The organism is Iodobacter sp. CM08 (genome assembly GCF_033446605.1).
GTDB lineage: Bacteria > Pseudomonadota > Gammaproteobacteria > Burkholderiales > Chitinibacteraceae > Iodobacter.
In genome coordinates this window covers 1-57,671 of record NZ_JAWQUO010000018.1, presented here as the reverse complement: position 1 = coordinate 57,671, position 57,671 = coordinate 1, and the positions used below count along the sequence as shown (strand labels likewise).

The following is a 57,671-nucleotide window of genomic DNA, read 5'->3' as shown; positions in this document are numbered from 1 at the left end:
CAAAGTGATCTTCAATGCTGCGTTTATTACGGCCAGTAATAAAGATCATTTCGGTAATACCTGCCGCCAACGCTTCCTCTACCGCGTACTGGATCAGCGGCTTATCGACCACCGGCATCATTTCTTTTGGGCTAGCTTTGGTGGCTGGCAAAAAACGAGTGCCCATACCGGCAACGGGGAAGACGGCCTTGCGTACTTTTTGCATTTGGGAATCCTGATATGAAGTAGAGAGTAAACCGAGCCTTAATGCCGCCCCCAGCACTTGATCCGCTTGGCGCTGTGCCAATTCATCGGGCCACTGGGAAACGGCAGAGCGCCCAAGTCCTAACGCATCGGCTAGACGAGTTTGGGTGCCAAACAGTTGGATTGCTTCAGACTTTCGCATGCTGCAATGTTTATATAAACAAACACTCACGTCAACCCTCATTGCAACATTCACAAATGTTTAACAGGATAAACACTTACCCTATACCTTAAGCCCCAGCTAGCATTTTCAGCAGTGCGCCCTCATCCAAAATAGATACGCCCAAATCCACCGCCTTAGTCAGCTTGCTCCCCGCATCACTGCCCGCCACCACGAAATGCGTTTTTTTAGACACGCTGCCTGATACCTTACCCCCTGCCGCTTCGATCAAATCCTTGGCTTGATCTCGGGATAAAGTAGGCAGCGTCCCTGTGAGTACCAGTGTTTTATCTTTAAACACACCCTCATTCGCGGCAGTTAGCTCTGGCAACTGCCCTTCTAAATCAGTACACCATGCCGCCAATTCTTTTAAAGACTGCCGCTGCCCTTCTGCATCCAGCCATGCCAGCAGGGCTTTGGCCACATCGCTAGGCAAGAAGGTCAGCGTCAGCCAATCGGCCTCGGCTAAGGCCGCCAAACTATTGACTCTTTCGGCCAATTGCTGGCTGCGTACGATCGATAATTTAGGCACACCTAAATACGCGTACAGACTGGCGGGGTGCAGCTTGTCTCTTAATTGCCCACTTGGTGCGTGCTCATCCCTTGGTGCAATACCTGCGGCAAGCAAAGCGTCTAAAGCCTGTTGGTTTTTGGGCTCACTAAAGAAGTCATAAATAGCGATGGCTACCGTATCGCCAATATCGGGCAAGGCTCGCAATAATGGCACGGGGGCGTAACGGATCAGCGCTAAGTGCCCCAGCCAATCAGCCAAGGTTTTGGCCGTGGATTCACCCACATGGCGGATGCCCAACGCAAACAAGAAGCGCGCCAATAAGGGTTGCTTACTTGCCGCAATGCCTTCCAGTAGGTTTTCTGCCCATTTAGTAGCAAGGCGGCCCTGCGCAATACTTTCTGCGCTAGCCCCCGCCGCCTCATCAGCGACAGCCTTCATACTCTGGAAATCTTCCAGCGTTAGGGCATATAAATCGGCAAGCGATTTGACATAACCCAGATCAACCAAGCTTTCGACATAACGCTCGCCTAGGCCATCGATATCCATCATGCGCCGCCCTGCAAAGTGGCGAATCGCCTCTTTACGCTGCGCCGAGCAGCTTAATCCACCGGAGCAACGCGCGATCGCCTCACCCTCTTCGCGCACTACGTGCGAGCCACAAACTGGGCAAACTTTAGGTAGGCTAAATGCGGGGTAAAGCGGCGCTTGGGCGGGTGAAAATAAATCCGCACCCAGCACGTCTTTCATAGGGCGACGCTCCAGCACCACACTCACCACTTCTGGAATCACATCACCTGCACGGCGAACGCTAACGGTATCCCCGACCCGCACATCTTTACGTCTTGCTTCGTCTTCGTTATGCAGCGTGGCATTGGTCACCGTTACACCGCCCACAAATACCGGCTGCAAACGGGCCACAGGGGTGATTGCACCGGTACGGCCAACCTGCACATCAATCGCCTCAACCAAAGTTAAAGCTTCTTGCGCAGGGAATTTATGCGCCACCGCCCAACGTGGCTCGCGGGTTCTAAAGCCCAATTCTTTTTGCAAGGCCATACCATTAACTTTGTAAACCACGCCATCGATATCAAACGGCAGGCTTTCGCGAATCTGTGCAACGTGGGCATGGAACTGCGCCAATCCCGCCCCCCCATTCACCACGGCACGCTCAGCACATACAGGGAAACCCAATAGCGCCAGCGCATCCAAAATTGCGGAATGCGTCTGCGGCATGGGCCAGCCCTCCACCACGCCCAAACCATAGGCAAAGAAAGACAGCGGACGCGCAGCGGCAATCGCTGGATCCAGCTGGCGCACCGCACCTGCAGCGGTGTTTCTAGGATTGACAAAGGTTTTATCGCCAGCGGCCAGCTGACGCTCATTCAAACGATCAAAATCATCCCGCCGCATATACACTTCACCACGCACTTCTAATACCTGCGGTGCTACATCAGCACGCAAACGCAGTGGGATCTGCAAGATGGTGCGGATATTTTGCGTCACATCCTCCCCAGTCGCCCCATCACCCCGTGTAGCGGCCTGCACCAGCACCCCATTCTCATAACGCAGGCTAATCGCCAAGCCATCAAATTTAAGCTCGGCAGCGTATTCAAGCGCGGCGGCACTCGCTGGTAAATCCAGCTCTTTGCGCACACTGACATCAAAAGCCAGCGCACCCGCTGGCGTAACATCGGTTTCGGTGCGGATCGACAACATAGCAATGCTGTGCGTCACCGGCACAAACTGCGGCAAAGGCTTGCCCCCTACCCGCAGAGTTGGCGAATCTGCGGATGCCAACTCAGGGTGCGCCATTTCCAGCGCTTGCAACTCACGGAACAAGCGATCGTACTCAGCATCCGGCACCGTTGGGGCATCGAGTACATAGTATTCATGGGCATATTGATGAAGTTGTGAGCGTAAGAACTGTGCTTGATCGAGAAGGGAGGAAGTCATATTTGTCTATTGATTGTGCGGAAGTTGGAATAAGGAGGATTTATAACAAGGATTAACACGCAAAGTTTTAGCATCCCCTGCGGGCAGGAATATCCCCTTATTTATTTGATGTCTTTTGCGTTTTTTATGCGTAAACAATTGCCCTGCATCATACTAAGCAGCCATATGTATAAGCCACTGAATAGGCATAACTTGGTGCCGAGTATAGCGAAGCCCAACACACGTATAAAGAATGCTGGGCCCATGCTTATTACTTAGTCAAAATCGAGATTCCCATACCTTGGAATGGCCCAAGCGGCGTATTTTCTTGTTCAAATTGCTCGATACTTGGTGTACCACTCCACAATTTATAAACAAGGCGCTCATTTTGAATAATAAAGATGACATCAAAATGCCAACCAGAAATAACTGTCTTTCGTTCAAAATTTAAAAAATCTGCCCAGAAATTGCCATAGCGCTTTCTGACTGAGCTTTTCTGCTCAATTTCATAAGCAAAGCACGAAGTTTGGGCGGCAATACAGGCTTGGATTTGAGGCGCTAATAAACGCGGCTCGCCAGCGCCACTTAAAGCGAGACGACGCATTAAATCGGCATAACTCAGTACGATGATATTAGGCGTTTTAGCTGGATCTAGCCCCATTGCATGCAACTGCTGCAAACTGGTGGTTTCCAAGGAAACACCTTTAAACACCTGCTCCGCCGTTTGATAATCAGGCCAAGGAGTACGGCTAATTTGCTCTGAATCGGGCAGAAGGGCAGCACAGGAAGTCAAGCTCAAACAGAGAGCCGCATAGCTTAATCGGGCGCGTTTCATGACCCTTCTCACAGCGTAACAGCGATAAATCTATATCGTCACTCTAGACAAAAAATACAGCATAAGATGCCTCTTTCTAGCTAAAAGTAGCAATGCCGCTGACGAGCAGCGGCATTGTAGTAACACATCCTAGCTGAGGGCTATGCAAACAAACGCAAAGCCGCCACAGAGCCTGGTGCAATGCCCCTATCATCCATTTTTACGTACAGCACCCCTAATTGCTTGCGGATATTATCTAGGCTCGCCTCAGTCAGGGGCTTGCTATTATCATCAACCAGCTCACCAGAGAGCGCCACCGATAAGTGCTGTGCAAATTCAGCAAAATAATCAAATACCGACACACCACCCGCTACACGCGGCACATCAAATAATAGCGTCAGGCCATTCGAAGTATTACCAAGTGGCGTCTGATCATAGTTTGACAGGGTAAATAAGGTTTTACCTGAATCGCTACGGTAGTGAAACGCACCTTCTGGGCTGCGAATCAAGCCTGCGTTTTCGGCCAATAAACGCACGCGCTCCATTGGGAACGGGCGGCTTGCTGCCATCACATTCAAGCCGATCAATACATCCACACTGGCGCAAAATTCATCAAGATTAGTTGCAGCGGCCAACTTAGCGGAGCGCTGCGGAAAAGTCACTACCGCCTCATGTTCATCCGAAAATTGCTGCACCGACATACAAAAAGCATTGAGCTGCTCTGAGCTTAATGCGCCTTGGCGATCTGCCAATTGCAAGCCGATTTTCAATTCTTTATAACGCGAACGCGAACTTGGCAAACAGGCTTCCCAGCGATTATTTTGGCTTAAACCCATTACCTGGACGCGCTTAGAGCCACGAAATACGGGTAGATCTGCCGCTGCAATCATCTCTGTGGCATGAACTTCTGCAACAAAATCAATAGATGAATCAAGCAGGCTACTTGCGAGTGCTTCACTGTCATCACTGACTGGCGCAGCAGTCTTAACCGGCTCAGGCACATAAGGCGCTGGATCTGCTACCGGCGCTACCGGCGCTACCGGAGCAATAGGCTCGATATAAGGCTCGCGCACTGGAGCCGCTTGAGCTTGATAGGCAGGAGCGGCCTCAAGCTCTGGCTCGACCAACTCTGGCTCAAAGCGCTCAGGAGCCTGCTCAGCCGCCTCTAAGCTAGGCTCCATCCGGCTTGCCCCCGCTGAGCGCACCATATTTTTGGGCACATCCAGCAGCGCATCGCTTTCATTACGAGCAAAGGCCTTGGTGGCTTGCTGACGATAGCGGTATTCCTGCCACCAATTGAAGGCATAGACAGCGGCGACAATCACGCCACCAACAATCAGCGATCCTAGTTGCAAATCGGTCATTCTTTAGGGTCTCTTGGCGAGTCGATCTATCACTTTAAAAAAACTTTATCACGACCTAATTAAGCATTTGATAAAGTATCTAAACTAATATCGGTCCGGCCTATTATTCGGTGTTAATTAAGTCTGCTGCCTGATCATTATCAGCCACAAACCTACTCTTTACGTTTGCTTGCTAATAAATTAGCAAGCACTTTTCAATTGCAGTAAAAGATAAAGTGAAATCATCTGCGTTTCGCCATCTTGTTTTACTTGATTCACTCAACCTTCACTTTAGCCCGTCCTAGCTTGCATTAAGTAAATATCACACAAGCCAAACAAATAGGATACCAGACTTAAGCGCTACTGGTCGCTAGCATCCACTCAACAGTGGCCCAATTTTACTGTGCTTTTTGCCCATAAACATCATCATGTGTAGTAGATCAAAAATTAACAAGCCGCATTTTTGATGCTTTTCGCTGTATAAGCTACAGCAAGATTCAAATCATTACCGTTTGCTCACGCACAGACAACACTCCCCACCTAGTTGGCATAGCAGCAACACCATAAATTAAATTCATTAAAATCAATACCATATAAAAAACAATTACAAGAAAACACCTTTATTAGCGAGTTATCTATCTACACCATATGGATTAATTTACTAAAGCCGTCGCCAACATTGTAAAAATGTCGACCCGCGCTATTTTTTTCGATCCAAATGAATTTAGAATTTTTTTATTACAGAAACTATATAAAAATCAGCATGCCATAGCAAACGCCCATGCAAAACGGCATAAGTTACAGCATGTAATGCTGCTATTTTTACCTACTTAGCTAGGGGGACAATACTCAGAACCAAGACCTACACGATAAAAACGCAGTAGCACCATTGCAGTGCTACTGCTTGTCAAATTACTTAACTTGCTTACGACGATGCACCAGCAGCGCCAACATGCCCAACCCCATCAGGGCATAAGTTTCAGGCTCTGGAACAGGCGTTACCGCATAGGTATAAGTTATCTTGTAATTAGCGGCCGCATTGGTTGCAAACTGTGTAGTTAAATTACCAGGCCCAGAGGCAGAAGATGCTGCCTGTGCGGCCAGTTTTAAATTAATCATTCCAGGGCCTGTAAATAAAGATAACCAGCTGGCACTATTAAGCACCTCTGAATCCGCGGCATTAGCAGATAGCCCCGTTAATGTTTTGCCCGATGTACCCCCAAAATCCGTAATGCCATCATAGGCAGAAGCACTATAGGCATTTGACACAAGCGGGTTAATAGTGAGCAAGTTTTTACCCGATACGGTTGCAAGTTTGATGATTGCACCTAAATCAATCTGCACATTAGACGCTGAAGCATCCAAACTTTCATACTTAGCGCTTCCCTTCACCGTGCCATACAAATCTACATTCACACCTGTTAGCGTTCCAAGATTAGCGTCAAACCGCTGCAAGCTAAACACATCATTCCAATTAGTCGAAGAAAGATCATGCCCCCCAACAAATGATAAGGAATGGATAGATGCCGAAGCAGTCAGAGCACTCATCGACAATAGAGAAAATACAGCTAATTTGGCCAGTTTCATACGTTCTTCCTTAAGTAAATTAAAGAGTGACATAAGCATTACCACCCCTCTAAATTTAAATACCCAGAGGGAACAAAGCGAATCATCCTTGCCAATTTAATACGCAATGCTTACTTGAAACTAGTATTAGTCATTCACAAAAAATACACAATATTGATAATTAAATTACACTACTCTTATATTTTAATAAAATTTATTGTTTTTTCATTTTAATGTAAGCCTGTGCTGTTTACAGGGCAAAAAAATAGGGCCAAATTCATTGGCCCTATTAATAGAATATCTGCGCTTAGGCTTTTGGGAGGCGATGCCCCCCCCCCAAGATCTAGCTCCTTACATCCACACGCTGTGGCTTAAATATTTTCAAGATACGCGCAGCCACTATTCCAAACATGAGCAAGATTGCACCGGCAATAACGCCTGCCACAGCATCCAATAAAATAGGCAATGCGATGTAGAGCGTAGGGCCAACACCGGCGATATCACTCGCCGCTAGGGCGATATGATGGATAAAATCATGGGCAGGTGCAAAGCCGTGGGTAAGAATCCCTCCTCCCACCATAAACATCGCAATAGTGCCCACCACGGTAAGCGTTTTCATTAAATAAGGCGCACCCACCAAGCATAAGCGGCCCACTCTATGCTGCACTTGCAGCCACAGGCCCCGGCCGGTTTTTTTACACAGATAGAGGCCTGCATCATCCAGCTTAACAATGCCTGCCACCAAGCCATACACCCCAACGGTCATGACAATGGCAATTACGCTTAATACAGCGAGTTGAAATGCAATGGATGTACCGGCAACCGTTCCAAGGGCAATGACAATAATTTCGGCTGACAATACAAAGTCAGTACGAATCGCCCCTTGAATTTTGTCTTTTTCATAGGCAACTAAATCTACCTCGGCATCATTTGCGGCAGTAAGCAGTGCCTCTTTATCTTCGTGCTCTTCAGTACTATTATGCAAAAATTTATGCGCCAGCTTTTCAAACCCCTCAAAACATAAATAAGCCCCACCTAGCATCAATAAGGGCGTAATCAGCCAAGGTGCCACAGCACTGATCGCCAGAGCCGCAGGGACTAAAATCAATTTATTGCGAAATGATCCTTTTGCCACCGCCCACACCACGGGTAGCTCGCGCTCTGCACGCACACCAGAAACTTGCTCGGCATTGAGGGCAAGGTCATCCCCCAGCACCCCAGCGGTTTTTTTAGCCGCCACCTTGGTCATTAGGGCCACGTCGTCTAAAACTGCGGCAATATCATCGAGTAATACTAAAAGGCTGGTACCGGCCATAGGGCGATCTCTACAAAATATCTAAGGGGATTTTTAAATAACGCTGACCATCAGCATCAGGAGAGGGTAATTCTCCAGCACGAATATTGATTTGAATAGCGGGCAAAATCAACTGTGGCATGCCAAGGGTTTGATCACGCGCTTCTCGCATCGCAATAAAATCAGCCTTTGCCACGCCTGTATGCACATGAATATTGCCCGCTCGCTGCTCCGCGACGCTGCTTTGCCACTGCACCGTTTGACGATGTTCCGGCAGATAATCATGACAAACAAATACCCTTGTTGCATCAGGCAGTGCTAAAAGCTGCTGAATGGAGTCATAAAGCATTGCCGCATCACCCCCAGGAAAATCACAGCGGGCCGAGCCAACATCAGGCATAAACAGCGTATCCCCCACAAACAGTGCATCCCCTATCCAATAGGCAATATCTGCTGGCGTGTGCCCCGGCACAAACAGCACTTTAGCGCTGAGCGTCCCAATCTGAAACACGGCGTTAGCCGCAAACAGCACATCAAACTGACTGCCATCCACGGCAAAATCATGCCCCAAACCAAATACCGGCTTAAAAATACCTTGTACTTGATTAATGTGCTGGCCAATGGCCACCTTGCCACCCACCTTGCGCTTTAAATATGCGGCGGCTGATAGATGATCGGCGTGGGCATGGGTTTCAAGAATCCATTGCACGGTTAATTTTTTTGCCGTGACAAAATCAATCAAACGATCCGCGCTATGGGTTGAAGTGCGCCCCGATTTTGCATCGTAATCAAGCACCGTATCCACCAAAGCCACACTGCCACCCTCGTGGTCAAATATCGCATAGCTGACAGTACAAGTATCAGGATCAAAAAAAGCTTCAACGTTGGGATGCAACATCAGTACACCTCGGCAATAAATATATTTGCAAATATTATATACAAAACTATAATGAGTCAAACCATAACCGATCCTTATAAAAGGAGCCCCATTCAGTATGAACTCAGAACAAATCACCGCCATGCGCCAAGCCGCCAGTGGGGCAACGCGCGTTTTAAAAGTAATGGCCAATGAAGACCGCTTATTACTGCTCTGCCAAATGGTGGATAGCGAAAAATGCGTCTCTGATTTTGAAGCCTTGCTGGATATTCGCCAGCCCACACTCTCGCAACAACTCACCGTGCTGCGTAAAGAAGGCTTAGTCAATACTCGCCGTGATGGCAAAAGAATTTACTACAGCTTAGCCAGCAGCGAGGTACAGCAGCTACTGCAAGTGCTGTACTCACTCTATTGTCCTAATGATTTAAAGGATTCTGACCATGCAAATTGATTGGATTCATTTCACCCCTTGGAGTGCTTTATTAGGCGGCGCACTTATTGGCTTAGCCAGCGGCTTGCTCGCCCTACTCGCGGGGAAAATCGCGGGGATTAGTGGCATTTTAGGCGGCCTACTCAATGCACAAAGCGATATGCAATGGCGCGCCGCGTTTTTATTAGGCCTCGTGCTCACCCCGCTATTTTGGATGGCTTTTAATACGCCTGCCGATATTCAGATCACCGCCAGCACGCCAACGCTCATCATAGCGGGGCTCTTAGTTGGCCTTGGCACGCGCTATGGCAATGGCTGCACCAGCGGTCACGGCATTTGCGGTTTATCTCGGTTTTCTATCCGCTCCCTCGCCGCGGTAGCCAGCTTTATGGCCGCAGGCTTTATCACAGTATTACTGACTCACCACCTATTTTGAGACCCACCATGCAAATAATTGTCGCCTTACTTACAGGTATTTTATTTAGCCTTGGCCTAATTATTTCAGGCATGGTCAATCCCGCTAAAGTGATTGGTTTCCTTAACTTAGCAGGGCAATGGGACCCAAGCTTAGCGCTGGTCATGGTAGGCGCCATTGCCACCGCCACACCTTTATTTATGTGGGCAAAGAGCCGCCAAAAAACGCTGCTCACCCATGAAAAGATGGCGCTACCCAGAAGTACAATCATTGATCGCCCCTTAATCGGCGGCAGCCTGTTATTTGGTATTGGCTGGGGCCTAGCGGGTATTTGCCCAGGACCTGGCTTGGTGGCCTTAGCGATGGGTGAAAGCAAGGCGTTTATTTTTGTAATGGCCATGCTGAGCGGCATGTTTGTTTTTAGGCTTATTCCTAAATGAATCGACTCAAATCTCTGGCACAGTTTTTTCCCATTTTGCAATGGCTACCGCTTTACCAAAAACAAAAATTTGCTGGGGATTTAAGCGCCAGCCTGATTGTGGCCGTATTACTGATTCCACAAAGCATTGCTTATGCCTTGCTTGCGGGCCTGCCGCCACAAGCAGGAATTTATGCCAGCATTTTACCGCTGGTGGTGTACGCTTTTTTTGCCAGCAGCATGGTTCAATCGGTAGGGCCAATGGCGATCAACGCCATTATGACCGCCACAGCACTTGCGCCATTGGCGGCCGCTGGCTCCATTGAATACAGCGCCTTGGCAGCAAGTTTAGCCTTACTATCAGGGATATTTTTGGCGCTACTAGGCTTACTTAAGCTAGGGTTTATCACCCAACTTCTTTCTCATCCCGTCATTAATGGCTTTAGTAGCGGCGCGGCTATTTTGATTGTGCTGGGGCAAATGGCAGCGCTATTCGGTGTATCGATTCAGGGCGAGCATATTGGCCAGTTGTTACCACAGCTTATGCAGGCTATTCCTACAATGCAGCCGTTTGGCCTAGCCTGTTTGGGGCTACTTTGGCTAGCTGGCGGCCCTCTAGCCAAACGGCTACAGCATGTTCGCCACGGGCCGCTACTGAGCAAACTCAGTCCCTTACTGCTGATGCTAGTGATCACCGCTGCCGTATATTTTTTAAATATCCAAACCAAGCTTATTGGGGCTTTTTCTGCCGATCTACCCCGCTTATTTTGGCCACAGCTCAATCAAACTAGCCTTGCCCAACTTTGGCTACCCGCCCTCGCCATTGGCCTAGCTGGCTTTTTACAAAGCATCACCATTGCCCAAAGTTTGGCCTTAAAAGCCAAGCGTAGCATCGATAGTAATCAAGAGTTAATTGGCTTAGGCGCTGCCAACATTGCGGCAGCAGCCAGTGGTGGTTTTCCGGTTAGCGGTGGTTTTTCACGCACCGCAGTTAACGCCGCATCAGGTGCAAATACGCCCTTAGCTGGCGTAATGACGGCGGTGTGGATTGCGCTAGCGGCGCATTGGCTCAATGATTATCTAGCGCTCCTACCCCTGCCCCTTTTAGCGGCTACCATTATTTTAGTGGCGCTGCGCTTAATAGACTTTGATTTTTTACTTAGGAGCTGGCGCTACGATAGCCGTGATGGTGCAGCTTTTGTCTGCACTGCCATCGCCGTTTTAGCCCTAGGAGCGATGATAGGCATTGTGGTGGGAGTGGGCGTATCGCTCTTACTCTTTTTATACCGTAGCAGCCAGCCGCATATCGCGGTGGTAGGCCGCATTGCAGGCACCGAGCATTATCGCAACATTCACCGCTTTACTACACAAACCAGCGATCATATTGTGGCGGTGCGCATTGATGAGAGCCTGTATTTTGGCAATATCGCCAAGGTGCAAACCGAGTTAATCAACATTTTGAACCAAGCGAGCAACACCCAGCACTTACTACTGATTATGTCGGCAGTAAATAGCATCGATTTTAGTGCCATGCAGGCCATCAGCCTACTACAAGAAAACCTGCGGGCACGGCACATCAAAATCCACCTTGCCGAAGTCAAAGGACCGGTAATGGATCATTTACGCCATAGTGAAATCTTAGAAAACTTAGATGGGGACGTCTTTTTGAGCGCCCACTTAGCCATGCAAACGCTAAGCGGGGCAACTGAGGATTTTTCTATTTAGCAGGAACAGCCGGTACAGCTGCCGCCGCAGCAGGCTTATCCGGTGTAGTAGGCAACACCGCCACCTCGTCTTTATTATCCGCCAAGATATTTAGCGTAACCCGCCGATTACTCGCCCGCCCTTCGGGCGTATCGTTACTACCCTGAGGCCGAAACTCACCATAACCAATCGCCACCAAGCGCTGTGGGGCCACGCCCACGTCAACAAACAAACGCACCACGCTGGCAGCTCTGGCGGCAGATAGCTCCCAATTGGATGGAAACTGCCCCGAGCGCATCGCTTGGTTATCGGTATTGCCTTCAATTTGAATCAGGTTATCGGTGTTTTTAACCATTTCTGCCACGGCAATCAGTGCGGTGGCAGATTCAGTATGTAAATCGGCTTTAGCGGTATCAAACAAGACTGAATCGCTAATTTCTACCGCAATTCCGCGCTTGGATTGTGTGACCCGCACCTTGCCCTGATCAATCAAAGCACCTAGTGATTTTTTTAAATCCCCCGCCATGCCCTGCATTTTTTGTGTTTGCTCGGCGACTTTTGGGCTTGGGGTGGGTGGAGAAACCACATTAAGAACGACTAACTTATCCGGCGCCCCAGCCAAGGGTTGATTTTGCTTGATTACTTCTTTGCTGGTCGGCGATTGCTTAAAAGCATCCACCATCGAATTAGACAACACTTTATATTTGCCTTCATTCACCGATGAAATAGCGTACATCACCACAAAAAAAGCAAATAAGAGGGTAATAAAATCGGCATAAGACACCAACCAGCGCTCGTGGTTTTCATGCTCCTCGTGCCTCTGTTTACGTGCCATGCTGAAATCCTATGGAGTGGGCATGGCTTTTTGTGCGCATGCGATTTAAAAACTTGCCCGTTCGCATGGGCACAAGGTCGTGCCCACCCTACATTACTTGAGTTGTAAATTAAATTCAGAAACCAGTTTATTCGCCGCTGTCACGCCAATCTGGCGCGCCAGACGGTCTGCATAGCTTGGGCGAGGAGTGAAATCGACAATATCTTTGGCCTTCACTACATCGCGTGCCACGCTATCTACCGAGCCTAAAGCATCGACTAAGCCCATTTTAATACTCGCAGCACCACTCCAAACCAAGCCAGAAAACAAATCAGGATTGTCTGCTAGCTTATTGCCACGCCCTGCTTTTACCACGCCAATAAACTGCTGGTGAATTTCATCTAGCATCACCTGCGCTTTATCACGCTGACCTTGGCTCATAGGTGAGTAAGGATCTAAAAAGCCTTTATTTGCACCGGCTGTAAGCAACCGGCGCTCAACGCCCAGTTTTTCCATTACACCACTAAAACCAAAGCCATCCATCAATACGCCAATTGAGCCCACCATCGAGGCTTTATCAGCATAAATTTTATCGGCACCGGCCGCAGCGTAATAGCAACCTGAGGCGCAGATTTCTTCGATCACCACATAGAATGGAATTTTTGGATGCAGTTTTTTCAAGCGCGCAATTTCATCGGCCATCATGCCTGCCTGCACTGGGCTGCCGCCTGGGCTGTTGGCTTGCAGAATCACGGCCTTGGTGTTTTTGTCTTCAAATGCCGCGGTTAAACCTTCAATCAGCATTGAAGCGTTTGCCTCACCGCCTGCAGCAATAGCGCCTTCTAAACGCACTACGGCCGTATGTGGCCCTGTCATTTCATCACCGGCTTTTTTACCAACCCAGCCCATCATCATTGCAATCACTAAAATTACAATACTGAAGGTCACTAAGCGAAAGAAAATAGCCCAGCGGCGCGCACTACGGCGCTCTTTAATACCGGCATGCAGCAAACTTTGTAATTGTTCACGTTCCCAAGATTCATTCATGCTGTGTTTTATCCTCAATCAAGCAAACTTGATCCGCGTATTCGCGAACCGGCAAAGAAATTAACTTGCGACCAGGGCAAGGCCCGCCCAAGCAAAGACCCGTATTGGGCGCATAATATGCGCCGTGAGTGGAACAAACAAGCCAAGAGCGGGATAAGTCAAACAGATCACCCGGATTAAAATCCATTTCAATCGGGATATGCGCACACTCATTAATATAAGCGTACACCCTGCCATTGTAACGCACTACAAAAGCACTGCGTTCACGCCCACCCCATTCTAGGGTAAAGCGCTGCGCCAAGCCGCGCTCCAGCAAATCACCACTCTGGCACAGCACCCGATCAGGCATTAAGTAAGATCCAATCCCTTAAAGCGTGAAAATCATCAAAATGCGCGAGAGGCTTACAAGCCAATAGTTCTGGCAATTTGTGCGCGCCATAAGTCAGCGCCAAACTTTGCGTACCGGCATTTTGAGCCAGCTGTAAATCATGGGTGGTGTCCCCAATCATCACGGCACGGCTGGCATCCACGTGGCATTTATCCAAAAGGTAATGCAGCATCGCCGGATGCGGCTTAGAAAACGCTTCATCGGCAGTGCGCGTCATTTTAAAAAATGCGCCTAGGCCCGTAGAAGCCAATGCCTTATCTAAACCCGCCCTGGATTTGCCCGTGGCCACCGCCAACTGAAACCCTGCCTCAATAAACTGTGGCAAGGCCTCGATCACCCCGTCATACAGCGCCACATTTTGATCTTGGGCTAAGTAATGTCCGCGATACACACTCACCACCTCGGTGATTTGTGCAGGCGTCGCATCTGGAGCAAGGTATTGCATCGCCTCATTCATGCCATAGCCAATCACATAACGCGCTTCTTTATCGGATGGCACAGGCAAGCCAATATCACTAAAGGCCGCCTGAATCGCGCGGGCAATGGTGCCGGTGCTATCCATTAAAGTGCCATCCCAATCAAACACCAGCAAATCAAACTGCTTAGGCATGCGGTTTATTCCCGAGAGATCTCTCAAGTTGATCAATATAAGATTGTAATTCAGGAGGAAGTGGCGCTTCTAATTCTAAAGGCTTGCCCGTAATAGGGTGATCCACAATTAAACGCCAAGCGTGTAAAAACATGCGGCGCAGCCCCTGCCTTGGTAATAACTTATTTAAAGCAAAGTCACCGTATTTTTCATCCCCCAAAATAGGGTGATCACTGGACGCCAAATGCACCCGAATCTGATGGGTGCGCCCCGTTTTAAGCTCACACTCAAGCAAAGAACAATCTTTCCATACCTGACGGCGATTCACCACCGTATGCGAAATTTTGCCTTCTGGTGAGACCCGCACACGGCGTTCGCCCTCAGCGGTGTTGTATTTCAGCAAAGAAAATTTCACGTGGCTACGTGGATTCTCCCACACACCTTTCACCAAAGCTAAATAACGCTTATCAATACGATGATTGTCACGCAAGGCATCTTGCAAAACAATTAAGGCTGAGCGCTTTTTTGCAACCATTAAAATGCCGGATGTTTCACGATCTAATCGATGCACTAATTCCAAAAATTTTGCTTGTGGGCGCTGCGCACGAATCAGCTCAATCAAGCCAAAACTCACACCAGAGCCGCCATGCACCGCCAAACCAGCCGGTTTATTTAAGATTAAAATGGCCTCATCTTCAAAGATGATGGGGATATCGATGCGATGCGATGCGGCTACAGCCGGTGCAGCATCTGGCTTTTCGGCCACGCGCACGGGTGGCAGGCGTAAAATATCGCCAGCTAGCAAGCGATAGGTCACATCGCTACGGCCTTTATTTACACGAACTTCGCCACTACGCACAATGCGATAAACATGACTTTTGGGTACGCCCTTGAGGTGTTTTAACAAAAAATTATCCAGCCTTTGGCCGGCATCTTCCTCATCTACAGTCAGGAACGTTACGGATGCTTTGCTACTGCCCTTCATCTTGACTTATACTCTCCGCACGCCACAACCCAGAAGGTTGTAGCAGGTTGGCCGTGGCGTTATAAACGCAACGGCAACGATTACCGCAAGGGCTTGTTTTGACACGGGACTTTATAATAAACCCACCGAAACAAACACTGCGCAAGGTGGCATTGCCACTTTTAGATCCCGCTCTTAAAGCATACTGCCCGACGATACAGTCGGCGATTACCTTCCCGCCGTAGAGAAAAACACTCTACCCACTCCCCAAGGCTCACTAGCCTTTGTAAAACAGGGAGCACAAGCGCGGGGCTCGCCTATCTGCCGTATGGCTGCTGCAACAAGTTCAGGGAAACGGTTATCTCGCTCACCGCAAAAAGCAGCGATGGTAATTGATTTATATATATAAAGCACTCATCGGATTCTAATTAGCGTACTGGCCTACTTTTACAGAAAAATAAGTAAAACCGCCGGTATGGACCGTTCGGCACCTGGTCACCTTGTAGTAGCGAAGACAAAATGGTGCAAAAAGTACCAGCAAGACAAGCGAGTTAAAATCCTAATAAAAGCACCAACAAGGATTTTAGGCTCATTTCCAATGCGAGGTAGGACTGCAGCACCGTTTTGCAATGCGCTGTAAATCATTGCAAGCAATAGACTCATCGCCAGCGCCATCAATACCTTTTGAGCTTTAGCCGCAGACACAATGATGCCTGAGCTAAAGCTCCCCTCGGTTGCGCTGAGCTTGCCAGAACCTAATTCCAGCCGCGTGAGTGCGAGCCGGAGCACTGTTATGAAACGTATGCTATTTAACGCAACGCAAGCTGAAGAGCTGCGCGTTGCTATTGTTGATGGTCAAAAATTAGTCGACCTCGACATCGAAACCGTTGGTAAAGAACAGCGGAAATCCAATATCTACAAGGGTGTGATTACCCGTGTAGAGCCCAGCCTTGAAGCCTGCTTCATTGATTATGGCTGCGATCGTCATGGCTTCTTGCCGTTTAAGGAAGTGGCTCGCGCCTACCTGAACGACAACGGTGATGGCAATGGCCGCCCGCGTATCGGCGATTCTCTTAAAGAAGGTCAGGAACTGATCGTTCAGGTAGAGAAAGACGAGCGTGGCAATAAAGGCGCTGCGCTGACTACCTACATCAGCTTGGCCGGTCGCTACCTTGTATTGATGCCAAACAATCCGCGTGGTGGTGGTGTATCCCGCCGCATCGAGGGCGAAGAAAGGAATGAACTTCGCGCCGTTCTTGATCAGCTCGAAACGCCTAACGGCATGAGCCTGATTGCGCGTACTGCCGCCATTGGCCGCAATGCAGAAGAGCTGCAGTGGGATTTAAACTACCTGCTGCAACTTTGGCGTGCGGTTGAAGGCGCTGCCTCTACCCAAACAGGTGCTTTCCTGATTTATCAGGAATCTAGCTTGGTTATCCGTGCGATTCGCGATTACTTCCAGCCAGAAATCGGTGAGCTGCTGATTGATAAGCTTGATATTTACGAGCAAGCACGTCAGTTTATGAGCCATGTGATGCCGGCCAATGTCAACCGCGTGAAGTTCTATCAAGATGACGTGCCGCTGTTCTCACGCTTCCAGATTGAGCATCAGATCGAAACCGCCTTTGCCCGCGAAGTAAACCTGCCTTCTGGCGGCGCAATTGTGATCGACAAAACCGAAGCGCTCTACTCTATTGATGTGAACTCGGCCCGCTCCACCAAGGGCGCCGACATCGAAGAAACCGCGCTGCGCACCAATATGGAAGCCGCTGACGAAATCGCCCGTCAGATGCGTCTGCGTGACGTGGGTGGTTTGATCGTGATCGATTTTATCGACATGGAAAACCCAAAGAATCAGCGCGAAGTAGAAAACCGTCTGCGTGACGCCTTGCACCACGACCGTGCCCGCGTACAAACCGGCAAAATCAGCCGCTTTGGCTTGATGGAATTATCACGCCAGCGCCTACAGCCCTCCCTTGAAGAAACCAGCCACATTGCCTGCCCTCGCTGTCATGGCACGGGCTTTACCCGTGGCATTGAATCTTCTGCACTGAATATCCTGCGGATTATTCAAGAAGAATCGATGAAGGAAAACACCGGTGCGATTCATGCGCAGGTGCCAGTGGATGTAGCCACCTTCTTGCTGAACGAAAAACGTGCAGAGATTTCTGCGCTTGAAGCACGCCTAAAAGTAAGCGTAATCCTGATTCCAAACACGCATTTAGAAACCCCCAACTACAATCTTTCACGTCTGCGCCATGAAGATATAGGTAGCCATGAAGATGTCGTGCCGTCCTACAAAATGGTTGATTTGCCAAGCGAAACGGGCTATCAGCCAGGCAAGGTCAAAGAAGAGCAAACCAAACGTCAAGAAGCCATGGTTAAGGGCATTACCCCAGACCAGCCTGCGCCGATTTCTGCGCGTGACCGTGTTGCTGCGCCTACCGATGTGGTTGCCATACCATCACTGTGGAAAAAAATTGTAACTTGGTTCCAAGGTGAGCCTGAAGCGCCGGTAGAAACGCCGAAGCCAGCGGCTGCGGCGCGGCCAAGCAATAATTCACGCAATCGCAATGATCGTGGCCAACGCCCAGCGCGTGAACCACGTGAAGGCCAAGCGCCTCGCACCGAGCGTCCTGCTCGCAATGAAGAAGCCCCTGCACAGCCGCGTCGCGGCAGTGGTAAGCCACGCATTGAAGAAGATCTGCAAAAGAGCCGTGAAAATCGTGAAGCACGTGAAAACCGTGAGCCACGTGAACGTGCGGAACGGACCGAGCGCAACAATGAGCGCAGCGAAGCTCCGGCCGAGCAACGCCCTCGCAATGAGCGCCCTGCCCGTCCAGAACGTCAGCCACGTAAAGAAACGCCTGCTGCCACAACAGAAGCATTGTTAATTACGCCGATCGTAGAAAACAATTCTGACGAAGCCAGCGAGCAACAACGTAGCCGCCGTCGTCGCAGCCGTCGTGGTGAGCGTCGTGATCGCCCAGAAGTAACAGGGGCAGAAGCGGCTTTCACAGCAATCGTTCCTGCTGCGCCGATCTTTGACAACAAGCCGATTGCACCTATTGATGCCCCTACCCCTGTAGCCGCTCCAGCAGTAGAAGTGGCTGTGGTCGCCGCACCCGTAGTAGTCGCGACAGCGCCAATCGTGGCGGCAGTCATCCCTGAAGTGGTGCTTGCCCCTACACCTGTAGTGGCTCCTGCACCAGCGCCTGTTGTGGCACCGGCTCCAGCTCCAGCTCCGGTTACCGCTCCAGTAGTGATTGTGGTTCCTGCTCCCGTTGCAGCGCCAGCTCCAGCCCCAATCGCGACTCCAGTAGCCGCACCGGTTGAAGTCGCTCCCGCGGTGGTGGCAGCACCAGCCCCCGTTCAAGCACCCTTAGTGATTGGCACTCCAGAAGCAGCAGGTCTGGTTATGGTCGCAACGCGTACCTTGGCGGCAGAAAGCACTCCAGCTGTTGAAGCGCCTGCTCGCCGCCGTCGCCGTGATGTTCAAACGACTACACAGGCTAGTGCAGAAGTCACTATGTTGCAGCAGGTTGAAACACAAGCGGCGACTACTGACGCTGCTCTTACTCCTGTAAGCGATGCGCCTGCGCGTGCTAATCGACGTGATGCCACTGCTGCTCCAGCAGACACCTCGGCCGAGCCTCTGGTGCAGGTTCAAACCAAGCAATTCTAATTTGAATTGAATCAGCAAAAGCCACCGAAAATCACTCGGTGGCTTTTTTAATGCCTCAAAGAAAATAACAAGAATATGTTTTCAGAAAATGTGCATGCTCAAATAAATACCCTATTCATCCGCGTAAACAAGCAGCGGACAATCCCGCCTATCAAACAGTGCCCTTTTAAAACCGCACGCCTATGCAATTAAATACCAATGAAATTTTGAATATTTGCTATTCATGGCTAATTTAAGACTAGACATATAAATAGAAGCCATTAGTTTTAATTGCAAAGCACTTCAGCCCGTTTAAAACAACCCAGTTTAAGATTGCCAGTTGGGGAAATTCACAAGTATCGGCCATTATTATTCAGGGTTAATTTTCGCACATGGATCTAACTGTAATGGTCTTATTCAATCGCATCTGCACTCCTCATATGGGCATACACACGTGGATATTTTTCTCCAGCAAATCTTTAATGGCTTAGTCGTCGGCAGTATTTATGCACTGATTGCCCTTGGCTACACCATGGTGTACGGCATCATGCAGCTGATCAATTTTGCCCACGGCGAAATCGTTATGATCGGTGCAATGGTCACCATTACCTGCATCAACCTCCTCCTTGGGCACAATGTATCGCTCCCCGGCCCCATGCTGCTCTTAGTCGGCTTTATGATGGCCGTGCCGGTCTCGATTATTTTGGGCTACGCCATCGAGAAAATCGCCTACCGCCCACTGCGTAAAGCCCCAAGGCTCGCGCCGCTGATTACCGCGATTGGCGTATCCATTGTGCTGCAACAAGCCGCCATGCTGATCTGGGGCCGCAACTACCGCCCTTTCCCCGCTATTTTGCCCAGCACCGTGCATGAAATCGGCGGAGCCACCATCACCAGCTTGCAAATCGCCATCATTGGCCTTGCTCTGGCTTTAATGGCCGGGCTGTTTTTCCTGATTGAACGCACTAAGCTTGGCCGCGCCATGCGGGCCACGGCGCAAAACCCTGAAGTTGCAGGGCTGATGGGAGTGAATATCAATTCAATCATCTCAATGGTATTTATGATCGGCTCAGCCCTAGGCGCTGTAGCAGGAGTAATGGTTGCCGCCAACTACGATCAAGCCCATGCCTATATGGGATTTTTGATTGGTCTAAAAGCCTTTACTGCTGCAGTACTGGGTGGGATTGGTAATCTAGGCGGTGCGGTATTGGGTGGCTTATTACTCGGCTTAATCGAGAGCCTTGGCTCCGGCTATTTAGGCGATCTAACCGGCGGTGCTTTTGGTAGTAACTACAAAGACATCTTTGCCTTTATCGTGCTGATTATCGTGCTGGTATTCCGCCCATCTGGATTACTTGGCGAACGTGTCGCTGATCGCGCCTAGGAATTAAAATGCTAAAACTAGAAAATCCTCGCCAACGGCTGATCGCCATGGCCATACTTGCGGTCGTGATGCTCATTCTGCCTTTTGTGCTGACCGGCAGCTTTGAAAGCGGCAAATCATGGATCCGCACCATCGATTTTGCCCTGCTGTATATCATGCTGGCGCTCGGACTCAATATTGTAGTGGGCTACGCTGGCCTATTAGATTTGGGTTATATCGCCTTTTATGCCGTGGGCGCTTACCTTTATGCCATTTTAAATTCGCCACATCTGGCTGCCGTTCTGCCAGCTTGGCTGATTTACCCTTCATTCCCTGTGATGATTTTACTAGCGGGCTTGGTGGCGGGTTTATTTGGCGTATTACTTGGCTCGCCTACATTAAAACTACGCGGCGATTATTTGGCGATTGTGACTTTAGGATTCGGTGAAATTATCCGCATCTTTATGAATAATCTAGATCGCCCGATCAATATCACCAATGGCCCACAGGGTATTAATAATATTAAAAGCATTCATGTTGGCCCTTATGATTTTGGCCGCCCGATTGAGTTTCTAGGGCTAACATTTGAAAAAGTACACCTTTACTATTACTTAATTCTTGCCTTCTGCCTGTTGATTATTTTTGTCTCCATGCGTTTACAAAATTCACGTATTGGCCGCGCTTGGGTGGCCATTCGTGAAGATGAAATCGCCGCCAACGCGATGGGCATCAACACCCGCAATATCAAGCTGCTGGCGTTTGCGATGGGTGCCAGCTTTGGGGGGGTATCAGGTGCTTTATTTGCCAGCTTCCAAGGCTTTGTTTCACCTGAATCATTTGTGCTAATGGAATCCATCATGGTGTTATGCATGGTGGTATTAGGCGGTATGGGGCATATTCCTGGCGTTATTTTAGGCGCAATCATTGTGTCTATCACCCCAGAAATTCTGCGCGATGTGATCAACCCACTGCAGCAAGCCATTGTTGGCCGCCGTGTGGTTGACCCCGAAAACTTACGCATGCTGATTTTTGGCCTTGCCATGATCGTGATTATGCTGCTGCGCCCAGAGGGCCTATGGCCATCGCAACGCCGTAAAGCAGAGTTCCACGAAAAAGATGAAGAGGCAAAAGCATGAGCGCGCTAGAAACTAAAGAAGTTCTACTCAAAATTGATGGCATTACCAAGCGTTTTGGCGGCCTACACGCTTTGTCTAGCGTGGGCCTCACCATTAACAAGGGCGAGATTTATGGCCTGATCGGCCCAAATGGTGCAGGTAAAACTACCCTATTCAACGTCTTAACAGGGCTATATCAACCCGACGAAGGCAGCTTTAGTTTTAATGGTTTAGATTTATTCCGAAAAAAACCCAACGTCGTAGTGGAATCAGGTATTGCGCGCACTTTCCAGAATATCCGTTTATTTGCCAATATGACGGCACTAGAAAACGTTATGGTCGGCCAGCATGTGCGCACCCACTCTGGCATTTTGGGCGCTATTTTTCACAGCCCCAAAGCCGTAAAAGAAGAAGCAGACATTCATAGCAAAGCTCATGAGCTGCTCGATTATGTAGGCATTAGCAAACACGCCAAAGAATTGGCCCGTAATCTCTCTTACGGTGATCAGCGCCGCCTAGAAATTGCACGCGCGCTGGCAACTCGCCCTACGCTACTGGCTTTGGATGAGCCAGCAGCAGGGATGAACCCAAAAGAAACGGGCGACCTTAAAAAACTCATGCAAAAAATCCGCGATGATGGCGTGACTATTTTATTAATTGAACACGACGTCAAACTAATGATGGATCTGTGTGATCGGATTGCAGTGCTCGACTACGGCAAAAAAATTGCTGAAGGCATCCCCGATTCAGTAAAAAATGATCCGCGCGTGATCGAGGCTTATCTAGGAGTAGCCCCAGAATGAGTATTCTATTTCTACAAATAAGCGGCATAAGAGCAACGCTTTGCGCATCACTTGGCCTAGGAGTTGCACCATAATGTCCAGCCCATTGCTGCAAGTAAAAGACTTAAAAGTCGCCTATGGCGGCATCCATGCCGTAAAAGGAATTGATTTAGAAATTAATCAAGGCGAGCTTGTTGCCCTGATCGGGGCTAATGGTGCAGGCAAAACCACCACGCTAAAAACGCTGATTGGCATGTGCAAACCTAGCTCAGGCGATATTTTATTTGATGGTAAATCAACCGCCCAAAAACCTATTTACGATTATGTAAAACAAGGGCTGATCATGGTGCCCGAAGGGCGAGGCATTTTTAGCCGCCTCACCGTTGAAGAAAACCTACTGATGGGTGCCTATACCCGCAACGATAAAGCGGGCATTGCCCACGATATGGAACGTGTTTACTACCTGTTCCCGCGCCTAAAAGAGCGAATGAAACAACTAGCCGGCACGCTTTCAGGAGGCGAGCAGCAGATGGTCGCGATTGGCCGCGCCATCCTTGGCCGCCCTAAGCTATTGCTGCTGGATGAGCCTTCAATGGGCCTTGCGCCGATTATTGTGCAGAAGATTTTTGAGATCATTAAAATGATCGCTGCCGAAGGCGTCACCATGCTGTTGGTAGAGCAAAATGCCAAGTTGGCACTGCAAACGGCCAACCGAGGCTATGTGATGGAATCGGGCAAGATCACCTTGGCAGATACAGCAGAAAACTTACTCGCCAACCCCAAAATTCAACAGGCCTATTTGGGCGAGTAATTGCTATTAACGTAAAAACGAGCCACATCGCTGGCTCGTTTTTTTACGCACCCAATTTTATGCATATCAACTATTTACTCACGAAAAACCAATAAAATATACAAGGCCCCTGCCCAATTGTGTTGCTGATCAGGATGGTGAAATTTATTGATTTGAGCCCTTATATTTAAATTTAACAAAAACAATTGCAATGCACTATATATTCGTAAGGTAAGCTACTGCTGCCCCCACTAAAGCTAGGCTCATGAAACATCGCTTTTTAGCCCATCCGCTCGCTGTTCTGCTCATGATAATCTTGCTGACATTCAGCCAGTTCGTTGTAGCGGCTTATGCCTGCGCGGATGCTCTAGCAAGCTTGCCTACTGCGCCTGTTATGATGCAAATGGCTGATATGAGCGATTGTGTGGATATGAAAGCCAACCAGCAGCCCTTGGTATGCAAAGCGCACTGTCAAAAAGATTCACAATTAGAAGCACATAAAACACCAGATTTGCCTGCTCCACAGCTCTTTACCCTGTTTTATCTTGCGCCTTTATTCGATAGCTATTTGCCGATGGCTAATCAGCAATTAGCAGCGCCACCTACACTTCTCGCATCCTCCCCGCCCTTACGTATCCAATATCAAGTTTTTCGTAACTAGCCTATTTCTCTGATCCATTTGAACATCACTAGGACAGCAGTGCGTCTTCGCTCGCCTGCACGTTTTGGTGTTTCGTATTCAGTTTGATCTGGAGAAACACGCATGTTTCCTTATGCACTGCGCAGTATTGCGCTATTACTTTGCGCGGCCAGCGCACAGGCTCTGACCTTAGATGAAGCCTTAACTGCAGCTCAAAATTACGCCCCTGATCTTGTTGCCAGCCGATCAGGTGCTGATGCAGCTCAATTTTTAACGCTATCTGCAGGTGCGTTACCTGACCCTAAGCTCTCTTTTGCCATTGATAACCTTCCACTCGAGGGAGAAGACCAATACCGTATTGGCAAATCAATGCGCAGTATTGGCCTGATGCAGGAGTTTCCTAATGCGAGCAAGCGGGCTGCTGAGCGCCAAATTGCCACGGCAGCGTGGCAAGTGAGTAGTGCTCAACATCGCTATGCACAGCTCAATGTACAACGAGCCACCACACTCGCTTGGCTAAGCCTGTATTACGCACAAGAAAAAATACAAATCCTTGATGCGCAAGTTATTGAAAATAAAAACAGCTTAAGCCTCAGCCGCGCAGCATTGGCAGGCGGCGGCACCGCCGACAATGCCTTAGCCGCACAGCTAGAAGCCCAGCAATTAGCCGATGCACGGGATGACTTGAATAGTGAGATTCAACAAGCACGGGCGCTATTGGCACGCTGGATTGGGCTAGATCGCGCTGCCGAGCCCATCAGTGGCTCACTCCCTGTATGGCAACGCGAGCCAACTTCCAACGATCAATTTGATCAATTTAGCAAGCAGCCCGATCTGCACGTGGCCAGCTCGCAAATTAGCGCCGCCCGTGCCGAATTGGCGCTGATGGAAGCAGGCAAGCATCCCGATTGGGGGTTGGAGCTGGCCCTGCAACGCAGCGATATGGGGCAAAACCAAGCGATGGTCAAAGTCTCTTTCGACCTACCGTTTTTTACCGCCTCGCGGCAAGACCCTAAAATCGCCGCCGCTACCGCCAATTTGCAACGTGCCGAAGCAGAAAAAACCGCTCGTAGTGCGGGCTATCGTCAGCAATATGCCGAGTTAAATGCGCAAGGCGATGCACTGACTAGCCAGCTACAAAGGCTGAAGCAACAGACTCTGCCCCTCATTCAAAAGCAGACTGAGCTGGCCTTAGCAGGGCTGCAATCTGGCAAGGGCAGTAGCAATGCGGTGCTTGAAGTACGCAAAACCAAGCGAGTGGCTCAATTACGCGCCCTTGATCTAGCCTCCCGCCTTGCCGCTATTCAGGCGCAAATATTCTTCCTAACTGGAGGGTATTCATCATGAATCTAAACACCTGCCTCACCGCCATTCAAGGACATATCCTCTTCCTAACTGGGGGCCATTAATCATGAATCGCAACAACACAATCACCTTAGCCATTGCCGCCCTTTTTATTGGAAGTGCCGCAGGTTGGTGGTTAAAACCAATGCAAGCCCACTCCAACCTCAGCGCCCCCGTAGAGGCACGCAAAGCTCTTTATTGGTACGACCCGATGAAGCCAGAACAGCATTTCGATCAGCCAGGTAAATCTCCCTTTATGGACATGGAGCTGGTGCCTCGCTATGCCGATGCCGCTGATTCATCTTCATCTACGGCAAATGCCAGTATCAAGATTGACCCCAGCCTCACACAAAACACCGGCCTTAAGTTGGCCACGGCGCGTCTCGGCACGATAAATCAAGGGATTGAAGTGCCCAGCAGTGTGGTATTTAACGATAGAGATGTGGCGATTGTGCAAGCGCGTAGCAATGGCATTGTGGAGCGGGTATATCCACTGGCAAACGGCGATGTCATTCAAGCTGGTGCGCCGATTGCCGAGCTGCGTGTACCCGAATGGCTAGCCGCGCAAAATGAATATCTAGCATTGCGCCATGATGCCGAGCTGGCAGGCCCGATGCTCTCTCGCCTGCAGCAGCTTGGCATGAGTACGGCGCAAATTGCCCGCCTAAAACAAAGCGGCCAGCCGCAAGCCACCATCACCATTACGGCGCCCCGTAGCGGCATGATTGCCGAGCTATCTGTGCGGCAAGGCATGGTATTGAGTGTGGGTGCGCCACTGGTGCGAATTAATGGTTTAGCTAGCATGTGGATTGAGGCTGAAGTACCAGAGGCCCAAGCAGCCACGCTACAAATTGGCGCACCGGTGCATGCCCTTTTTGCCGCGTGGCCCAATGCGCCCATCAGCGGCAAAGTCACGGCTCTTGTACCTGAATTGAATAAAGAAACACGCAGCCTAAGGGTGAGGGCGGAGATTGCTAACCCCCAAGGGTTGTTACGCCCTGGCATGTTTGCGCGTATTTCTCTGGCTAGCCCTGACAGCGCAGCGGTCTTGCTGGTGCCAAGCGAAAGCATTATCGCCACCGGCAAACGCAGCGTGGTGGTGGTGAGCGACGGCCAAGGGCGCTTTACACCCAGCGACGTTAAAACGGGCCGCGAGCATCAAGGGCAAACCGAGATTATTTCAGGCCTAAAAGAAGGCGAGCAGATTGTAGTTTCTGGGCAATTTATGATTGATTCCGAGGCCAGCTTGCGTGGGGTATTGGCAAGGATGAACCCTGCGGCTGCGGCTTCTGCTGCCGCGTCTACTCACGCCCTCCATTCCACCCTTACCCCCACTCAAGAGATGCACCAAGGCCAGGGCATCGTTAAAGCTATCGATAGTAAGCAAGTCACGCTAGAGCACGGTGCCATTGCTTCCCTTAACTGGCCTGCCATGACCATGCCTTTCCCCTTAGCTAACCCCAATTTAGCCAAGGGAATTCGCGTTGGCCAGCAGGTGAATTTCTCCTTTATTGAGCAAGGCAGTGTGGTGCAAAGTATTTCGGTCCTTGCCACGGGAGGTCAGTCATGATTGCCAAAGTTATTTACTGGTCGATTCGTAATCGTTTTTTGGTCTTACTCGCTACGGTCATGTTAGTGGCGTGGGGCATTTGGGCGGTTAAAAATGCACCTATCGACGCTTTGCCGGATTTATCCGATGTGCAGGTGATTATTCGCACGCCTTATCCGGGGCAAGCGCCAAGGATTGTTGAGGATCAGGTCACGTACCCGCTCACCACTACCATGCTTTCTGTGCCAGGTGTTAAAACCGTCAGGGGCTTTTCTTTTTTTGGTGATTCTTATGTCTACGTTTTATTTGATGACAACACCGACCTCTATTGGGCGCGTTCTCGTGTTTTAGAATACTTAAATCAAGTTCAAGCGAAATTACCCGCTGCAGCTCGTCCAGCCTTAGGGCCAGATGCCACGGGGGTAGGCTGGATTTACGAATATGCGCTGGTCGATAAAAGCGGTAAGCATAGCTTGGCTGATCTGCGCAGTTTGCAAGATTGGTTTCTTAAGTACGAGCTTAAGACGCTGCCCAATGTGGCCGAAGTGGCGGCGATTGGCGGCATGGTCAAGCAATATCAGGTAGTGCTTGATCCGCTGAAATTAGCCAGTTTTGGCATTAGCCATGATGTGGCGATTGAGGCCTTGGCAAAGGCCAATCAAGAAACCGGCGGTGCGGTGATTGAGCTGGCCGAAAGCGAATATATGGTGCGTGCCAGCGGTTATTTAAAAACGCTGGATGATTTTAGAGCCATCCCCCTTAAAACATCGGTTAATGGCGTAGCTGTGCAGTTGGGGGACGTAGCCCGCATCCAGATTGGGCCAGAAATGCGCCGTGGCATTGCTGAGCTCAATGGCGAAGGCGAAGTAGCCGGTGGCGTAGTCATTTTGCGCTCTGGCAAAAATGCCCGCGCCACGATTAGCGCAGTGCAGGCCAAGCTAGAGCAGCTCAAGAAAAGCCTACCTGCGGGGGTAGAAATCGTTACCACCTATGATCGCAGCCAGTTGATTGATCATGCGATAGAGAATCTGAGCCATAAATTACTCGAGGAATTTATCGTTGTCGCCCTCGTCTGCGCCGTATTTTTATGGCATCTACGCTCGGCGTTGGTCGCCATTATTTCGCTGCCGCTGGGCGTATTAGCGGCGTTTATCGTGATGCATTATCAGGGCGTAAACGCGAATATTATGTCGTTGGGCGGGATTGCTATTGCCATTGGGGCCATGGTTGACGCTGCCGTGGTGATGATAGAAAACGCGCATAAAAAACTCGAAGAATGGGCGCACCATGCTAATCCAGGTGAAAAACTCACTGGGGCCGAACACTGGATGGTGATTGGCCATGCTGCTGCCGAAGTGGGGCCTGCCTTATTTTTTAGTCTCTTGATTATCACCCTGTCTTTTATTCCTATTTTTACTTTAGAGGCACAAGAAGGCCGACTATTCGCGCCTCTGGCCTTCACCAAAACCTATGCCATGGCGGCGGCGGCGGGGATATCGATCACGCTAGTGCCGATTTTAATGGGCTATTGGATACGCGGTGCTATTCCCGATGAAAACCGTAATCCCTTGAATCGCTTTTTGATCAAGGTGTATTCCCCGATGCTAGAGGCGGTGCTCAAGCGCCCAAAAACCACCTTAATCGCAGCGGCCTTGGTGTTTATCACTGCGCTGTGGCCTGCCAGCCAATTAGGTGGCGAGTTTCTGCCACAAATGAACGAGGGCGATTTGCTGTATATGCCCAGCGCCTTGCCCGGCCTATCCGCAGGCAAAGCCGCCGAGTTGCTGCAACAAAGTGATCGCCTAATTAAAACCATCCCTGAAGTCGCCACCGTCTTTGGTAAAGCAGGTAGAGCAGAAACCGCCACCGATAATTCGCCCATGGAGATGTTTGAAACCACCATCCACTTTAAGCCGCAAGATCAATGGCGGCCGGGCATGACGCCTAAAAAACTGGTGGAAGAACTTGATCGCACGGTGCAAATCCCCGGCCTTGCTAATCTATGGGTGCCGCCGATTCGTAACCGTATCGATATGCTGGCCACTGGCATTAAAAGCCCCATCGGTATCAAGGTGGCAGGCACCGATATCGCCAGCATCGATGCCACCGCGATTGCCATCGAAAAGGTCGCAAAAACCGTCAACGGTGTTTCATCGGCCTTGGCCGAGCGCCTCAGTGGCGGGCGCTATATCGATGTGGATATCAACCGCGCCGCCGCCGCTCGCTATGGCCTAAATGTGGCCGATGTGCAATCGGTGGTCGCCCGCTTGATTGGTGGTGAAAATGTTGGTGAAACGGTAGAAGGCACGGCCCGCTACCCAATCAATGTGCGCTACCCACGTGAGCTAAGAGACTCGCCCGAGGCGCTGCGTAATCTGCCGATTGTGACGGCAAATGGTCAACAAATCACCTTAGGATCGGTCGCCAAAATCAGTATCGCCGACGGCCCGCCCATGCTTAAAAGCGAAAACGGCCGCCTAGCCTCGTGGATTTATATCGATGTAAGAGATAGCGATTTAGTCAGCGTCGTCCATCGTTTGCAAGCTGCCATTGATAAGCAAGTCACATTCAGTTCCGGCGTAAGTGTTAGCTACTCAGGGCAGTTTGAATTTTTAGAACGCGCTAATGCCAAGCTCAAGCTGGTGATTCCAGCCACGCTGATGATTATTTTTGTGTTGCTGTATCTCACCTTTAGGCGCATCGATGAAGCGCTGCTGATTATGGCCACGCTGCCATTCTCATTGGTGGGCGGCATGTGGTTTTTGTATATGCTGGGCTATCACCTATCCATCACCACCGGCGTCGGCTTTATTGCGCTGGCAGGGGTATCGGCAGAGTTTGGCGTAATCATGCTGCTGTATCTCAAACAGGCATTAGAGAAACGACAAGTAGGAGATGGCCCACTAGAGCTAGCCGTGATCTTGGATGCAATCCGCGAAGGCGCGGTGCTTAGAGTGAGGCCCAAGGCCATGACCGTTTCAGTTATCTTGGCAGGGCTATTGCCAATTTTGTGGGGCAGTGGCGCAGGCTCAGAAGTCATGAGCCGAATCGCCGCCCCCATGGTCGGCGGCATGCTCACCGCGCCGTTGCTCTCCATGTTTGTGATTCCTGCGGCGTATTACTTGATGCGCCGCCGTGGCTCAAGCCTTTTAAGTACCACATCTATGTAAAAAGGATTTATTCATACATAAATCACTTTCTATAAGCAGATATCGGTCAGCAAGTCACTTTTGAGCTGCAGATAGAAGGAACAAGCATGTCCATAACCGTGATTGCGATAAAAGCAATTTGCTAAGTAGATAAGGCGGCTTTGGTCGCCTTATCTACTTGCCCCATTCATATTGCCTATTTTTATCTTGATGTATTTTTAAAGCGAAGTCGAAACGTCGTGGTGTTTGAACTGCAACTTACATCAACATCGCCATGATGTAGTTTCATAATTGAGGAAATAATGGCGAGGCCCAAGCCTGAGCCACCATCGTTGCGGCTACGGGCGGGGTCTACTCGGTAGAAACGCTCAAATAAGTGTGCATGATGCTCAGGATGAATTATCTCTCCTTTATTAGTGATCGCAATATTTAGCATTTGCGGATCTTGCCCTATTGCTACTGTAATAGCGCTGGCAAGATCGGCATGCCGAATAGCATTAGAGAGTAAATTGGTCAGGGCGCGTTGCAGCATGGATTTGTCAGCTAATATTTGACCGCTACCACTTACGAGCAATTGGATGTTTTTGCTTTCGGCAAGCGCATCAAAGAAATCAAACAGCATTTCAATCAGTGGCTTCAGCTCGATTTCTTCTAGATTCAAAGCCTGTTCGGCTTGTTCCGCATTGGCTAGAAATAAGAGATCATTGATTAAACGATTTAGCCGTAGTAGCTCTTCTTCGGCCGAGGCCAATACGCGCTGATAATCCGCCACCTCACGGGTTTTACTCAGATTCACCTGAATGTCGCCCAATACATTACTCAATGGCGTACGCATTTCATGCGCTAGATCGGCAGAGAATTGTGATAGCCGTTCAACGCTATTCTCTAAGCGCTGCAACATGCCATTAAAGCTGATTGCTAGTTCTTGTAACTCGGTTGGTACCGCTTCAATACCTAATCGGGCATGTAATGATGCTGCGGTCACAGAGCTCACCAAAGCATTAAAGGTTTGCAAGGGCTGCAAAGCGCGCTTAGCAACCAGCCATGAGCCTAGCGCAATAAACAACACGGCAAATGGTAGCGCTAAAGCCTGAGATTGGCGAAATAGAAGCAGCAGTTTTTGATCACTTTCCCTTTCTAAAAAAACCAGCAGCCATTGTGCTTGTGTAGGGTGTGCTTGAATGCCTAGTAAGATAGGATCACCTAGGTTGTTTTTTCTAGCGAACACACCAGCAATCCATTTAGATTGGGGGCGGGCTTGGGCAAGGGCTTGCTCTCTGGCAAAAGGGTCCGAACTTTTTAAAACTGTCGAATCTGAAACGAGGGCCCAGTGTAAATAAGGATGGCCGACTAATTGTGCGGAGAGCTTGGATTCATCAGCACTGGTATTAGCGTTAAGCACCTGCTGCAAAACTTCCATTTTGCCGATCAGTTCAGTTTTGGCCCGTTTATCTAAAGCTAAACGCAATAAGTGATCTGTTCCAATGGCAATTAAAAGAACCAAGACAGCACAAAATACTCCCACCATGCCGCCTACCCGCCAAGCTAAAGATTTTGGCACTTTCATGCTTGATACCTAGCCTGAGAAAGCTCACTAAACGCGGCCATCATTCCTCGTCCCTTGCTTCAAAAACATAGCCCACACCACGCACGGTATGAATGAGCTTAGGGCTAAAGCCATCATCTACTTTGCCTCTTAGACGGCGAATCGCTACATCCACAATATTAGTGTCAGTATCAAAATTAACATCCCATACATTAGAGGCAATCAGAGTGCGTGTCAGCACTTCGCCATGGCGGCGCATCAGCAAATGCAGCAGGGCAAATTCACGGGCGGTCAGGTCGATCTGTTGTTGATTACGGTAGGCTTTATGTTTAACAGGATCTAACTCTAGCCCTGCCAGTTGCAAAGTCTCGACGGGGCTCACTTTATTGTTTCTTTTAAGCAGCACTTTAATACGAGCTAGCAGTTCAGGAAAGGCAAAGGGCTTAGGCAAATAATCATCTGCGCCCGACTCTAGCCCGCGCACCCGATCATCAACCCGGCTACGTGCAGTGAGCATGAGGACTGGAGTTTGCTTGCTGCGGCGCAGGCCATCGAGCACACCCCAACCATCGAGTAGAGGCAGCATCACATCCAAAATAATTAAATCAAACTCTTCTTCTAGCGCTTTATGTAAGCCATCAATGCCATTGCTGGCGATATCAATGGCATAGCCGCTCTCACTTAAGCCCTGCTTTAAATAAGCGGCTGTTTTGCTCTCATCTTCAATAATTAAGATGCGCATTTCTATTCCCCTTTGTTGCTTAAATTCTATCCTGAATCTTCTCTTGCTTTGGTTTATGACAAATTTGTAATGTTTGGGTCATCTTTGCAATGGGTATGTCGTGTCTATACTGCTGACTTAGTCAGTTTAACCAACCATTGGGTCGAGGCAGCCATGAAACCATGCATATCCCTGTTTTTCATCAGTTTGCTTTTGACGACGGCTGCTGCCCAATCGGATGAAACCAGCGCCCCAGCGCCTATTACACGCTTGGAATACCACTCAGTGCTGGTTCAATATCAGCCATATCGAGAACAGGTGCTTATTCCTTGGCGTGAAGCCAATGATACGGTCGCCAAAATAGGTGGCTGGCGCGTGTATGCCAAAGAGGCAAGGCAAGCTTCTGCACCTCAGACTCAGCCCGATGCAAGTCATGGAGCGGCTCATGAATAAACTATTCCATGGGTCGAGAACGAGGCTTGTAGTTCTGAGCTTGTCTGCTCTGGGATTAACAGGGTGTGCCAGTGTCGATTTTGAGCGATCGCTCGCACAAAGTAATCAAACGGCCGTCTCTTTTACCCAAGGCAAGCTGGCCCTCGCGACGACAAGCGCGCAGCGCGCGGAGATGGATAAAGAGGCGGCTGATTTATTGCAAAAGCCATTAGACCAAAATAGTGCTGTTCATTTGGCCTTGCTCAATAGCCCCAATGTGCAGGCCATGTTGGCGCAAAGCTGGGCCGATGCGGCAAGCGCGGCGCAATCTGGGCGTATTACTAATCCACTCTTCACTTTTGAGCGGGTCACTCTAGGGAGTGAGCTTGAACTGGGTCGTTTACTGTCTTTTGGCCTGCTGGATTTGCTCACCTTGCCTCAGCGCTACGATATAGCGCAGCGGCGTATCGGGCAGGCTCAGCTGCAACTGAGCTTAGATACGATTGAGCAAGTCACTCAGATACGTCAAGTGTGGGTAAAGGCGGTTGCCGCGCAGCAGGGTTTGGTATACGCCAAACAAGTTTTTAATACCGCAGAAGCCAGTGCCGAACTCGCTCGGCGATTACTAGCCGTAGGCAATTACAGCCGTTTAGCCCATGCAAAACAGCAAATTTTTTATGCTGAATCTGCTACGCAATGGGCTGCAGCACAACATCTAGCCCTTGCTAGCCGTGAAGAGTTAGTTCGGGTGCTGGGTTTAAATGATGCCCAAGCCGCTCAACTCCAGTTGCCCAATAAATTGCCTGATCTTCCTAAGAGCCCCCGTAGTACAGAAGAAATTAGTCAGCTGGCCAGCAAAGAACGGCTAGATATCAAACTAGCCAAGGCCACATTTGATGCTTCAGCAAAGGCGCAGGGGCTGAATGGACTGACCAGCTTAATTGATATCGAGTTAGGCGTACGCCATGACACCGTCAATGCAGAAGGGACAAAAAAGAATCGCAAGGGATATGAAATTGCGCTGCGTTTACCGCTATTTGACTGGGGCGGTGGCCAACGCGATGCCATGAATGCCCAAACATTAGTGGCGGCCAATCGCTTGGAGGCCACGGTGCGGGCAGCGGGTTCAAATTTACGCAGCAGTTATTCCGCCTATCGAACGGCCTACGATATGAGCCGTCACTACCGGGATGAAGTGCTGCCTTTACGAAAAGTCATCGCGGAAGAAAATACCCTGCGTTACAACGGCATGCTGATCAGTGTCTTTGAGTTATTAGCAGATTCTCGTGAGCAAATTAGCAGTGTTATTTCAGCCATCGCGGCAGAGCAGCAGTTCTGGCTTAGTGACGCGGCCTTGCAAGCCGAACTGATGGGCAAACCCAGTGCATCAATGATCAGCTCAGTGACAGCGGGAAGTGCCAGTGCAGATGCAGGGCATTAAGCTCATTCATTAAAAAGGCAGCAGTGATGAATTCAAGACGAGATTTTTTAAGAACGGCCGGTATGGCCGGTGCAGTGATTGCCGCCAGTGTGAGCAAAGTGGCTATGGCAGCCTTGCCTGAGCCAGTTAGCCAAACCCTGCCCGACACCATGCCGCCCTTAGTTCCAGAAAACGGCCGCCCTTATAACCCGGTAGTGACTTTAAATGGCTGGACCCTGCCTTGGCGTATGAATCAGGGTGTGAAAGAGTTTCACCTCGTGGCAGAGCCCGTCGTCAGGGAAATGGCCCCTGGCTTTAAGGCGCATTTATGGGGATACAACGGCCAATCGCCCGGCCCAACTATTGAAGTAGTCGAAGGCGATCGGGTGCGTATCTTTGTAAGCAATAAACTCCCTGAGCACACCAGCGTGCATTGGCATGGCCAGCGTCTGCCTAATGGCATGGACGGCGTTTCAGGTTTGAATCAGAAAGCAATTGGGCCAGGCAAAACCTTTGTTTATGAATTTGTGGCGCGGCGGCCTGGCACGTTTATGTATCACCCCCATGCCGATGAAATGACACAAATGGCGATGGGCATGATGGGGTTTTGGATTACCCACCCTAAAACAAAGCATCCCCTCATTGCAGAAGTCGATCGGGACTTCGTATTTTTACTCAACGCCTACGATATCGATCCGGGCAGCTACACGCCCAAAATCATGACCATGAATGATTTTAATTTGTGGTCTTGGAATAGCCGTATTTTCCCTGGTATTGATTCTTTAAATGTGCGCTTAAACGATAAGGTGCGTATCCGCATTGGCAACTTAACCATGACCAATCACCCCATCCATCTGCATGGGCACGAGTTTATGGTCACCGGCACCGATGGTGGCCCCACGCCTAAAAGCACGCGCTGGCCGGAAGTCACCACCGATGTGGCGGTAGGGCAAATGCGCCAGATTGAGTTTTTAGCCGACGAAGAAGGCGATTGGGCCTTTCATTGCCATAAGAGCCACCACACCATGAATGCCATGGGCCACGATTTGCCAACCATGATTGGCGTAGAGCATCGTGGACTCGCCAAAAAAATCACCGAACTAATCCCTGACTATATGGTGATGGGCGAGCGCGGAATGGCCGATATGGCAGAAATGGAAATGCCGATTCCCGATAACACCGTACCAATGATGACCGGCGAAGGCCCATTTGGCTCGGTCGAAATGGGCGGCATGTTTAGCATGCTGAAAGTCAGGCGTGATCAAAAAGCGGGGGATTACAAAAATCCTGGCTGGTACAAACATCCTGCAGGTACGGTGGCTTATGAATACCAAGGCCCGCTCGCCGAGCCCGCCCGCTTTAAAGCCGAGGGGGATGCCAGTATGCCTCGTAAACAGAAAACCGCAGTAGAAGTGCAAGTCCGTAAACCGAAAGGCCAATCCGGCCATTAATGATAAATAGCCTCTGGAGATACCATGAAAACCATTCCTTTACTCGCAATCACGACCCTGTTTCTTTCTTCTTTGACCTTGGCCAGTGGCGATCATGCCGGTGGTCACGGTGACAATATTGGCAAGCCCGGTGTTGCCAGTAAAGTCACGCGCACGATCACCGTTGAAATGGCCGATACCATGCGTTTTAGCCCAGAAAATATTGAAGTTAAACAGGGGGAAACAGTCCGTTTTGCCGTAAAAAACACGGGAAAAGTGAAGCATGAATTTATTCTTAATTCTGAGAAAGAAATCAAAGAGCATCTCTTAGAGATGAAAAAGCATCCAGAAATGGAGCATGACGAACCGAATATGCTGTCTTTAGCAGCGGGTAAAAGTGGTGAAGTGATTTGGCAATTTACTCAGCTTGGCAAAATCAACTTTTCTTGCCTGAGTCCAGGCCATTATGAGGCAGGGATGAAGGGCTTTGTTACTGTAAAAACGGCTGCTAAATAAAAGACTCAAGACTGGAGTGTAGATCATGAAAAGCACACGATTAATCGCCGTACTGGCAATGGCTTTTGCCTTAAATACCTCTTTTGCTAATAGCGATGAGCTTAGTGATGGCGAAATCAAGAAAATCGACAAATCTTCCGGAAAAATCACGTTAAAACACGGTGAACTTAAAAATCTAGATATGCCCAGTATGACAATGGTTTTTACTGCCAAAAACCTGACTCAGCTGGAGCCTTTGCAAGCGGGTGATAAGGTGAAATTTAAAGCGGTTAGTGAGAATGGCAAGTTAGTTGTCACCGATATTCAGGCGGCTAAATAGCTTTCTATTTGCAATTAAAAAAAGACCTCTTTGCTGGTGAGTAATACCTGCTTCATAAAGTGTACGGCTTTCCTTTGGGAAAGACACTTCAACTTACCTGATTATGCCTCTTGCTCAATCTCATTATAAATATCGTAGGGCGGGTGCAACCCGTGTTTTTTAGCATCGATCAAAGGTTGCACCCGCCCTACGAATGGCATATTGCTTAAGTTGATAGGATTGGGGCGCAATCCCATACGCGCCAACCAAAAAAATCATGATATGAATCAGAGGGTTAAATCTTAAACCACAGAGAACACAGAGACCCACAGAGGAAATAAAGCCCTGTTTTTTGCCTTCCTCTGTGTCCTCTGTACTCTCCTTTTCCTCTGTGCTTCAAGGTTTAGTGCCATTTCATGCACAGTTCAGGCTCTATGTAACTTTATTAGTTAGCGCACATTTATTAGTTAGCGCACATGCCCCCCACCCCGCTGGATTGGATGCGTGATTTAAGGGAAGCTTTAAGCCCTGCGCCACGAATAGCGATAAAAACTCAGGAGACTGGGTTTGGAAGCGCCTAAAAAACCCACAAAACAGCTAAATTTAATCCCTTTTTTTTCTGTGAAACGCCGTGCTCTCTGTGGTTCAAGATTTAGGTTTTTACTGCGTAACATCAGTTAAATAATACTTTCGTGGGCTCAAAGACCCGACTAAAGTGCGGGGCTATTTTAGCCAGCGCACTGGCTCACCCTTTCCGGAGTAGGTAGCCTTTTTTATCCGCATACTGGCTTACCTTGCCCGGAACATGGAGTCAACTTTATCAGCGCCTACAATACTACCGTAAGGCATCAGCGATATAATCCCCCACCCTCACAGCACTAGAGCATTATGCACCTCGCCGTTCTCGCCAAAAATACGATTGCCGCATGGTTACTTCCACCAGGGCTTTTTTTACTACTTATCGCGATTGGGCTTGCGCTACTCTCCCGCAAGCCCAGACTGGGGAGGGGCATCATCACCAGTAGCTTGATTACACTCACCCTCTTATCAACACCTATCGTTGCCAATGCATTACTTCGCCTCATCGAGCCGCCAGCGCTCACATCGATTCCAAAAGACATTGTTGCCCTTGTTTGCCTAGGTGGCGGCAAGCGTTTTGCAGCTTATGATCAAATTGAAGGCGAAACCATCAACAACGCCACACTTACTCGGCTGCGCTACACCGCCCAACTTGCAAAACAAAGCCAGTTGCCGGTCTTAGTGAGTGGCGGTAAACCACTTGGTGGCATCAGCGAAGCCGAGCTCATGGCAAAAATACTAGTCAATGAGTTCAATATCCCCGTGCGCTGGATTGAAAACGAATCCGTTGATACCCAAGAAAATGCCCAATTTACCGCCCAGCTGCTACCCAAGGGTGCAAAAATATTGCTGGTTACCCAAGCTGTACATATGCCACGCGCAAAAATTGCGTTTGAATCGGTGGGATTAAACGTGGAAATAGCGCCGACTGATTATGCCAATCAAGAGCCTTTTTCCATCTTATCCTTATTGCCAAAATCAAACGCGCTCATCAATAGCAGCTTTGCCTTACACGAACTACTTGGCCTGCTCTGGTACAAACTTCGCCTTAACGCCTAGCATAATCTTAGCGTCCTTCCGCCCCACCCAATACTTCCCCAAGCCTTATGCCATAAGACTTCATACAAAGCCCCCCCTTTTTTAAGGGTGGGTGTTGCTTTTCGCATTTTTTGCTAAACATACAACAAAAAAGTAAATTATATGACATTAGCTTTATGTGCCAAAATTTATAAAAATGCGCTAAACACTCAGCATTTTTAATAAAATATGCAAATTAGCTAATTATTTGGAATTTTATATTAATAATTTTTTATTTTTGTGAAAAAATATTTATTGATGACTATCAACAAACGTACTTAATCCAACATACTAAACAAAATACTGAGGGTAGAATTCGCATCAACTTATCAAGACAAGAAATTTTTATCATGCATATCTCGATAGACCTCAACACCCTTTCCGAGTTTCTCTCACAAGTGATGGGGGAATCCGTAGAGATCGCGGTGCACGATATGACCGAGCTTGAACGCTCCCTCTGCATCATTAAAAACCCAATTTCTGGCCGACAAATTGGTGCTCCAGCCACTGATTTTGCCCTGCGCTTACTGCATGAATGCCAGAGCAGTGCCCAAGCGCCATTTCGCACTAATTACCCAGGCAAAACCCATGACGGCCACCGCATGCGCAGCTCCAGCATGCTGTTACAAGATGCAGCGGGCCAGCCCCTTGCCATGCTCTGCATCAATCGCAACGACCATCACCTACAGCACGCTGCCGATTTACTGCGTAATTATTTTCAACACGAGGAAAACAGCCCAAGCGAAGAATTACTCAGTCACTCAGTAGAACAATTAGGCGACGACATTATTAATCAAGCGCTAGCGAGCTACCCCATCGAAGCCAAACGCTTAAGCAGCACCGACAAAAAAACCATCGTGCAAACACTAGAGCAAAACGGGGTATTTCTGGTGAAAGGATTTATTGCAAAAACAGCTTCTTTACTCGCCATTTCAGAGCCCACGCTCTATCGCTATTTAAAAAACAATACCAACTAATAAAAAATCAAGCACTACACACACCAGCCACCGAATTTAAAACAATTATTTTTTACCTAGAGAAAACATCATGTCCGACACAACACTCAACGATCTAGCGCTACCAAAGGGCAGCGCCTCCAGCTGGACCAAGCAAGACACGGTCTGGATGCTTGGCCTCTATGGCACTGCCGTAGGGGCGGGTACTTTATTTTTACCAATTAATGCGGGGATTGGTGGCCTGTGGCCCTTGATCATCATGGCGTTTTTAGCGCTTCCCATGACCTTTTTTGCCCACCGCGGCTTAAGCCGTTTTGTGCTTTCTGGCTCTACAAAAGAAGGCGATATTACTGAAGTGGTAGAAGAGCACTTTGGTAAAGGCGCAGGCAAGCTGATTACCTTGCTTTATTTCTTTGCTATTTACCCTATTTTACTGGTTTATAGCGTTGCCATTACCAATACGGTGCTGTCTTTCCTTACCCATCAAATGCATATCGCGGTGGGGACCGATCTAGTCACACGCGGCATTTTTGCGCTGTGTTTAATTTTGGGATTAATGTCTATCGTGCGCTTGGGTGGTGACTTTATTGTTAAAGCCATGAGTGTATTAGTTTATCCCTTTGTATTTGCACTGATGATCTTGGCTATGTATCTGATTCCTAACTGGAATAGCTCAGTGATTGATCATGCAGGCAGTTTTACGGATGCAATTAGCAGCGCCGGTTTCTATAAAACGCTATGGCTTGCTATTCCGGTAATGGTGTTTTCGTTTAATCACTCACCCATTATTTCTTCCTTTGCGGTAGGCCAAAAGAAACTACACCCAGGCAAAGAAGATCAAATGGCATCAAAGATCTTACTGCGTAGCCACATTATGATGGTGCTATCGGTGATGTTCTTTGTATTTAGCTGTGTATTTAGCTTGGCACCTGCCGATTTAATCGCTGCCAAAACCCAAAATATTTCGATTCTTTCTTACCTTGCTAACCACTTTGATAATCCTGTTATTGCTTGGATGGCCCCTATCATTGCCTTTATTGCCATTACTAAGTCTTATTTAGGCCATTACCTTGGTGCAAAAGAAGGTCTGCATGGCTTGGTACATAAAGAATTACGTCAACGTGGTAAAAGTATTTCTAATACTAAGTTAGAACGTTACAGCTCAATCTTTATGCTGATCACGACTTGGCTTGTTGCCACCATCAACCCAAATATTCTGGGAATGATTGAAACACTGGGTGGCCCAGTCATCGCCGTACTGCTGTTCCTGATGCCGATGTACGCCATTCATAGAGTGCCTGCCATGCGTAAGTACTCTGGCGTAGCAAGCAATGCCTTTGTTGTTTTGATCGGCCTGATTGCTATCTCAGCCATCTTCTACAGCCTCTTTGCTTAAAACAAAACCATATGTAACACACAGCCTGCTTTCTATAGGCAGGCTGTTTTTACAAGGAATCTGTCATGTTTAGCACCCTAGAAATTTACAAAATTGGCATTGGCCCATCCAGCTCACACACCATTGGCCCGATGAAAGCGGGTCATCAATTTTTAGCCACACTAAAAGAAACAGGCCAATTTAGTGCGGTTAACAAAGTCATCGTTGATTGCTATGGCTCGCTATCTTTAACAGGCAAGGGCCACTGTACGGATCAAGCTATTATTCTGGGCTTATCTGGCAACCTGCCTGAAACCGTCGATTTAGATAGCGTAGCGGGCATCGTGCAGGACGTTGAGCAAAGTGGCACGATCTGCTTAGGCCGCACCCAACAGCGTGTTGCCTTTAAACTTGAATTTCAGAATAGTAATTTAGCCTTGCACGAAAACGGCATGACCATACGTGCTTTTATCGGCGAAACATGCTGCCTCAGCAAAACCTATTACTCGATTGGTGGCGGTTTTATCGTCGATGAAGAACACTTTAATGTAGGTAGTTGCAATGATCAGCCCGTGCCTTATCACTTTTTAAGTGCCGATGATTTGCTAGGAATGTGCGAAGAAAGTGGCTTATCCATTTCAGCCCTCGTGCTCGAAAACGAAAAAGCATTCCACGACCAACAAGATATTCATAGCCATTTCGCTAAAGTCTGGAAGGTCATGCAAAGCAGTATCGAGCGCGGTATGAAAACCGAAGGCAACCTACCCGGCCCCATGCGCATCCCACGCCGTGCCCCTGCCCTGCATCATTTATTGACTAGCTCACTGGATATTGCAAAAGATCCGCTCAATGTGATGGATTGGGTCAATATGTATGCCATGGCGATGTCAGAAGAAAACGCCGCAGGTGGGCGAGTGATTACTGCGCCTACCAACGGCGCTTGTGGCATCGTTCCGGCCGTCATGTCTTACTACAATCACTTTATTCAGCCCCTTAATGAAGACAGCGCACTGCGCTTTTTCTTGGCATCTGGTGCGATTGGTTGCCTGTATAAGCTTAACGCCTCTATATCAGGCGCTGAAGTGGGCTGCCAAGGTGAGGTAGGCGTGGCATGCTCTATGGCTGCAGCTGGGCTAGCAGAGCTAATGGGGGGCAGCCCTACACAGGTATGCATGGCGGCAGAAATTGCGATGGAGCACAATCTAGGCCTGACTTGTGACCCTGTAGGCGGCCAAGTACAAATTCCTTGCATTGAGCGCAATGCGATCGGCGCAGTTAAAGCCATCAATGCCGCCAGAATGGCCATGCACCGCAGCAGCACGCCCAAGGTGTCTTTAGATAAAGTTATTGCCGCTATGTACGCCACAGGCAAAGACATGGATGCCAAATACCGTGAAACATCCTGCGGCGGACTCGCCCTGTTGATTACGGCTCCCGCGGTAAAAACCATCGTATTTAAAGATAAAATCCCTGCGTAATTGAATTAATTCCGCCATAAAAAAGCCCCGCCAAATCAATGAGCGGGGCTTCTTTATGGGCTATCGATTTATAACAAAATCGATAAGCACTCGCTAAATTGATTACTCAACTTTTGCTTTAGCGCGTAATTCTTCAACCATTTTTTGCACACGTTGACCTTGCAGCTCACGTGTCAATTCTGGTTTAACTTCTTCAAATGAAGGGCCCTTAGCTTCACGTTGATCATCTAATTTAATGATGTGGTAGCCGAATTGAGTCTTCACTGGATCAGAAATCTTACCCTTAGGCAATTTAGCCAGCGCTTCGCCAAATTCTTTCACGTAGTTAGCTGGTGTAGACCAGCCCAAATCGCCACCATTTACAGCGCTACCCTTGTCTGCAGATTTTGCCTTAGCAAGATCTTCAAACTTCTTACCTTTTTTCAGGTCAGCCAGAACAGCCTTCGCTTCTTCTTCGGTTTTAACCAGAATATGGCGTGCTTTGTATTCCTTGCCGCTGAAATTCACTTTGATTTTATCGTATTCTTTCTTAAGTTCTGCATCGCTTACTGGGTTTGCTTTTGCGTAATCATTCACATAAGCGCCAACCAGAATTTGTTGCTTTGCCATATCAAGACGTTGCTGTATTTCTGGGCTTTTTTCCACGCCTTTCTTTTGTGCTTCTTGGAACAATACTTCGTTGCGGATCAATTCTTCCTTGATACGTGCACGCAGTTCTGGGCTATCTTTTTGACCACGTTCTGCCACTTGCTTTAGGAAGAAATCAACCTTGCTATCAGGAATAGCAACGCCGTTAACGGTCGCTACATTGGCAGCAGTTGCTGCAAATGAAGCTGACAAAAAGCAAGCAGTTAAAGCAAGAGCAATACGATTCGGTTGACGCATGTGTTCAGTCCTTTGTTCTCAAGTCAGTAAAGCTTCGATAGATTTTACAACTCGTCCGGCGTCAGTGTTTTTTTAATACTGAGCGCATGGATTGGATGTGGGATTAAATCTGCAAATAAAGCCATCACCATTCGATGACGCGCCAAAGTATTTTTACCTGCAAACGCTGAAGAAACGATGGTTAAATCAAAATGGCCACCGCCAGCCACGCTTCCTGCGTGGCCCGCATGTGCGGCACTATCATCGTAAACATCAACGTATTCCGGCTTCAATACAGCAAGGCGTAAGTGTATTTCTTCGCTAATCATTTGGCTAGGGTAAAACATGAAGAAAGGGCTTTGCAATGATATTTGCATAAACCCCTGCTTTTACATAAGGATCATTGTCAGCCCACGCCTGCGCAGCTAGCTGTGTATCAAACTCAGCCACAATCAAGCTACCTGTAAAACCAGCAGGGCCAGGGTCAACGGCATCAATAGCAGGAAAAGGCCCCGCCAACACTAAGCGACCTGCCGCTTTCAGCTCTTCTAACCTAGCCAAATGCGCCGGACGGCTTAGCGAGCGCGCTACAGCCACATCTGGATGCATTTCAGCAATCATGGCGTAAAGCATTAGGACTCTTCCTTTTTTGTTGCTGCATCATCGGTAAGATACCGTGAAAGCACAAAGGCTTGCAGTAGTACAAATACCAGTGTCAGCGCCAATGTACCAAACATTTTAAATTTCACCCACAAATCTTCAGGGAAATTAAAGGCAACAAAGAGATTAAGTATGCCCATACTCACAAAAAACAAGACCCATGCCAAATTAACCCGATCCCAAAGCTTGGCAGGGAGCGTCATTTGCTGGCCCATGAGGTTTTGCATCAGGTTTTTTCCGCGAATATAGCGGGAGCCAAACAAAATAACGGCAAAGACCCAATACAAGACAGTGGGTTTCCACAGAATAAACATTTTGTTATGCAATAACAGCGTTGCCCCACCCAAAACGGTAATCAAACCAAAGCTTAGCCATAGCATTGCATCAACATGGCGATGCTTAAACCAAGACCAAGCCACCTGTGCTGTCGTCGTTGCAATAGCAACCCCAGTAGCAGCGTAAATGCTCTTAGTAATTGAGTAGGTAACAAAAAACAGGATAACGGAGAAGAGATCAAAAAGGGCTTTCATCAGTATCGTCGCAATATAGATGCCGCATTATGCTGACCCATTTTTACGAAAACAAGTAAATGCAGACAAAAAAAGCGCCGCGACAGTGCGCGGCGCAAAATTACCACTGGAGATACACGAAGCATCAGCTCGCGTGAAAGCCATTCTGGCGCAAACGGGCATTTAGCGTATTGATATGGATCAATCGCCGCATAAGCACCGCAGATTAAAAAATCCACACAAAATAAAGCTGTTTAATATTATTTTTTAATATTTAATAATGAGGGGATAAATCGAGATAACACGATAGTGAAATAAGAATACATCACTAAAAAGGGGAGGTGGCGAGCCTAACCCTCGGCACTAGCATCAAAAGCTGTGGCTGCTTCCTTCCGGACCTGACCAAGTTCACTTTTTAGCTATGCGAGGAGACCCGCCGTCGAACATTGGGGCGCACTATAGCACAGTAAAACTAAAACACCAAGCCAAGTGCGCTAAAAAGTTATTCTGTGCGATCGCCCATGATCGGCAACAAAAATAACGCGACCTGCTCAGCCCGATCCAAATGCTTGGCTTGCACGTAATACAGCTTAGCTAAGGCGGCCTCAGGCGTCATATCTGCGCCATCTAACACCCCCATCGCGGCCAAACTACCGCTCACGGCATAGCGCCCCATTTTTACCCGCCCCATTAAACAAGGCGTGCAATTTACCACCAAGCTTTTTTCCGCCAAAGCAAATAAAGCCGCCATTAAAGCGGGCTGGCTGCCCGCATTACCCGCACCAAAGGTTTCTAGCACCACACCATCCAAGCCTTGCAAAGAGGCTGCCAGCCATTCTGCACTAAAACCTGGGGCAAGTTTGGCGGCAACCACTTTTGCCTTATCGGCAACGCATTGCAAGCGAAACACCCCAAGTGCTGGTGGCAAACTCGCTGCCACACCTAACATTTGCCAGCGCCCTTCTGACCACTCCCCCAGTACAGGGTAATTGGGGGATGCAAATGCAGCCATGCCATCACAATCAATCTTTCTGACTCGATTACCGCGCAGGCACAAACCAGCAAAGACCACGGCCACCTCGCAAAAATCAGGCATAGCCGCCAAGGCCAAGGCCGCAGCGACATGCTCTAGTGCATCTGTACCTGGCTCACACCAAGGAATCTGCGAGCCCGTCACCACTACCGGTTTGCCTAGGTTTTCTAGCATATAAGACAGCGCTGCAGCGGTATACGCCATAGTATCTGTGCCATGCAGCAGCACAAAGCCATCGTAATCCTCATAATCTGCAGCAATATCGGCAGCGATGCGATTCCATAACGCGGGGGTCATTTCGCTAGAATCTAGCAAAGGGGTGTACTCCAACACTGATAAACCAGGATAGTGTTTTTGCAGTTGATTCTGTAAGTAATTAGGCGCTGGCGCATAGCCTTCTTCGCTTGGCAGCATACCAATTGTGCCACCTGTGTAAATAACGCGAATTTTCCGCATCAGTGTGTTCCTGTGTTAAGTGTTAGAATCAAACTTTAGTGAAACAAAACCGGACTCATTACGATGTCGATCGTCGATAATAAAAAGGCCTTTCACGACTTCTTTATTGAAGAACGTTTTGAAGCAGGCCTTATGCTAGAAGGCTGGGAAGTTAAAGCGATTCGTGCTGGGCGCGTACAACTCAAAGAATCCTATGTGGTGTATCTACGTGGCGATTTTTGGCTAATGGGGGCGCATATCTCCCCGCTCACTAGTGCATCGAGCCACGTTTTAGCTGAGCCAACACGCTTACGTAAATTATTACTTAATCAACGTGAAATCGAAAAACTATCGATTAAAGTTGAGCGCGCAGGGTACACCGTGGCCGCGCTTAATATGCATTTTAAGAATGGCTTTATTAAGCTTGATATTGGTTTAGCCAAGGGTAAAAAGCAGCACGATAAACGCAACACAGAGAAAGACCGCGAATGGGTGCGCGAAAAAGCGCAAATTGTTCGTGCCAATAACAAGTACTCCTGAGCCACCAACGTGGCCATCTCAGGAAAAAAGGGCAGCCGCAGCGCTGCCCTTTTTCATGTTTACGGCTTTTGCACTGCTCGCACACGAACCATCCCATCCTGTAATGCCAGCCTTGCCTACTCAATCTTAACAAGCTTTTGCAGATGCTCAGAAAACTCTGCCAAGGGGGCTAAACTATTAGCCACTGGCAGCGATCAATATTTTTCTTCCTGAGTAGAGCAATTTAATCTATCGAACAAAGCCACCTAAAGTGCCTAGATAAATACTAAAAAACGAGCTTAGCCTCAGCCCAAGGCAACACAAGCAAACTTTACTAAGGCGAGCAACCCGAACTAAAGACACACTACTCTTTACCGACTTGCTCACCAATCTGTCCTTCCTTGCCGGTTAAAAGATCTCTGATATTTTTTTGATGACGCCAAATCAGCAAAATTGAAATCACAACAACAGCCGCGAACTGTGCCATTGATACCAGCCAAATCCACGCCAAAACCGGCGCCAATAAAGCAGCCAATAGTGCGGCTAAAGAAGAAATTTTCAGCCCTTTAGCTACCACCAGCCAAACCAGCAAAGTCACTAAGCCAAGCCGCCAATCCAGCGCCAACAAAATACCTGCGGCCGTGGCCACGCCCTTACCGCCTTTAAAGCTAAAAAATACTGGCCACATATGCCCAACAGTGACCGCGATAGCAGCCCAAGCCACCACTTCTGGGCCTAGCCCAAGACGCATTGCCAGCCACTGTGCCAAGGCAATCGCCAGCCAGCCCTTTAAGGCATCGCCCAATAAAGTGAGTGCGGCGGCCTTTTTATTACCACTTCTCAGCACATTTGTGGCGCCTGGATTGCCCGAGCCATAGCTACGCGGATCGGCCAAACCACTGGCTTTAGAGACAATCACGGCAAAAGAAAGCGAGCCAATTAGATAACTGACTAAAATTAGAATTAACGGTGTCATACCTAAATCCACTACAATCGTAAGCTTCCGATTTTAAGCTAAATGGCCGCTGCTGGGTTAAACCCAATCAAGTCACCCCATCATGGACATCATTTATCTACACACCGTGCGTGCAAGCACCCTTATTGGCTGGTACGACTGGGAACGCGTTGCGCCTCAGGTTGTTGAGCTCGATCTGGAAATTGGCATCCCTTCTGCAAGAGCCTGTGTATCCGACAATCTTGTCGATACCATTGATTACGATGCTGTGGTTAAACACATTCGCAAAGTACTCGAAGAGCGCCATTTTTTACTGCTTGAAGCTTTAGCCGAGCATATTGCCCAGCTTATTCTTCAAGACTTTGGCGCGCCTTGGGCTAAGGTCTCTGTTACCAAGCTGGGCATCTTGCATGAGGTAGGCCGAGTTGGCGTCACCATAGAGCGTGGCCACCGCGGCTAGAGCTCCGGCATCTACTGTGTTTATCTTCTGCTTGAACCTTAAGAAAAAACCATAAACATCGTAGGTGCGCTGCTGCTACACCCAATATAAAACACGGGGTAGCAAGCAGCTCGCCTACCTTTTGTCTATGGGCGTTGCAGCAGCTTGTCTTAGCCGTTTTCGTAAAATCAAAATATTATTGTTAATTCGACTGCATAACATCAAGTATTTAAAGTCAAATATGGCGTCAAACATTGCCAGCGTACAGAGGTAATGTTTTTAAAACTCGCCATCCACCACCTCTGCTTACAAGTCATTTTGCATTTTTTTTGCAAAAGACTTGAACTTGTTCGCCTCTACCCTCACTAATAGCTATGAATCTTTCACTGAAGGACTTGGCATGAGCCAATTTAGTCGTACTTTTATGGTTACCCTACTCACTGCATCTTTATTTGCTAGCGGCATTGCTGAAGCAAAACGAGTAGGCGGTGGCCGCTCTAGCGGCATGCAGCGTAGTCAAACCACACGTCCGGCTGCGCCTCCTCCACAACGCAATGTGGCACCTGCGCAACAACCTGCAGCCCCACAACCACAACGTAGTGGCATGGGCTCAATTCTTGGTGGCGTTGCTGCTGGTGCTTTAGGTGGCTACCTACTTGGTAACCTACTGAACTCTAATCACGCATCTGGCACCTCTGAATCTTCAGGTGGCGGCTTCCCTTGGGGCTTGCTACTGCTATTAGGCGCGGGTGGATACTTTGTGATGCGCATGATGCGTAAGCGTAAAGAAGCGGCCAGCCCAGCCTTTGCTGGCATGGCAAGCTCAATGCCACAACAGGACAACAATCCTGCGCAAGATCGCGTATTCCGTATGGGCGATCAAGCAGCGAGCGCAGCTCCGGTTTCCGCAGCCATCACTCGCTTGCCTGATGGCACCGAGACTGCCGCATTTTTACGCCAAGCACGCGGCAGCTTTATGCATATGCAAACCTTGCACTCCCCTGAGCAAGTCAATGAAATGCGTAAATACCTCTCTCCAGAGCTGTTTAATGAGTTAAGTAAAGACATCAGCGGCAATGAAGAGCCTGCAGAATTTCCAGAACTTAATGCCGAGTTAATTGATTGCGCCACAGAAGAAGGGCGAATGATTTCTAGCGTGCGTTTTTATGGCAAGGTCAGCGAATCATTGCATGCAGCGCCTGAATCGTTCCAAGAAATTTGGCATTTTGTACGCCCAATCAATGGCGACCCACGTTGGATGGTTGCTGGGATTCAACAACTATAAATTGCCTATTAACTAGCACCTTACAAAGGCCGACTCACCGTCGGTCTTTGTTTTGCTAAAGATAAGCTTAAACAGACTACTGATTTTTCACTTACACTGAGATTAATGAAAATACTGTTGGCATACTAACGATGCAAATAAGCCAAATAATTAAACCCTTTATTGTTTTTGCAGCATTAATTGCACTCAGTGGCTGCGACAAAGTCATGGAAGTTGTCAATAAACAGCAGGCAAATGGCAAGGCAATAGGTGCTGCCTGCCGCCATAGCGGGCGAGCACTAGAAGATTGCTATCGCCGCAATACTAGGGTTCCCAAAGCAGATATTTTTGCGGGCTGGAAAGATATGAATGAGTATATGCAGCAAAAGAAAATAGACATTATTTCACCTCCAGAGGATGAAGCCATTCCGGCCGTGTCTACTGCACCCAAAAAAGCCGAAAAGCATGATGCCTCCGAAGAAAAACCAGCGGAAGCCGATAAAGCAGAACACTAATGAGCCCACATTTAACGCTTCGCCAATTATTGGCCTCCGTCCCCTTATTTACGGACTTAGACAACGATATCCTAGCGGCAATTGAAAAAATATCCAATCGCCGCACCCTCAATAAGGGAGCATTACTCTTTGCTGAAGGCGATATTGCCGAATCAATGTATGTACTCATTGAAGGGCGATTACGTTGTTTTTCTAGCGCAGATACAGGGAAAGAGTTTGTTTTTTATGTAGCACAAGCAGGTAGTAGCTTTGGCGAGATGGCCCTTATTGATGAAGAGCCACGCGCACTCTCAATTGATGCCGCCGAAGACTGTCAATTACTCAGCATTAGCAAAAATACTTTTCTTGAGCTACTGGAAAAAAACCCGTTACTCAACAAAAATTTATTACGAAACATGATACGCACCAATCGTTACTTAGCAGAGATGGTGAAGTCGTTAGCATTAAAGGATGTATATGGCCGTATGCGGCTATTACTGGAAAGTTTAGCCATAGAAGCAAACGGCCACCGCTATATTGAAGAAGCCCTTTCTCAACAAGCCATCGCAGATCGTGTTGGCTCATCCAGAGAGATGATTGCAAAACTAATGCGTGAACTGGTATTTGGCAACTATATTCGCATTGAAAACCGCCGAATTGTGCTGCTACAAAAACTACCTGAACATTTTTAACACCCAATACTTTTGCCAAAAATAGGCATTGAGCCACGGAGATATAATCGTCATGGACCATCATTTACTTAAAAACTTTCTATCGCAAACTGCTATTTTTCAAGACTTTGCTGATGAAGATTTAGACATCGTTTTAAATGCAGCCGTAAAGCGCCACCTACCTAAAGGCACCTTCCTCTTTCGTGAGGGTGATCCTGGCGAAGCCATGTACATCCTGTTAGAAGGCCGTACACGCTCGTTTACCAGCGACAATCAAGGCAAGGAATTTGTCTTTATGATTGGCGAAGCAGGCGATGTATTTGGCGAAGTATCGCTGATTGACGACGAGCCACGCTCATGGTCTACCCAAACTGAAGACGATTCATCATTCTTGATGTTCTCTAAGCAAGACTTCCGTGAAGCACTGGGTGCCTTACCGAATGCCAAAGATCAGCTGATTATGAATCTGGCCCGTATGGTACGCCGCCTATCGCTGACCATGAAAAACCTAGCCTTGCTCGATGTTTATGGCCGTGTTCGTGCACTATTTGAAGGCATGCTCACCGAAGCCGATGGCCAAGAAATGATTTCTGAACCGCTCACCCAGCAAGCCATTGCCGATCGAGTTGGCTCATCTCGTGAAATGATCGCCCGTATTCTGAAAGAGCTGGTATTTGGTGGCTATATCCGCCTAGAAAACAAGCGCATTATCTTGTTGCAAAAACTGCCAGAACGCTTCTAAAAGCCACATAAGCGAGGCACAGGCCTCATTTTAATTGATAAGGGCGGCTCACCTTTGCCAGCAAACCACTGCTGGCAAAGGTGAGCCGCCCTTATTTTTTACCACCCGATACGCCCATGTTCTTGACATTACTTCTGCCTATCTATTTAATAACTAACCAGTCAGTTATTAAATAAAGTATACATCAATGCAGATTGAGCCACTCCCCCGCCAAAGACGCAAAGAAGCCCGACCCGCTGAAATCATTGAAGCGGCGCTACTGCTATTTCATCAAAAAGGCTATTCAGCCACCAAACTTGATGACATTGCCCGCTTTGCAGGCGTCACCAAGGGCACGGTTTATTTGTATTTTTCTAGCAAGGAAGCACTGTTTAAGGCGGCGATCCTCGAAACAATCCAACCTAATTTGGATCGAATTGAAGAAGCCGCCATGAGTAGCCAAGCCTCTGCCACCCAACGCTTAAAAACCGCGATGAGCAGCTGGGCTAGCTCAATGAACGAATGCAAAGGCAGCATCACAAAACTGATGATTGCAGAAGCAGGGAATTTTCCTGAGCTAAGCGATTTTTATATTGAAACTGTGGTTAAACGCTCACGCAAACTCTTAATTCACCTGATTCAGGCAGGGATAGACAGCGGTGAATTTCGCCCAATTGATGCAGATATGCTCGCCAGAACCATCTTTTCCCCTATTTTACTGACAAGTATCTGGCGACATACCTACGCCAAGCTTGATCCAATTACTTACAGTTTGAATCAATTATCCGATTTTCACCTTGATATTATATTCAACGGCATCGCCCTTTCGGAGCAGTCATGAGCACGACCCCCACAGCGGACAAAACAATGAGCACAAAACCGGCCTCCCCTGCACGCAATATTCTGCTGCTTATCTTACTGATTGTGCTGTGCTTTTTAAGCTACCGCTGGTGGTGGGGTAAACACCATGTGAGTAGCGATAACGCCCAGCTAGAAGGCCATATTGTGCCCATTGCCGCCCGTGTTAGCGGCTATGTAAAAGCTGTACCCGTAAGTGACAACCAACAAATGGCACAAAAATCTTTACTGATTGAGCTAGATCCACGTGATTATCAAGTCAAAGTAGCGCAAGCTGAAGCCGACTATCGTCAGGCACTCTCTGCCGCTGGTCATGACAAACAGCCAGGTGAAGCGCTAGCACGAATCGCCGCAGCAGAAGCCAATGCCGCCGCTGCCAGCTCGCAATCGCAAACCGCCGAGGCACAAATCACCGAAGCACGCGCCAATGCAGCCAAAGCACGCAAAGACTTGGCCCGCAGCAAAGAGCTAGCTGCGCAAAAAATGTTAAGCCAATCTGCCTTAGAAAGCGCAGACACCCTAGTCAAAGCCGCCGAAGCAAAAATCGCCGCGCTTGAAGCCGCCTTACGCACATCCAAAGAGAGTGCCAATGCCGCAGGCCAGCAAGTTGCCGTTTCATCGGCAGGGCTCAAGTCTGCGCAGGCCAAGGCACTGGCCGCAGAAGCCACCCTACAATTTGCCCGCAATCAACTGATAGACACCCAAGTCTATGCACCGGCTGCTGGCGTAGTCAGCAAAAAAGCGGTGGAGCCGGGTCAAATGATTCAAGCCGGCCAAACACTGATGTATTTAGTGCCAACAGATAAAATTTGGGTCATTGCCAATTTAAAAGAAACCGAATTAAAACAAATTAAGCTAGGCCAAGAAGCAGAAATTGAAGTAGATGCTTTTCCAGATTTAAAGCTAAAAGGCAAAGTGGATTCTTTTAGCCCAGCCACAGGCGCACGTTTCACCCTATTACCCGCTGATAATTCAACCGGCAACTTTACCAAAGTAGTGCAGCGCGTGCCGGTTAAAATTATTCTAGATGAATTACCAAAAGGCTCCCCATTGCGCCCTGGTTTATCCGTGAATGTCACGATTCATACGCCATAAAAAACATCCCAAATACAGATTAAAACAGATAGAGATGCGGCGGTATGCCGTATCCCTTAATACCGAATAGAATGAAACCAAGGGCGATATGAAAGATATTTTGCCGGGATTATCCCGCTCGGATACCCCAGAAAAAATTTATGCTAATCGCTATATTATTGCGATTACGGTGACGCTCGCCTGCGTGCTTGAGCTATTAGACACCAGTATTGTTAACGTTGCCGTTCCCCATATGATGGGGACCCTTGGTGCAACCTTAGATGAGATTACCTGGGTATCGATTGGCTACGTAGTTGCCAATGTGATTGTTTTACCTATTTCTGGCTTTTTATCACAATTATTTGGCCGCAGAAATTACTTTATTTTATCTATTGCACTGTTTATTTTTTCTTCTTTTGCCTGCGGCAATGCCACTACCCTCGGTGGCCTGGTATTTTGGCGTATTGTGCAAGGATTAGGCGGTGGCGGGCTCATTGCTACGGCGCAATCTACGCTATTTGAAACTTTCCCCAGCAAGGAAATGGGTACGGCCATGGCTATTTTTGGCATGGGGATTATGACCGGCCCCATGCTTGGCCCCACCTTAGGCGGCTGGTTAACTGATCAATACTCTTGGCCATGGATTTTTTATATTAATTTGCCACTAGGCGGCATTGCGCTATTTTTAACGCTGATTTACATGCCTGATTCTAAACATCAGCAAGTAATTAAAAAAATTGATTATATTGGTTTGCTGCTTATGGCTGCCGGCATTGCCGCATTACAGCTAATGCTAGAACGTGGGGAGCGACTGGAGTGGTTTACGTCTCCAGAGATTATTAGTTATGCACTAGTCAGTTTTTTCTCTTTAAGTTTCTTTGTGATTCGCCAATTAGAAATAAAATATCCTATTGTCGATTTAGCCATCTGCAAAGACTTGCAGTTTTCTGCAGGTCTAGTCATGACGTTTTTATTAGGTGCATCGCTTTTTTCTACGGTATTTATTTTCCCCGTTTATGTACAAAGCCTCATGGGCTATACCGCATGGCAAACGGGGCTGATGATTTTACCTTCTGCGGTGGCATCAGGCATGATGATGCCTATTTCAGCCAAGCTGGTGGCGAGGGGTTTATCCGCCCGCGTGTTAATTGCTATTGGCGCAATGCTATTTATGTATGGGATGTGGCTGCATTATCATTTCACGCCTGATTCAGGCATGAGTGATTTTCTTTGGCCAATGATTATTCGCGGCATGGGTTTGGGCATGATTTTTATGCCGCTGAATACTTTAACGATGGCAAATATTTTGCCACAGCAAATTCCTAATGCCGCTGGCCTCTATAATTTAACTCGCCAATTAGGCGGCAGCGTAGGTATTGCGGTTTCTGCCACCTTATTAGCACAATTAGGCGATGCAAAACGGGCGGCGCTTAATGAGCATGTGATTGCCAATAGCGCACAAACAATTGAGCGCTTGGCCGGATTAAAAAGTAGATTATTACTTATAGGCACACCCGAAACGCTCGCCCCCATCAAAGCCCAAGCGCTGCTGGCCCAACAGATTGCCAAGCAAGCACAAATGCTTTCATTTGCGCACCTTTTTTTACTATTCGGCCTAGCTATGCTTTGTGTAATGCCCTTGCTGTTTGTAATGAAAAATCAGCAAATGAGTGCAGGCAGCGATTTATCGCATTAATAAATATTGGGTGGGCAATTTTTATTACCCACCCAATACAAATTAAAGCCCTTGCAACTGCGCATCCGATAGCGCCAATTCATCATTACGATTCACACCAATGCCGCGCTCAATCACGTTGCGCGCAATACCCTGCGCTTCTTCAAGTGAGTGCATCACAAAGGTGCCACACTGATACTCGTTTAGCTCAGGGATTTGGCTTTGCTCTTTTACCGTTAAGACGTCTTGCATCGCCAGCTTCCAAGCGCTGGCCACGCGTGCCTCACTTGGCGCACCGCATAGGCTCATATAAAAACCAGTCCTACAGCCCATAGGCGAGATATCAATAATCTCTACCCCATCACCATTCAAATGATCACGCATAAAACCCGCAAATAAATGCTCTAGCGTATGGATGCCACGCTCAGAAAGAATCTCTTGATTAGGCACACTAAAACGCAAATCAAATACGGTAATGGTGTCTTTACTTGGGGTGAGCATGGTTTTTGCAACGCGCACGGCAGGCGCCTGCATGCGTGTGTGATCAACGGTAAAACTATCTAATAAGGGCATTTATCATCCTTTCTGATGTTTATTTACTGTAACTACCCACTGGGGCACGCATTATATTATTGCAGGGTACGGTTGATATTATCGCGCGTAAAAGACTTATCCATCCTGAGTATATAACTGAAAATCATAATTTCAGCGCTAACAATAGTAGTTCAGCACTATAAGAAATCCAGCACCCTTCGCGTAGGCAGTGCATCAAGGTATAATTGGCTCTTTTGCCCGAAAGCGCCAATGACTCACGATCTGGATCAAGCCCTCGCCCTTTTGTCCGCTGGAGAGCTGGTCGGCATCCCTACAGAAACCGTTTATGGCTTAGCAGCTGATGCTGCTCAGCCTTTAGCCGTGGCCAAGATATTTGCCGCCAAAGGCCGCCCCAACGATCACCCAGTTATTGTGCATATTGCAGGCAAAGAACAACTCAGTGACTGGGCCACCGATATTCCCGAAGCCGCTTGGCAGCTATGCGATGCCTTTTGGCCAGGCCCGCTGACACTTATTCTTAAGAAACAAGCCCAAGTATCCCATGCCGTAACTGGCGGCCAAGATACCGTTGGCTTGCGTGCGCCTGCCCATCCTATTACGCATGAACTATTAAAGCGCTTTGGTGGCGGGCTTGCTGCGCCATCCGCAAATCAATTTGGCCACGTCAGCCCCACCACCGCCCAGCATGTACGCGATGAATTTAGCCCTGAGGTACTGTCTTTAATCTTGGATGGTGGCGCTTGTGATGTCGGGGTTGAATCGACCATTGTAAGCCTCGTTGGCCCCAAACCCGTACTACTACGCCCCGGTGGCGTACCACGGGCCGCCATTGAAGCGGTACTCGGCCAAACGATTGAGCATCAAAAATCCACCTCAACCGCCAACATCCGTGTATCTGGCCTATTAGATTCGCACTATGCACCGCGCACCACTTTGTTAACAGGTACCCAAGCACAGATTGAGGCCGAAGCAATCCGGCGCAGCGGGCAAAAACTAGCGATTGTGCATACTTTAGCCCTTACGCAAAACATCAGCGCACAGAGTGTAGTCATGCCTGATAACGCCAATGATTATGCGCAAGTTATTTACGCCACCTTACGTGATTTAGACCAGCAAGGCTTAGATGCTATTTTACTGGTTCTTCCTCAGGGTGAAGCAGCATGGCTTGCCGTGCACGATCGCCTTGGCCGAGCAGCGCATCAAAAACTGGGCGATTAAACGCTTTATTCTCCGATTTAAAAATCTCCTTCAGCAAGGCGCGAAGGAGATTTTTTTTGCCTAGAAAAAATAGCCAATACCAATTTCCTACCTCATCAAGCATAAACAACGCCAATCACCATCACTTATCTAAATTGAAAATCAAGTCAAAACACTTACAAAACACTCGAAAACCAAGCAAAAAACACTCTATCTACCTAAGAACAGCATTACTTATAGTTTTAAAAATGCTAAATATTCATATAAAAATCAAACAATAAGACATTAAATACAAATAAATTAGAATAAAAGACTACATTAGTAAACAATTAAATATCAAGCTTGTTTTGCACCTGCAGCCATCTCATATTATAGAAACATTATATTCCCATGCCATTCATCGGTAATACACCTACGTTCTGCTTGAAGATTACAAATAGATTGATCATCAGCAGTAATACCACTACCATCTTACTAGTAAATAAAACACCCTAAGTGAATACCTTATGAGCAGAGGATTTACATTGATCGAGCTGGTGATTGCACTGGTCATTATCGCCATCATTGCTGCCTTTGCCCTGCCTTATTATCAAGAGATGGTGCGCAAAAGCCGCCGCAACGATGCCGTACTGATGATGGCGAAGATCCAGCTGGCTGAGGAAAAATGGCGGGTGAATAACAACAGCTATAGTAATGCGCTTAGCGCAATGGGATTTAATTTAGCTGGCAATGCTATCAAAACAAAACATGGTTATTACAACATACTGATCAAGACCCCAACTGCAACAAGCTATCGCATTACAGCAACCGCAATAAAGGGCAGCTCTCAAGCACTAGACCAAGGCTGTACAACTTTAGTCATGACAATAAGCAACAAGCAAACAACACACTCCCCACCCGCTTGTTGGCCCAAATAAAAATATGCATTTTAATGCAACGGTTTTAAGCGCCTCATCTCAACAAGGTTATTTGATTATGCTTCGTAAAATATTAACTTTCGGTGCCTCGCTCATGGCGGCAACAGCAATCGCATCGACGGTGTATGTACAACGAGAAGCCGATGGCAGCGTTTCCTATGGAGACGCCACAACAATGTCACCAAAAGCAAGCTTGAAAACAGTTAGACCAGCTACTGGACAACAGAGTCGTTTTCAATCAACCGCGTCCACACCAGCCAGTGCCAGCAATGAAACGCTAGAAGTCCTCAATAAAATGGAGCTGCGTAATATAAAAGCAATCACTGAGGCGAAAGCCAAAATTGCCGCGCTATTAAACCAGACCAATCACGAAAAAAGCCCACAAATCCGCAGCCGCCTACTTAACCAAATTGAAGCAGAGACACAATCTACTGATCTTTACACTGCAAATTTAAATCAAATTAGAAAAAACAAAGAAGCGATAAGCAAAGAACAAACACTTTAAAAAGCAGTATTAAAGCTAAACCCTAGAAAACAGCCCTAAGCCAACGCGCTTTTCGCAAAGAATATTTATAAGAGATGTTATGAAAAAAAATGGATTTACTTTAATTGAAATGATGATTGTTGTGGCCATTATTGCCATCTTGGCGGCCATTGCGGTGCCTAGTTATCAGCGCTATATCCGCCAAGCCGCCGCCAAATCTGCTGCGGGTGATTTGGTTTCTTTGTCTTTGTATTTTGAGCAAAAGCTGCAACGCAATCTCTCTTATGGTGCGGAGGGCACAAGCACAAGCACTGAAGCCACAAAAACACTGATGGAGGGTTGGAATCCATCCCGCAAAGACTTTGTCTACACAACAAGCTGGACCCCCAATACTTACACCCTAAGCGCTAAATATGGCAGCACTTGCACCATTACTCTTAAGCAGAACAATGACAGAACCGCAACAGGAGCCGATTGTGGATTCACTAAGGCTCTGTCTGCGTTAACAGTTGAAATACGTTCTTCTCGCTATACTGAAATATAGGTCGCAAGGAGAAAGCATCATGAAATCTTCTGTATTTCACGAATGGATGAAATCTTTGCCGCAATTG

General features: G+C 48.3%; 56 protein-coding genes and 1 other RNA gene (1 of these 57 running past the window's edge). 35 read left to right on the top strand and 22 right to left on the bottom strand.

From position 1 onward, the window contains the following. The 7 genes from galU to R6242_RS12005 form a co-directional block, all read right to left on the bottom strand. Positions 1 to 385 carry the 5' portion of a UTP--glucose-1-phosphate uridylyltransferase GalU gene (galU, locus tag R6242_RS12035; RefSeq protein WP_293932439.1) on the bottom strand. 665 nt of this gene lie to the left of the window's left edge, so the window shows 385 of its 1,050 coding nt (coding positions 1-385); its start codon is at positions 383 to 385; its stop codon lies beyond the left edge, outside the window. Between the two features lie 88 nt (positions 386 to 473). Next, positions 474 to 2,870, bottom strand: coding sequence for an NAD-dependent DNA ligase LigA (ligA, locus tag R6242_RS12030; RefSeq protein WP_318427100.1), 2,397 nt, complete (start codon positions 2,868 to 2,870; stop codon positions 474 to 476). Positions 2,871 to 3,120: 250 nt separating this feature from the next. Next, positions 3,121 to 3,684, bottom strand: coding sequence for a hypothetical protein (locus R6242_RS12025; RefSeq protein ID WP_293932435.1), 564 nt, complete (start codon positions 3,682 to 3,684; stop codon positions 3,121 to 3,123). 140 nt (positions 3,685 to 3,824) lie between these two features. Next, entirely contained in the window at positions 3,825 to 5,027 is a 1,203-nt protein-coding gene (locus R6242_RS12020; protein ID WP_318427098.1) for a cell division protein ZipA C-terminal FtsZ-binding domain-containing protein, read from the bottom strand. 891 nt (positions 5,028 to 5,918) lie between these two features. Beyond that, a complete protein-coding gene (locus R6242_RS12015; protein WP_318427096.1) occupies positions 5,919 to 6,632 on the bottom strand; it encodes a choice-of-anchor E domain-containing protein in 714 nt (237 codons plus the stop codon). A 283-nt stretch (positions 6,633 to 6,915) separates the two neighbouring features. After that, on the bottom strand, positions 6,916 to 7,887 hold the full coding sequence (locus R6242_RS12010; protein ID WP_318427094.1) for a DUF808 domain-containing protein: 972 nt from the start codon (positions 7,885 to 7,887) through the stop codon (positions 6,916 to 6,918). Positions 7,888 to 7,897: 10 nt separating this feature from the next. Next, positions 7,898 to 8,764, bottom strand: a complete 867-nt coding sequence (locus R6242_RS12005) for an MBL fold metallo-hydrolase (protein ID WP_318427092.1) — start codon at positions 8,762 to 8,764, stop codon at positions 7,898 to 7,900. A gap of 97 nt (positions 8,765 to 8,861) precedes the next feature. Here R6242_RS12005 and R6242_RS12000 point away from each other — a divergent pair, with 97 nt between their 5' ends. Genes R6242_RS12000 through R6242_RS11985 form a run of 4 tightly spaced genes read left to right on the top strand, consistent with a single transcriptional unit; the run spans position 8,862 to position 11,731 of the window. Next, complete coding sequence (locus R6242_RS12000) at positions 8,862 to 9,194, top strand: metalloregulator ArsR/SmtB family transcription factor (RefSeq protein WP_318427090.1); 333 nt, start codon at positions 8,862 to 8,864, stop codon at positions 9,192 to 9,194. Continuing rightward, on the top strand, positions 9,184 to 9,609 hold the full coding sequence (locus R6242_RS11995; protein WP_318427088.1) for a YeeE/YedE family protein: 426 nt from the start codon (positions 9,184 to 9,186) through the stop codon (positions 9,607 to 9,609). Before R6242_RS12000 ends, R6242_RS11995 begins: the two co-directional genes overlap by 11 nt. An 8-nt stretch (positions 9,610 to 9,617) precedes the next feature. After that, on the top strand, positions 9,618 to 10,028 hold the full coding sequence (locus tag R6242_RS11990) for a DUF6691 family protein (RefSeq protein ID WP_318427086.1): 411 nt from the start codon (positions 9,618 to 9,620) through the stop codon (positions 10,026 to 10,028). Continuing rightward, positions 10,025 to 11,731 (top strand): SulP family inorganic anion transporter, encoded by a 1,707-nt coding sequence (locus R6242_RS11985; RefSeq protein WP_318427084.1) that lies wholly within the window; start codon positions 10,025 to 10,027, stop codon positions 11,729 to 11,731. The genes R6242_RS11990 and R6242_RS11985 overlap by 4 nt, the downstream gene beginning before the upstream one ends. Here R6242_RS11985 and motD read toward each other — a convergent pair. The 5 genes from motD to R6242_RS11960 form a co-directional block, all read right to left on the bottom strand. Next, positions 11,724 to 12,545, bottom strand: coding sequence for a flagellar motor protein MotD (gene motD, locus R6242_RS11980; protein ID WP_318427082.1), 822 nt, complete (start codon positions 12,543 to 12,545; stop codon positions 11,724 to 11,726). The genes R6242_RS11985 and motD overlap by 8 nt on opposite strands. A gap of 93 nt (positions 12,546 to 12,638) precedes the next feature. Continuing rightward, a complete protein-coding gene (locus R6242_RS11975) occupies positions 12,639 to 13,571 on the bottom strand; it encodes a S49 family peptidase (protein WP_293932418.1) in 933 nt (310 codons plus the stop codon). Continuing rightward, complete coding sequence (locus R6242_RS11970; RefSeq protein ID WP_318427079.1) at positions 13,564 to 13,920, bottom strand: Rieske (2Fe-2S) protein; 357 nt, start codon at positions 13,918 to 13,920, stop codon at positions 13,564 to 13,566. The genes R6242_RS11975 and R6242_RS11970 overlap by 8 nt, the downstream gene beginning before the upstream one ends. Then, positions 13,913 to 14,569, bottom strand: coding sequence for an HAD-IA family hydrolase (locus tag R6242_RS11965; protein ID WP_318427077.1), 657 nt, complete (start codon positions 14,567 to 14,569; stop codon positions 13,913 to 13,915). Before R6242_RS11965 ends, R6242_RS11970 begins: the two co-directional genes overlap by 8 nt. Beyond that, positions 14,562 to 15,533, bottom strand: a complete 972-nt coding sequence (locus R6242_RS11960) for an RluA family pseudouridine synthase (protein WP_293932412.1) — start codon at positions 15,531 to 15,533, stop codon at positions 14,562 to 14,564. Before R6242_RS11960 ends, R6242_RS11965 begins: the two co-directional genes overlap by 8 nt. A 772-nt stretch (positions 15,534 to 16,305) precedes the next feature. Between R6242_RS11960 and R6242_RS11955 the strand changes: the two genes are divergently transcribed. The 9 genes from R6242_RS11955 (at position 16,306) to R6242_RS11915 (ending at position 29,929) form a co-directional block, all read left to right on the top strand. Continuing rightward, positions 16,306 to 19,197 carry an Rne/Rng family ribonuclease gene (locus R6242_RS11955; RefSeq protein WP_318427074.1) on the top strand — a complete coding sequence of 964 codons (2,892 nt, stop codon included), beginning with the start codon at positions 16,306 to 16,308 and terminating at the stop codon, positions 19,195 to 19,197. A 433-nt stretch (positions 19,198 to 19,630) separates the two neighbouring features. Then, a complete protein-coding gene (locus R6242_RS11950) occupies positions 19,631 to 20,560 on the top strand; it encodes a branched-chain amino acid ABC transporter permease (RefSeq protein WP_130107495.1) in 930 nt (309 codons plus the stop codon). An 8-nt stretch (positions 20,561 to 20,568) separates the two neighbouring features. Continuing rightward, entirely contained in the window at positions 20,569 to 21,675 is a 1,107-nt protein-coding gene (locus R6242_RS11945) for an ABC transporter permease subunit (RefSeq protein ID WP_318427072.1), read from the top strand. Beyond that, the gene (locus R6242_RS11940) at positions 21,672 to 22,457 is read left to right on the top strand and encodes an ABC transporter ATP-binding protein (protein WP_293932404.1); all 786 of its coding nucleotides are present in this window, start codon (positions 21,672 to 21,674) and stop codon (positions 22,455 to 22,457) included. Before R6242_RS11945 ends, R6242_RS11940 begins: the two co-directional genes overlap by 4 nt. A gap of 73 nt (positions 22,458 to 22,530) precedes the next feature. Continuing rightward, positions 22,531 to 23,247, top strand: coding sequence for an ABC transporter ATP-binding protein (locus R6242_RS11935; protein ID WP_293932402.1), 717 nt, complete (start codon positions 22,531 to 22,533; stop codon positions 23,245 to 23,247). 244 nt (positions 23,248 to 23,491) lie between these two features. Then, positions 23,492 to 23,887 (top strand): hypothetical protein, encoded by a 396-nt coding sequence (locus R6242_RS11930; protein WP_318427069.1) that lies wholly within the window; start codon positions 23,492 to 23,494, stop codon positions 23,885 to 23,887. A 102-nt stretch (positions 23,888 to 23,989) separates the two neighbouring features. Next, positions 23,990 to 25,213, top strand: coding sequence for a TolC family protein (locus R6242_RS11925; protein WP_318427067.1), 1,224 nt, complete (start codon positions 23,990 to 23,992; stop codon positions 25,211 to 25,213). 64 nt (positions 25,214 to 25,277) lie between these two features. Next, positions 25,278 to 26,780, top strand: a complete 1,503-nt coding sequence (locus R6242_RS11920) for an efflux RND transporter periplasmic adaptor subunit (protein WP_318427064.1) — start codon at positions 25,278 to 25,280, stop codon at positions 26,778 to 26,780. Beyond that, positions 26,777 to 29,929 (top strand): efflux RND transporter permease subunit, encoded by a 3,153-nt coding sequence (locus tag R6242_RS11915; RefSeq protein ID WP_318427062.1) that lies wholly within the window; start codon positions 26,777 to 26,779, stop codon positions 29,927 to 29,929. Before R6242_RS11920 ends, R6242_RS11915 begins: the two co-directional genes overlap by 4 nt. A gap of 181 nt (positions 29,930 to 30,110) precedes the next feature. On the opposite strand, the gene R6242_RS11910 is transcribed toward R6242_RS11915, so the two are convergent. Together R6242_RS11910 and R6242_RS11905 are read right to left on the bottom strand one after the other, a co-directional pair. Next, complete coding sequence (locus R6242_RS11910) at positions 30,111 to 31,475, bottom strand: heavy metal sensor histidine kinase (protein ID WP_318427060.1); 1,365 nt, start codon at positions 31,473 to 31,475, stop codon at positions 30,111 to 30,113. 40 nt (positions 31,476 to 31,515) lie between these two features. Next, positions 31,516 to 32,196 carry a heavy metal response regulator transcription factor gene (locus tag R6242_RS11905; protein ID WP_318427058.1) on the bottom strand — a complete coding sequence of 227 codons (681 nt, stop codon included), beginning with the start codon at positions 32,194 to 32,196 and terminating at the stop codon, positions 31,516 to 31,518. A gap of 153 nt (positions 32,197 to 32,349) precedes the next feature. On the opposite strand from R6242_RS11905, the gene R6242_RS11900 reads away from it, so the two are divergent. From R6242_RS11900 to R6242_RS11860, 9 genes are all read left to right on the top strand, one after another. Further along, on the top strand, positions 32,350 to 32,628 hold the full coding sequence (locus R6242_RS11900; RefSeq protein WP_318427056.1) for a hypothetical protein: 279 nt from the start codon (positions 32,350 to 32,352) through the stop codon (positions 32,626 to 32,628). After that, the gene (locus R6242_RS11895) at positions 32,621 to 34,048 is read left to right on the top strand and encodes a TolC family protein (RefSeq protein ID WP_318427054.1); all 1,428 of its coding nucleotides are present in this window, start codon (positions 32,621 to 32,623) and stop codon (positions 34,046 to 34,048) included. Before R6242_RS11900 ends, R6242_RS11895 begins: the two co-directional genes overlap by 8 nt. Before the next feature lie 26 nt (positions 34,049 to 34,074). Next, positions 34,075 to 35,478, top strand: a complete 1,404-nt coding sequence (locus R6242_RS11890) for a multicopper oxidase domain-containing protein (protein ID WP_318427052.1) — start codon at positions 34,075 to 34,077, stop codon at positions 35,476 to 35,478. Positions 35,479 to 35,502: 24 nt separating this feature from the next. Then, entirely contained in the window at positions 35,503 to 35,973 is a 471-nt protein-coding gene (locus R6242_RS11885; protein ID WP_318427050.1) for a cupredoxin family protein, read from the top strand. A gap of 25 nt (positions 35,974 to 35,998) precedes the next feature. Beyond that, positions 35,999 to 36,292: a copper-binding protein gene (locus R6242_RS11880; RefSeq protein ID WP_318427048.1), complete on the top strand. Its 294-nt coding sequence runs from the start codon at positions 35,999 to 36,001 to the stop codon at positions 36,290 to 36,292. A gap of 867 nt (positions 36,293 to 37,159) precedes the next feature. Continuing rightward, positions 37,160 to 37,909: a YdcF family protein gene (locus R6242_RS11875; RefSeq protein ID WP_318427046.1), complete on the top strand. Its 750-nt coding sequence runs from the start codon at positions 37,160 to 37,162 to the stop codon at positions 37,907 to 37,909. Between the two features lie 368 nt (positions 37,910 to 38,277). After that, complete coding sequence (locus R6242_RS11870; protein WP_318427044.1) at positions 38,278 to 38,904, top strand: transcriptional regulator; 627 nt, start codon at positions 38,278 to 38,280, stop codon at positions 38,902 to 38,904. A 70-nt stretch (positions 38,905 to 38,974) separates the two neighbouring features. Next, positions 38,975 to 40,279 (top strand): serine/threonine transporter, encoded by a 1,305-nt coding sequence (locus tag R6242_RS11865; protein WP_318427042.1) that lies wholly within the window; start codon positions 38,975 to 38,977, stop codon positions 40,277 to 40,279. Positions 40,280 to 40,344: 65 nt separating this feature from the next. Beyond that, positions 40,345 to 41,736 carry an L-serine ammonia-lyase gene (locus R6242_RS11860; RefSeq protein ID WP_318427040.1) on the top strand — a complete coding sequence of 464 codons (1,392 nt, stop codon included), beginning with the start codon at positions 40,345 to 40,347 and terminating at the stop codon, positions 41,734 to 41,736. A gap of 102 nt (positions 41,737 to 41,838) precedes the next feature. On the opposite strand, the gene R6242_RS11855 is transcribed toward R6242_RS11860, so the two are convergent. From R6242_RS11855 to R6242_RS11830, 6 genes are all read right to left on the bottom strand, one after another. Continuing rightward, positions 41,839 to 42,621 (bottom strand): peptidylprolyl isomerase, encoded by a 783-nt coding sequence (locus tag R6242_RS11855; protein WP_318427038.1) that lies wholly within the window; start codon positions 42,619 to 42,621, stop codon positions 41,839 to 41,841. A gap of 44 nt (positions 42,622 to 42,665) precedes the next feature. Beyond that, positions 42,666 to 42,977 (bottom strand): BolA family protein, encoded by a 312-nt coding sequence (locus R6242_RS11850; protein WP_318427036.1) that lies wholly within the window; start codon positions 42,975 to 42,977, stop codon positions 42,666 to 42,668. Further along, positions 42,934 to 43,233 carry a YciI family protein gene (locus R6242_RS11845; protein ID WP_318427034.1) on the bottom strand — a complete coding sequence of 100 codons (300 nt, stop codon included), beginning with the start codon at positions 43,231 to 43,233 and terminating at the stop codon, positions 42,934 to 42,936. The genes R6242_RS11850 and R6242_RS11845 overlap by 44 nt, the downstream gene beginning before the upstream one ends. Further along, complete coding sequence (locus tag R6242_RS11840; protein ID WP_293935859.1) at positions 43,233 to 43,790, bottom strand: septation protein A; 558 nt, start codon at positions 43,788 to 43,790, stop codon at positions 43,233 to 43,235. The genes R6242_RS11845 and R6242_RS11840 overlap by 1 nt, the downstream gene beginning before the upstream one ends. 319 nt (positions 43,791 to 44,109) lie before the next feature. Next, an RNA gene (ffs, locus tag R6242_RS11835) (signal recognition particle sRNA small type) lies at positions 44,110 to 44,207 on the bottom strand. A 64-nt stretch (positions 44,208 to 44,271) separates the two neighbouring features. Further along, a complete protein-coding gene (locus tag R6242_RS11830; protein WP_318427032.1) occupies positions 44,272 to 45,258 on the bottom strand; it encodes an asparaginase in 987 nt (328 codons plus the stop codon). Positions 45,259 to 45,321: 63 nt separating this feature from the next. Between R6242_RS11830 and smpB the strand changes: the two genes are divergently transcribed. Continuing rightward, positions 45,322 to 45,777: an SsrA-binding protein SmpB gene (gene smpB / locus R6242_RS11825; RefSeq protein ID WP_130107483.1), complete on the top strand. Its 456-nt coding sequence runs from the start codon at positions 45,322 to 45,324 to the stop codon at positions 45,775 to 45,777. 343 nt (positions 45,778 to 46,120) lie between these two features. Here the strand turns inward: smpB and plsY are convergent, their stop codons facing one another. Then, positions 46,121 to 46,732: a glycerol-3-phosphate 1-O-acyltransferase PlsY gene (gene plsY, locus R6242_RS11820; RefSeq protein ID WP_293935861.1), complete on the bottom strand. Its 612-nt coding sequence runs from the start codon at positions 46,730 to 46,732 to the stop codon at positions 46,121 to 46,123. Positions 46,733 to 46,814: 82 nt separating this feature from the next. Here plsY and R6242_RS11815 point away from each other — a divergent pair, with 82 nt between their 5' ends. The 8 genes from R6242_RS11815 to R6242_RS11780 all read left to right on the top strand — a co-directional run bounded on the left by R6242_RS11815 (position 46,815) and on the right by R6242_RS11780 (position 53,928). Continuing rightward, positions 46,815 to 47,171: a dihydroneopterin aldolase gene (locus tag R6242_RS11815; protein ID WP_293935862.1), complete on the top strand. Its 357-nt coding sequence runs from the start codon at positions 46,815 to 46,817 to the stop codon at positions 47,169 to 47,171. A gap of 379 nt (positions 47,172 to 47,550) precedes the next feature. Next, positions 47,551 to 48,435 carry a Tim44 domain-containing protein gene (locus R6242_RS11810; protein WP_293935863.1) on the top strand — a complete coding sequence of 295 codons (885 nt, stop codon included), beginning with the start codon at positions 47,551 to 47,553 and terminating at the stop codon, positions 48,433 to 48,435. A gap of 131 nt (positions 48,436 to 48,566) precedes the next feature. Then, positions 48,567 to 48,929 (top strand): hypothetical protein, encoded by a 363-nt coding sequence (locus tag R6242_RS11805; protein WP_293935864.1) that lies wholly within the window; start codon positions 48,567 to 48,569, stop codon positions 48,927 to 48,929. Continuing rightward, complete coding sequence (locus R6242_RS11800) at positions 48,929 to 49,600, top strand: Crp/Fnr family transcriptional regulator (RefSeq protein WP_318427026.1); 672 nt, start codon at positions 48,929 to 48,931, stop codon at positions 49,598 to 49,600. Before R6242_RS11805 ends, R6242_RS11800 begins: the two co-directional genes overlap by 1 nt. A 52-nt stretch (positions 49,601 to 49,652) precedes the next feature. Then, positions 49,653 to 50,321, top strand: coding sequence for a Crp/Fnr family transcriptional regulator (locus R6242_RS11795; RefSeq protein ID WP_130107477.1), 669 nt, complete (start codon positions 49,653 to 49,655; stop codon positions 50,319 to 50,321). A 187-nt stretch (positions 50,322 to 50,508) separates the two neighbouring features. Further along, a complete protein-coding gene (locus tag R6242_RS11790; protein WP_318427022.1) occupies positions 50,509 to 51,141 on the top strand; it encodes a TetR/AcrR family transcriptional regulator in 633 nt (210 codons plus the stop codon). Further along, positions 51,138 to 52,253 (top strand): HlyD family secretion protein, encoded by a 1,116-nt coding sequence (locus tag R6242_RS11785; protein WP_318427019.1) that lies wholly within the window; start codon positions 51,138 to 51,140, stop codon positions 52,251 to 52,253. Before R6242_RS11790 ends, R6242_RS11785 begins: the two co-directional genes overlap by 4 nt. 88 nt (positions 52,254 to 52,341) lie before the next feature. Further along, positions 52,342 to 53,928, top strand: coding sequence for a DHA2 family efflux MFS transporter permease subunit (locus R6242_RS11780; RefSeq protein WP_318427016.1), 1,587 nt, complete (start codon positions 52,342 to 52,344; stop codon positions 53,926 to 53,928). 42 nt (positions 53,929 to 53,970) lie between these two features. Here R6242_RS11780 and luxS read toward each other — a convergent pair whose 3' ends face one another. Then, positions 53,971 to 54,480 carry an S-ribosylhomocysteine lyase gene (luxS, locus tag R6242_RS11775; protein WP_293935869.1) on the bottom strand — a complete coding sequence of 170 codons (510 nt, stop codon included), beginning with the start codon at positions 54,478 to 54,480 and terminating at the stop codon, positions 53,971 to 53,973. A gap of 231 nt (positions 54,481 to 54,711) precedes the next feature. On the opposite strand from luxS, the gene R6242_RS11770 reads away from it, so the two are divergent. The 4 genes from R6242_RS11770 (at position 54,712) to R6242_RS11755 (ending at position 57,604) form a co-directional block, all read left to right on the top strand. Next, positions 54,712 to 55,680, top strand: coding sequence for an L-threonylcarbamoyladenylate synthase (locus R6242_RS11770; protein ID WP_318427013.1), 969 nt, complete (start codon positions 54,712 to 54,714; stop codon positions 55,678 to 55,680). A 485-nt stretch (positions 55,681 to 56,165) separates the two neighbouring features. Beyond that, positions 56,166 to 56,576: a type IV pilin protein gene (locus R6242_RS11765; protein ID WP_318427010.1), complete on the top strand. Its 411-nt coding sequence runs from the start codon at positions 56,166 to 56,168 to the stop codon at positions 56,574 to 56,576. Between the two features lie 4 nt (positions 56,577 to 56,580). Further along, complete coding sequence (locus R6242_RS11760) at positions 56,581 to 57,081, top strand: hypothetical protein (protein WP_318427007.1); 501 nt, start codon at positions 56,581 to 56,583, stop codon at positions 57,079 to 57,081. Positions 57,082 to 57,160: 79 nt separating this feature from the next. Further along, positions 57,161 to 57,604, top strand: a complete 444-nt coding sequence (locus tag R6242_RS11755; protein WP_318427005.1) for a type IV pilin protein — start codon at positions 57,161 to 57,163, stop codon at positions 57,602 to 57,604. The last annotated feature ends 67 nt before the right edge of the window (positions 57,605 to 57,671 follow it).

Coding starts and splice junctions, on each gene's coding strand:
- ligA (WP_318427100.1), bottom strand. CDS start 2,870: ATGACTTCCTCCCTTCTCGATCAAGCACAGTTCTTACGCTCACAACTT.
- R6242_RS12025 (WP_293932435.1), bottom strand. CDS start 3,684: ATGAAACGCGCCCGATTAAGCTATGCGGCTCTCTGTTTGAGCTTGACT.
- R6242_RS12020 (WP_318427098.1), bottom strand. CDS start 5,027: ATGACCGATTTGCAACTAGGATCGCTGATTGTTGGTGGCGTGATTGTC.
- R6242_RS12015 (WP_318427096.1), bottom strand. CDS start 6,632: ATGCTTATGTCACTCTTTAATTTACTTAAGGAAGAACGTATGAAACTG.
- R6242_RS12010 (WP_318427094.1), bottom strand. CDS start 7,887: ATGGCCGGTACCAGCCTTTTAGTATTACTCGATGATATTGCCGCAGTT.
- R6242_RS12005 (WP_318427092.1), bottom strand. CDS start 8,764: ATGTTGCATCCCAACGTTGAAGCTTTTTTTGATCCTGATACTTGTACT.
- R6242_RS12000 (WP_318427090.1), top strand. CDS start 8,862: ATGAACTCAGAACAAATCACCGCCATGCGCCAAGCCGCCAGTGGGGCA.
- R6242_RS11995 (WP_318427088.1), top strand. CDS start 9,184: ATGCAAATTGATTGGATTCATTTCACCCCTTGGAGTGCTTTATTAGGC.
- R6242_RS11990 (WP_318427086.1), top strand. CDS start 9,618: ATGCAAATAATTGTCGCCTTACTTACAGGTATTTTATTTAGCCTTGGC.
- R6242_RS11985 (WP_318427084.1), top strand. CDS start 10,025: ATGAATCGACTCAAATCTCTGGCACAGTTTTTTCCCATTTTGCAATGG.
- motD (WP_318427082.1), bottom strand. CDS start 12,545: ATGGCACGTAAACAGAGGCACGAGGAGCATGAAAACCACGAGCGCTGG.
- R6242_RS11975 (WP_293932418.1), bottom strand. CDS start 13,571: ATGAATGAATCTTGGGAACGTGAACAATTACAAAGTTTGCTGCATGCC.
- R6242_RS11970 (WP_318427079.1), bottom strand. CDS start 13,920: ATGCCTGATCGGGTGCTGTGCCAGAGTGGTGATTTGCTGGAGCGCGGC.
- R6242_RS11965 (WP_318427077.1), bottom strand. CDS start 14,569: ATGCCTAAGCAGTTTGATTTGCTGGTGTTTGATTGGGATGGCACTTTA.
- R6242_RS11960 (WP_293932412.1), bottom strand. CDS start 15,533: ATGAAGGGCAGTAGCAAAGCATCCGTAACGTTCCTGACTGTAGATGAG.
- R6242_RS11955 (WP_318427074.1), top strand. CDS start 16,306: ATGAAACGTATGCTATTTAACGCAACGCAAGCTGAAGAGCTGCGCGTT.
- R6242_RS11945 (WP_318427072.1), top strand. CDS start 20,569: ATGCTAAAACTAGAAAATCCTCGCCAACGGCTGATCGCCATGGCCATA.
- R6242_RS11940 (WP_293932404.1), top strand. CDS start 21,672: ATGAGCGCGCTAGAAACTAAAGAAGTTCTACTCAAAATTGATGGCATT.
- R6242_RS11935 (WP_293932402.1), top strand. CDS start 22,531: ATGTCCAGCCCATTGCTGCAAGTAAAAGACTTAAAAGTCGCCTATGGC.
- R6242_RS11930 (WP_318427069.1), top strand. CDS start 23,492: ATGAAACATCGCTTTTTAGCCCATCCGCTCGCTGTTCTGCTCATGATA.
- R6242_RS11925 (WP_318427067.1), top strand. CDS start 23,990: ATGTTTCCTTATGCACTGCGCAGTATTGCGCTATTACTTTGCGCGGCC.
- R6242_RS11920 (WP_318427064.1), top strand. CDS start 25,278: ATGAATCGCAACAACACAATCACCTTAGCCATTGCCGCCCTTTTTATT.
- R6242_RS11915 (WP_318427062.1), top strand. CDS start 26,777: ATGATTGCCAAAGTTATTTACTGGTCGATTCGTAATCGTTTTTTGGTC.
- R6242_RS11910 (WP_318427060.1), bottom strand. CDS start 31,475: ATGAAAGTGCCAAAATCTTTAGCTTGGCGGGTAGGCGGCATGGTGGGA.
- R6242_RS11905 (WP_318427058.1), bottom strand. CDS start 32,196: ATGCGCATCTTAATTATTGAAGATGAGAGCAAAACAGCCGCTTATTTA.
- R6242_RS11900 (WP_318427056.1), top strand. CDS start 32,350: ATGAAACCATGCATATCCCTGTTTTTCATCAGTTTGCTTTTGACGACG.
- R6242_RS11895 (WP_318427054.1), top strand. CDS start 32,621: ATGAATAAACTATTCCATGGGTCGAGAACGAGGCTTGTAGTTCTGAGC.
- R6242_RS11890 (WP_318427052.1), top strand. CDS start 34,075: ATGAATTCAAGACGAGATTTTTTAAGAACGGCCGGTATGGCCGGTGCA.
- R6242_RS11885 (WP_318427050.1), top strand. CDS start 35,503: ATGAAAACCATTCCTTTACTCGCAATCACGACCCTGTTTCTTTCTTCT.
- R6242_RS11880 (WP_318427048.1), top strand. CDS start 35,999: ATGAAAAGCACACGATTAATCGCCGTACTGGCAATGGCTTTTGCCTTA.
- R6242_RS11875 (WP_318427046.1), top strand. CDS start 37,160: ATGCACCTCGCCGTTCTCGCCAAAAATACGATTGCCGCATGGTTACTT.
- R6242_RS11870 (WP_318427044.1), top strand. CDS start 38,278: ATGCATATCTCGATAGACCTCAACACCCTTTCCGAGTTTCTCTCACAA.
- R6242_RS11865 (WP_318427042.1), top strand. CDS start 38,975: ATGTCCGACACAACACTCAACGATCTAGCGCTACCAAAGGGCAGCGCC.
- R6242_RS11860 (WP_318427040.1), top strand. CDS start 40,345: ATGTTTAGCACCCTAGAAATTTACAAAATTGGCATTGGCCCATCCAGC.
- R6242_RS11855 (WP_318427038.1), bottom strand. CDS start 42,621: ATGCGTCAACCGAATCGTATTGCTCTTGCTTTAACTGCTTGCTTTTTG.
- R6242_RS11850 (WP_318427036.1), bottom strand. CDS start 42,977: ATGCAAATATCATTGCAAAGCCCTTTCTTCATGTTTTACCCTAGCCAA.
- R6242_RS11845 (WP_318427034.1), bottom strand. CDS start 43,233: ATGCTTTACGCCATGATTGCTGAAATGCATCCAGATGTGGCTGTAGCG.
- R6242_RS11840 (WP_293935859.1), bottom strand. CDS start 43,790: ATGAAAGCCCTTTTTGATCTCTTCTCCGTTATCCTGTTTTTTGTTACC.
- R6242_RS11830 (WP_318427032.1), bottom strand. CDS start 45,258: ATGCGGAAAATTCGCGTTATTTACACAGGTGGCACAATTGGTATGCTG.
- smpB (WP_130107483.1), top strand. CDS start 45,322: ATGTCGATCGTCGATAATAAAAAGGCCTTTCACGACTTCTTTATTGAA.
- plsY (WP_293935861.1), bottom strand. CDS start 46,732: ATGACACCGTTAATTCTAATTTTAGTCAGTTATCTAATTGGCTCGCTT.
- R6242_RS11815 (WP_293935862.1), top strand. CDS start 46,815: ATGGACATCATTTATCTACACACCGTGCGTGCAAGCACCCTTATTGGC.
- R6242_RS11810 (WP_293935863.1), top strand. CDS start 47,551: ATGAGCCAATTTAGTCGTACTTTTATGGTTACCCTACTCACTGCATCT.
- R6242_RS11805 (WP_293935864.1), top strand. CDS start 48,567: ATGCAAATAAGCCAAATAATTAAACCCTTTATTGTTTTTGCAGCATTA.
- R6242_RS11800 (WP_318427026.1), top strand. CDS start 48,929: ATGAGCCCACATTTAACGCTTCGCCAATTATTGGCCTCCGTCCCCTTA.
- R6242_RS11795 (WP_130107477.1), top strand. CDS start 49,653: ATGGACCATCATTTACTTAAAAACTTTCTATCGCAAACTGCTATTTTT.
- R6242_RS11790 (WP_318427022.1), top strand. CDS start 50,509: ATGCAGATTGAGCCACTCCCCCGCCAAAGACGCAAAGAAGCCCGACCC.
- R6242_RS11785 (WP_318427019.1), top strand. CDS start 51,138: ATGAGCACGACCCCCACAGCGGACAAAACAATGAGCACAAAACCGGCC.
- R6242_RS11780 (WP_318427016.1), top strand. CDS start 52,342: ATGAAAGATATTTTGCCGGGATTATCCCGCTCGGATACCCCAGAAAAA.
- luxS (WP_293935869.1), bottom strand. CDS start 54,480: ATGCCCTTATTAGATAGTTTTACCGTTGATCACACACGCATGCAGGCG.
- R6242_RS11770 (WP_318427013.1), top strand. CDS start 54,712: ATGACTCACGATCTGGATCAAGCCCTCGCCCTTTTGTCCGCTGGAGAG.
- R6242_RS11765 (WP_318427010.1), top strand. CDS start 56,166: ATGAGCAGAGGATTTACATTGATCGAGCTGGTGATTGCACTGGTCATT.
- R6242_RS11760 (WP_318427007.1), top strand. CDS start 56,581: ATGCATTTTAATGCAACGGTTTTAAGCGCCTCATCTCAACAAGGTTAT.
- R6242_RS11755 (WP_318427005.1), top strand. CDS start 57,161: ATGAAAAAAAATGGATTTACTTTAATTGAAATGATGATTGTTGTGGCC.